Below are 56,037 nucleotides of genomic sequence, written 5' to 3'. Positions count from 1 at the left end.
GCCTTCGGGGTGATGCCAGGCGAACACGCAGCCGTACTGCTCGCGCACCGGAAAGACGCGTAGGCGCAGCGCCTTGTTAGGCCGGTCGGGCTGGTAGGGGATGTAGCGGTTGGTGCCGTCCGGGCCCCATCGCCAGCCGTGGAAGGGGCATTCGACGCAATCGTCGACGACCTTGCCGCCGTGGCCGATGTGCGCGCCGAGATGCCGGCAGTGCGCAGAGAGGACGTGCAGCTCGCCGGCCTCGTCGCGGTATGCGACCAGATCTTCGCCGAAGTACCGCAGCGGCCGCGTCTCGCCCGCGGCGAATTCCGCGGACCAGCCGATCATGAACCAGCCGGTAACCTTCCAGGTGAACGGTACTTTCATGCCGCGCCGCCTCCCTTGTCCGCGTAGTAATGGAAGAGCTTACAGTAGCGGTTTCAGGAGCAACGACGATCCGGCGGGTTCACCGAAATCGACCTGCGGTCCGGCGCAATACTGTAATAGTTACAGTATCTCCACTTCTTAACGTGAGGGCCCAGCTGTGATGACATCCGATTCCACCCGCCTCGACGCGATCATCGTCGGGGCCGGGTTCTCCGGGTTGTACGCGCTGCATCGACTGCGCGAGCAGGGGTTGCGCACCATCATCCTGGAGAAGGCCGAGAACGTCGGGGGCACATGGCTGTTCAACCGGTATCCCGGTGCGCGCTGTGACATCGAGAGCATCGAGTACTCCTACAGCTTCTCCGAAGAGATCGAGCAGGAGTGGGTGTGGACCGAGACGATGCCGCGCCAGCCCGAGATCGAGGCCTACTTGAACTTCGTCGCCGACCGACTCGATCTCCGCCGCGACATCCGGTTCCACACCGAGGTCACCGCGATGACCTTCGACGAGGCCGCCTCCGAGTGGGAGGTGCGGACTGCGGACGGGAAGGCGTTCGTCGCGCCGTTCGTCGTCGCGGCGACGGGGATCCTGTCGGTCCCGAAAGAACCGGAGATCCCCGGAATGGGTGCCTTCGAGGGAGTTTCGCTGTTCACAAGTCGGTGGCCGAAACAGCACGTCGACCTGACCGGCAAGCGGGTCGGCGTGATCGGGACGGGTTCGACCGGCGTACAGCTGATCCCGGTCGTGGCCCAACAGGCCGGCCACCTCACCGTGTTCCAGCGATCGCCGGCCTACACGCTGCCGTGGGAGGTCCGCCCGTTCGACGACGGTGAACTCGACGAGCTGAAGGCGAACTACGCCCAGATCCGCGCGGCGCAACGAGAACACGCGGTCGGTGCGGCCCGGCTGAGTGCGTTCTCGGTGATGTTCGAGATGATGACCAAACCGCCGCTGAAGTCCGCGTCGCGCGAGGAACAACTGCGCGCCGTCGAGGAGGGCGGCATCATCGGTGCGCTCAGCTGGGGCGACGTGTTCTTCGACATCGAAGCCAACCAGATGGCGGCCAAACTCTACGGCGAGGCGGTGGCGCGCATCGTCAAGAATCCCGAGACCGCCGCGGCGCTGACCCCGTCGCACCCGTTCGGATGTAAGCGCCCGATCATCGACCAGGGCTATTACGAGACGTTCAACCGCGACAACGTGACACTTGTCGACCTGCGCAAGGGTCCGATCGTGGAGGTCACCCCGACGGGCATCCACACCGAACAGGGCGACCACGAGCTTGACGTGATCATCTACGCCACCGGCTTCGACGCGATGACCGGGGCGATGACGCGGATCGCGGTGACCGGGCGCGACGAGCTGTCCCTCGGTGATTTTTGGACGACCGAGGGGCCGTACGCCTACCTGGGGATCGCGGTGGCGGGGTTCCCGAACCTGTTCATCATCCAGGCGGCCGGGAGCCCTGCCCCGGCAAGCAATTTCGTGACCGCCCTCGAACAGCACGTCGAGTGGATCGGCGACTGCATCGGGTACCTGAGAGCCAACGGGTACCGCAGCATCGAAGCATTGCCGGACGCGCAACGCGAGTGGATCGAACACGCGACATCGCTGGTGGCACCGACGGTGCTCGACCATCCGTCGTGCAACTCCTGGTACAACGGCGGCAACGTACCGGGCAAGAAGCGGATGTACATGGGCTACACCGCGGGCATTCCGGAGTACCGGCGCCGCTGCGACGAGGTCGCCGATGCCGGCTACACCGGGTTCAAGCTGGCATGAGACCGGCCGAACGCGCATACCGCATCGGGCGAGACTTTGCCGGTGTCGTGCCGCGAGCCCACGCCGCGGTGGCCGCGCCCGGCGACTGGAGGCCGCTGTCGCGCAGCGGTGCCCGGCAACTCGGTGAGGTCATGCTCGACGAACTGGCGCTGACCGGAATGACGCTGACCGCACCTCCACCGCGGCTGGAGCGCACGGTCGAGTCCTGCGCGGCCGCCGCCGCGGAACTGTCCGGCTTGGGCATGGCGGGCGTGCACATCGAGCCGGATGAGCTGCGGCCCAGGATGATCCGGCAGCGCCGGTTCGGCCGATCCCGATACGAACAATTGACCTTCGAGCACGACCCCCAGCTGCCGTCATCGCTGCACGGCTTCGGCGGCCCCGCCACGGCGGTGGTTCATCTGTGCCGAAGCGGAGACGAGGCGCGGCCGTGGCTGGTGTGGGTGCACGGCGCCGGCCAAGGATTGCCGATCGACCTGGTGTTCTCGCGGGCGCGACGCCTGCAGGAACGCTTCGGGTACAACATCGCTTTGCCGGTGCAGCCCGGATGCGGCGTCCGGCGTGACCGGTGGCCGACATATCCGAACATGGATCCGCTGAACAACCTGGCGGGCATGATCCGCGTGGTGTCGGAGGTGCGGGCGGTGCTCTGCTGGCTGCGGCCGCAGGCGAGCGCCCTTGTGGTGTCGGGGGTTTCGATGGGCAGCCCCGTGGCGGGCCTGGTCTCACACCTCGAAGACGTCGACGCCGTCGCGGTCTACACCCCGATCTTCGGGCTCAACGCGATGATCGCCGCGCACCTGGGACGGTGGGGACCGTCAGTGCGCGACACGGTCGACCTGTTGCGCTCAGAACCCGTCGAGCGCGTGATGTCGATCGTGGACTACCAGGCCGTCGAGCCCACTGCCCCGCCCGAGCGCCGGCTCATCGTCGGGGCGTGGCACGACCAGATGGCGCGTCGCGAACCGGCCGAGCGACTGCACGAGCGGTGGAGCGGCGAACTGTACTGGCACCGGGGCAGCCACGTCGGTCACCTGTTCGCGGGCGGTGTGCGGCGTGCGTCGGAACGATTCCTCGCCGCGGTCAGCGGCAGCGAGGCACGATGACGGCGAGCACGGCCGCCGCGGTGCCCGGTGGAATCGACGAGATCGACGCCGCCTGGTTGACCGAGGCGCTCCGCGCCGATGCGGGGCTGGACGGCGCGACAGTCGACGACGTCCGCGCCGAGCAGATCGCGATGGACAGCGGCTTCTCGTCGCTGCTGTATCGGCTGCACCTGACCGGCACCGGGGTGCCGGCCACACTGATCGCCAAGCTTCCCGCGGTGTCGGAGGCGCGCGGCGCGATGGAGCTGCTGGGCGGCTACCGACGCGAGGTGTCCTTCTACCGTGACGTCGCCGGGCGGACGCCGATGGACACACCGCGGGTGTACACCGCCCGGAGCGCCACTGACAGTGTCGATTTCGTGCTCTTGCTCGAGGACCTCTCGGAGTGGGACAACGCCGATCACCTGGCGGGGCTGACGATGGACCTCGCCCGCATCTGCATCCGACAACTGGCCGGCTTGCACGCGTGGTCGGGCGACCCCGCCGTGCTCGACCAGTTTCCGAGCATCGACACCCCGATCGCACGGGACCTGCTGCTGCCGGCGTTCGGTCCGGGATGGGAGGTCTACCGCGCGCACACCTCGGAGAGCGTGCCGCCGGCGCTGGCCGCGTTCGCCGAAAGTTTCGCCGAACGCGCGGTCGCGGCGCTGCCCGTGCTCGCCGAACGGGACATGGTGCTGCACGGGGACATCCGGGCCGACAACCTCTTCTTCTCGGGTGACGCGATGAAGGTTGTGGACTTCCAGTTCGCAGCCCGCGGCGCCGGCGCGGCCGATGTGGCATACCTCGTCACCCAGGGCCTGCCGACCGCGGTGCGCGAAGGCCACGACGAGGCGCTGCTGCGTGAGTACCTCGACCACATCGCCGCGCACGGAGTTGGGTACGGCTTCGACGAGGCGTGGCGGCACTACCGCTTCGCCGCGGTCTATCTGATGGTGCTGCCGGTCATCACGCTCAACGGATGGGACGCGTTGCCGGAACGGTCGCGGCGACTGTGCCTGACGCTCACTGACCGCGCGGTGGCCGCGATCGAAGCCATCGACGCCCTGGAGGTGTTCTCATGAGCCGGTCCGCCCGCGAGGTGGTGGAGTTGTACAACCTGGTGGCGTGGAACAAGGCCGACTTTGCACTGGCCGAGGAACTGTTGGGCGAGACGGTGATTCGCCACGAGGTGGGCGAGCCGGCGCGTGTCTTGACGCACGAGCAGGCGGTGCGACGGGTGGTCGATATGTGGCAGGTGTCGGAGAGGATCCGCTTCGACCTGAACCTCGTGGTGGCGGGCGACGACGGTGAGCACGTCGCGATCGTCTACCAGTCCCCGATCACGATGAAGGACGGGACGCAAACCACGGTCGGAAGTATGGAAGTCTTCCGGGTGGTCGACGGCAGGATCGTCGAGGTGTGGAACTGCGGCTACAAGCAAGGAGTGTGGGCGTGACCGAACAAGTGCTCCACGAGCTGGGCTACTACCTGTTGGCGGGCGCCGGGGGCGAGGGCCCGGCCACGTTGATGGACGAGGCCCGCCGCGGCGAGGAACTCGGGTTCGGCACCGCGTTCATCTCCGAACGATGGAACGTCAAGGAAGCGTCGTCGCTGGTGGGTGCGGCGTGCGCGGTCACGTCGCGCATGCAGATCGCCACGGCGGCAACGAATCACAACACACGTCATCCGTTGATCACCGGATCGTGGGCCACGACGATGCACCGCCTCTCGGGCGGCCGCTTCACCTTGGGCATCGGGCGCGGGGTCGCGGCGATGTACGCGGCGTTCGGCATTCCGTCGGTCACGACCGCGCAGATGGAGGATTTCGCCCAGGTCATGCGTCGGCTTTGGAACGGCGAGGTGATCTTCAATCACGATGGACCGATCGGCAAGTATCAGGTGCTGTTCCTCGATCCGGACTTCCGCGAAGACATCCGAATGGCGATCGTGGCGTTCGGCCAACAAACGCTGGCGCTGGGCGGACGGGCGTTCGACGACGTCATCCTGCACACCTACTTCACTCCCGAGACGCTGCAGCGCGCGGTGAAGACGGTCAAGGACGCCGCCGAGAAGGCGGGCCGTGATCCGTCGAGCGTGCGGGTGTGGTCGTGCTTCGCCACCGTCGGCGACCATCTGCCCGAAGAGCTGCGGTTGAAGAAGACGGTGGCCCGGCTGGCCACGTACCTGCAGGGCTACGGCGACCTGCTGGTCAACACCAACGGCTGGGATCCCGCTGTGCTGCAACGCTTCCGCGACGACAAGGTCGTACAGTCGATCCCCGGCGGTATCGACCACAAGGCATCGGCCGAGCAGATCGAACACATCGCGACCCTGATCCCCGACGAATGGTTGGAGCCGTCGGCTACCGGATCGGCCCGGCAGTGCGTCGAGCGCATCCGCAAGGAGTTCGACTACGGCGCCGACGCGCTGATCATGCACGGCGCGACGCCCGACGAACTCGAACCGATCGTCGAGGCCTACCGCGCCTCTGAGTGACCCCGCAGCGCTTGTTGTGGTGAGCGTGCGTGTCTGTTCACGCCACGCCGCGAAAAATGCGTGCGATGTGCACGCTCACCACTGCGTGAGCGTGCGCGTTCGCAGTAAAGAAGGCGGCGTGTCGTGAACAGACACGCACGCTCGCGCAGACTGAGGCTAGGGCGTGATGACCGTGCGAGCGACCGGTTCGGGGGCGGACTGGCGGCTGTAGACCGCGCGCTGCAGCCCCCACAGCAGCGCGTTGCGGGTCTCCTCCGGATGGATCAGGTCGTCGAAACCGAGGTGGCCGGCCGAGCGGAACGAGGCCTCGACCTCCATCTGCCGAAGCCGCGCCTCGACATCCTCGGCGGCGTGTGACGCCTTGCTGAGTGCGGCCGCGCTCATCGCGCCCATCGTCGCGCCCGGATAGGCGAACGTCGCACTCTGGTTGTCAAACCCCAACAGCGACATCACCATCGAGCCGAAACCGTACGCCTTGCGCAGCGTGACGTGCAGCTTGATCGTCGTCGCGGCAGTCTGCGCGGCGAACATCCGCGCACCGCTGCGCAGCACGCCCGCCTTCTCCGATCGGCTGCCGGGCAGCATGCCGGGGTTGTCGGCGAGGAACACGATCGGCAGGTGGAACGAGTCGGCGACGGTGATGAAGTGCGCCGCTTTGTCCGCGGCGTCGGCGTCGATGGAACCGGCGATCACCTGCGGTTGGTTGGCCACCACCGCGACGGGGTGGCCGCCGAGATGGGCCAGCGCGCAGATGATCGCTGGCCCGAACTTCGGCTGGACCTCGAACCAGTCGGGGCGGTCGAAGACGACGTCGAGGACGCGCCGCATGTCGTAGACACGCCGATTGCCGCGAGGCACAAGCTCGAGCAGCTCCGGGGTGCTCCGCGGGGCGGCGGCCTCGTCGGCGGGAAGCGAATCCGGATACGACCACGCGCTGGCCGGAAAGTACGACAGGTAGCGGCGGATGTCGTCGAGCACGGCTTCGTCGTCCTCGGCGAGATTGTGGATCACACCGCTGGCGAGCGCGACCGTCGGACCGCCGAGGTCATCCTTCGAGATATCCTCGCCTGTCGACTCTTTCACCACAGGAGGGCCCGCGGTGAAGATGGCGCCCTGGCGGCTCATGATCGTCCAGTCGCAGACCGGAGCGACCAGCGCGCCGTGTCCGGCGGACGGTCCGAGCAGACCGGCGACCATCGGCACCTTGCCCGAACACTGCGCCTGGGCGAGAAGATCGGTCGGCGTGCGGCCGTAGTGCTCGCCGCTGGGCCGAAATCCCGCGCCCTCCAGCAGCATCACCAGCGGCACTTTGTCGCGCACGGCCAACTCCGCCAAGCGGTACCTCTTGGAGTTTCCGCCGGGGCCGATGCTGCCCGCCAGCGTCGTGAAATCCTCGGCCCCGATCATCACCGGCTTGCCGTCGAGATAACCGGAGCCGGCGACGATACCGTCGGCGGCGATGTCACCGCCGACCAACGTGCCGAACTCGCGGAACGTGCCCTTGTCGAGCAGATACTCGATGCGCGCGCGGGCGTCGAGCTTGCCTTTGTCGCGGTGCTTGGCGACCCGCTCGGAGCCGCCCATGTCGTAGGCGGTCTGACGTCGCCGCGACAGCTCGTCGAGCGTGGCATGCCAATCCTCGGCCTTGGTCATCACAACTCCTGTCCATGGATAGGCGATCGTCGCACCGGCATGACCTCGTTGACCATACTGAATTGCTTACTGTAGCGTCTACGACCATGCTTAGCGGCGCCGGCCTGAAGGTCGACGGGGCGGTTTCCAGTCGGCTCGCCAACATCGCCGAGACGGCGGGCACTCTGCAGCGGCGCGGGTACGACGGGTGCTGGACAGCCGAGGTGGCCCATGACCCGTTCTTGCCGCTGACGCTCGCCGCCGAGCACACCGAAACCCTTGACCTCGGCACCAGCATCGCGGTGGCGTTCGCCCGAAACCCGATGACCGTGGCCAACATCGGCTGGGATCTGCAGGACTACTCGAGGGGCCGGCTCATCGTGGGGCTCGGTTCACAGATCCGGCCGCACATCGAGAAGCGGTTCAGCATGCCGTGGAGCCAACCCGTGCGCCGCATGGGCGAATTCGTGCACGCGATGCGCGAGATCTGGACGTGCTGGCGCGACGGTTCGCGGCTGCGGTTCCAGGGCGACTTCTACACGCACAAGCTGATGACGCCGATGTTCACTCCCGAACCGCACGACTACGGGTCCCCGAAGGTGTTCATCGCCGCGGTGGGCGAGGCGATGACCGAGATGGCCGGCGAGGTCGCCGACGGCGTTCTGGCCCACGCCTTCACGACCAAACGCTACTTCGAAGAGGTCACCATCCCTGCGCTCGAGCGCGGCATGGCCCGATCTGGTAGGCAGCGCAGCGACTTTGAGGTTTCGTGCCCCATTTTCGTGGTGACCGGCGCCGATGAGCGCGAGGTCACCGACGCCGCCGTCGCCACCCGCAAGCAAATCGCCTTCTACGGCTCGACCCCGGCCTACCGCAAGGTGCTGGCGTTACACGGGTGGGACGATCTGCACGACGAACTGCACCGGCTCAGTCTTGCCGGCGGGTGGGACGCGATGGGCACGCTGATCGACGACCAGATCCTGCAGGCATTTGCGGTCGTCGCACCGATCGACAAGCTGGCGGCCAAGATCGCAGACCGGTGCGACGGCGTGATTGACCGGGTGATGATCGGGTTTCCCCGCTCGATCGACGAAGCGACGGTGGTTGCCGTGCTGGAGGAAGTGCGCGGCGCATGACGGTTCGGCAGAGGAGTTCTTGTGAGCACACCGATTATGGACGAGGCGGCCAAAGCTTTCGCCACCCCGCAGGCCTACACCGATGAAGCCAAACTGCATGCGTCGCTGACACATCTGCGCGCCAACGCCCCCGTCTCGTGGGTCGACGTGCCCAACTACCGCCCGTTCTGGGCTATCACCAAGCACGCCGACATCATGGACATCGAGCGGGAAAACATGCTGTTCACCAATCATCCGCGACCGGTACTGGTCACCGAAGAGGGCGACGAGCAGCAGGCGGCCATCGGCGTACGCACCCTCATCCACATGGACGATCCGCAGCATCGCGTGGTGCGCGCTATCGGGGCCGACTGGTTTCGGCCGAAGGCGATGCGCGCGTTGAAGATCCGCGTCGACGAACTCGCCAAGGTATACGTCGACAAGATGATGGACATCGGTACCGAGTGTGACTTCGTCCAGCAGGTCGCGGTGAACTTCCCGCTCTATGTCATCATGTCGTTGCTGGGTATCCCGGAGTCGGACTTCCCGCTGATGCTCAAGCTGACCCAGGAGTTGTTCGGCAGTGACGACGACGAATTCAAGCGGAGTACGGACCAGGCCGACCAGATGTCGGCGCTGGTCGAGATGTTCGAGTACTTCACCGCGTTGACCGCCTCGCGCCGTGAGAACCCGACCGCTGACCTCGCCTCGGCGATCGCCAACGCGACCATCGACGGCGAACCGCTGTCGGACATCGACACGATCTCCTACTACGCGATCATCGCCGCAGCGGGGCACGACACCACGAGCGCGACCATCTCCGGCGGGATGCTGGCTCTCATCGAGAACCCCGAGCAACGCCACAACCTGTGCAGCGACCTCGCCAAGATGCCGTTGGCGGTCGAGGAGATGATCCGCTGGGTCACACCGGTGAAGGCGTTCATGCGTACGGCTGCCGAGGACACCACCGTGCGCGGCATCCCGATCGCGGCGGGCGAATCGGTTCTGCTGTCCTATGTCTCGGGTAACCGTGACGAGGACGTGTTCGACGATCCCTTCCGTTTCGACATCGCCCGCGACCCGAACAAGCACGTCGCATTCGGGTACGGCGTGCACTTCTGCCTGGGGGCGGCGTTGGCCCGCATGGAGGTCAACAGCTTCTTCAGCGAGCTACTGCCCCGCCTGAAGGGCGTCGAGTTGGCGGGGCGTCCCGAGCATGTGGCGACGACCTTCGTCGGCGGGCTCAAACACCTGCCCATCCGCTACTCACTGACGCCCTGAGCGGAAGCCCGGCTACTCACCGAATCGGTTGTTGCCCGGCGCTTGGATCGGCCAACGGCTTCGAGCGCGCGAGATATTGTGTACCCACGCCAGAACCGCTGCGATACGAGGTGGCCATGTCCCGAGTTGCACCGTCGTCGGCCTTTGCTTCGATTCCGACCGACGATCTGGGCCAAGGTGATCGGATCAACCTGGGCGTGGCCTCGATACTCGGCCATCGGCCCGACGTCGCTGCCGCGCTGGGCTCGCTTCGGGCCGCGCTGCAATCCAGTGGCACCCTGTCGCCGAGGCTCGTGGAGCTCGTACGACTGCGCATCGCGTTCCACAACCAGTGCCGCAGTTGCATGTCGGTGCGCTACCAGAGTGCGGTGGATGCCGGGCTCACCGAGGACACGGTCTGTTCACTGGAACGTCCCGAAGAGGCCGACGACCTGTCAGACGCCGAGCGCAGCGCGCTGCGGTTCGCCGATCTGTTCGCCACCGACCACCTCGCGATCGACGATGCCGTCTACGACGACCTTCGGCGCCACTTCACCGAGGAGGAACTCGTCGAACTCGGCGTGCATTGTGCGTACGCGGTAGGCATGGGCCGACTGGCCGCGACGTGGGCCGTCACCGACGAAGTCCCAACCGCATTCCGGAGCGCCGAAACGACTGCGGCACCCTGGATTTCCGCGGGGGTCGTCGCCTCGGGCTAGGCGATGAGGCCGACAGCCGGGTCAGCAGCAGCGCGCACTCGGATCGGCCTCGGCTGCGGCGTGCCGGATCCGCCAGTAGTCCCGTTCGGAGAGCACCGGTTCACCCGGATGGGTCCGCAACCGGTGCTCGACGTACCGGCGGTAGTGGGTGTCGCCCATCAGGTCGCCTACGAAGGTGCGCCAGAACGAACCGATTCTGCATGCGCTTTGTGTAACGCGTCCCATTGCTTGGCCACCTCCTTCTCCGGTTTGGTCATGAGCAGGTTCGAGGGCGCGAAGATCCGGGACGGCACCGGTTCGTCCTCGGTCGTCGGCGGTGCGGTGCCGCGAAGCGTCCGGATCACCATGATCACCCCGGTGATGAACACGATCAGCACCAGCAGTGCGAACACGATCGACAGCGTGCCCTGGATGAACGTGTTGCGGATGACCGCGTCGAGCTCGCCGGCGTCCTTGGCCGCGCCGAACGCCGTCTCACCGGCGTCCTTCGCGTTGCGGTACTGGAAGTGTTGAGTCCAGTAGCCGACCTTCGGATCGCCGGAGAAGATCTTCTGCCACGAAGCCGTCATCGTCACGATCAGATCCCACAGCAATGGGATCGCCGGTATCCAAGCCCATTTCAGTAGGCCCTTCTTCACCACCACCACGGTCACGACCGTCAAGGCGATCGCGGCCAGCAACTGGTTGGCGATACCGAACAGCGGGAACAGCGTGTTGATGCCGCCGAGCGGGTCGGTGACGCCCATCAGCAGGATGCTGCCCCAGCCCGCCACCACGACCAGGCTGCAGATCCACGCTCCCACACGCCAGCTCGGGTCCTTCAGCTTGCGCAGCGGACCTCCGAGGTTGCTCAGACCGTCGGAGAGCATGAACCGCGCGACCCGGGTGCCCGCGTCCACGGTGGTGAGGATGAAAAGTGCCTCGAACATGATCGCGAAGTGGTACCAGAACGCCTTGAGCGCATCACCGCCGAACACTTTGCTCAGCACCTCGGACATGCCGAACGCCAGTGTGGGCGCGCCGCCGGTCCTCGACACGATCGACTCTTCGCCGACGCTCTCGGCGGCTTGAGTGATCTGCTCGGCGGTGGCCGGCGGGCCGTCGATCGGCAGGCTGTTGACATAGGCCGCCGCCGTCTCGGCCGTGGAACCCGTCGAGGCCGCGGGCGCGTTGATCGCGAAGTACAGATGCTGATTGAGGATGGCCGCGGTGATCAACGCCATGATCGCGACGAACGACTCGGTGATCATGCCGCCGTAGCCGATCAGGCGCATCTGGCCTTCTTTTTCCAGGAGCTTGGGGGTGGTGCCCGATGAGATCAGCGCATGAAAGCCCGACAGTGCACCGCATGCGATCGTGATGAACAAGAAGGGGAACAGCGATCCCGCGAACACCGGACCGGTGCCCTCAGCGGCGAACGCCGAGATCGCCGGAGCCTCCATGATCGGGCGGGCGAGCACGATACCCACCGCCAGCAGTGCGATGGTGCCGACCTTCATGAACGTCGACAGGTAGTCGCGCGGCGCGAGCAGGAACCACACCGGCAGCACCGACGCGGCGAATCCGTAGATGATGAGGGCCCACGACAGGCTCACCTTCGACAGCGTGAACCATTCTGTGCCCCAAGCGGTTTCGGCGACCCACCCGCCGGAGGCGACCGCGAGCAGCAGCAGCGCGACGCCGATCAGCGACACCTCCGACACCCGGCCCGGCCGCAGGAACCTCAAGTACAGGCCCATGAAGATCGCGATCGGGATCGTCATGGCGATCGAGAAGACGCCCCAGGGGCTCTCGGCGAGCGCACCGACGACCACCAAGGCCAGCACCGCCAGCAGGATCACCATGATGACGAGCACGCCGACGATGGCGGCCACACCGCCGATCGTCCCGAGTTCGTCGCGGGCCATCTGTCCCAGCGAGCGCCCCCGCCGACGCGTCGAGATCGCCAACACGAGATAGTCCTGGACACAGCCGGCCACGACCGCGCCGATGATGATCCAGATGGTTCCCGGCAGGTAGCCCATCTGCATGGCGAGGACGGGTCCGACGAGCGGGCCCGCGCCGGCGATCGCGGCGAAGTGGTGTCCGAACAACACCCGCCGGTCGGTCGGCATGTAGTCCGTCCCGTTCTCGAATAGCTCAGCGGGAGTGGCATGGTCGTCGCGCGGACGCACGATCTTCATCTCGATCAGGCGGGCGTAGAACCGGAAGCCGATCACGTAGGTGCAGATCGCGGCGATGACGAACCAGACGGCGTTGACGGTCTCCCCCCGGAAGAACGCGATCACCGCCCAGGCGATGGCGCCGAGCAGGGCGATGATCCCGAAGATGATCCGGTGCCGCAGGGTGATCGGCGACCGGTCGACGATCGCCACCGGCGGCAGATCCTTGACGGTGCGGATATAGGTGACGTCGCCCTCGGTTTCCTCTGTGCGCTCTGCGGGAGCGGTCGGAGATGCCATGTGGCGATCCTTTCATCGGCGGCGCCGGCGACGTGTCAAAACCGCGGGCTTCAGCTTCCGCGCTGGTAGAACGCCCGCACCGTGTCGATGGTGTCGGCTTCTGCGGGGCTCTTGTCGTCGCGGTAGCGCAACACCCTGGCGAACCGCAGCGCCATGCCACCGGGGTACCGAGTCGACGTCTGTACGCCGTCGAACGCGATCTCGACGACCTGCTCGGGTCTGAGCCGGACCACACGGCCGGCCGAGCCGGCCATCGAGCCGGAGCCGTCGGTCGGTCCGTCGGCCAGCTCGAGGAACCGCGCGGTCTGCCACTCGAGCATGGCGTCGGTCATGCCCTTGAAAGTCTTTCCGAGCATGACGAATTCGCCCGTCTGCGGGTCCCGTGCGCCGAGGTGGATGTTGGACAACTTGCCGGCGCGCCGGCCCGAACCCCACTCGACCGCGAGCACCACCAGGTCGAGCGTGTGCACGGGTTTGACCTTGAGCCAGCCGGCCCCGCGTCGCCCGGCCTCGTACGGCGCAGTCAACGACTTGGCCATCACGCCCTCGTGGCCGGCGGCCAGCGTCACCTCCAGGAACTCGCGAGCCCGTTCGACGTCGTCGGTGACGAGGCGGTCGACGCGGTGCAGCTTGGGAACGAGCGCGTCGAGCACCTCGATGCGCTCGGAGGATGGTTTCTCGAGCAGGTCGACACCGTCGACGTGCAACAGGTCGAACACGAAGACCGACAGCGGTTGGGCGGCCGCGGCGGCGGCGATGTCGGCGGAGCGACCGAACCGCGATGCCGTCACCTGGAAGCGGTGCGGCCGCCCGTCGGGTTTGAGTGCGATCGCCTCGGCATCGGCGATCACGGTCGTAACCGGCAACGCCAGCACGGCGTCGGCGACCTCCGGGAGGCGTGCGGTCACGTCGTCGAGGCTTCGGGTGTAGATCGACACCTCATCGCCTCGCCGATGCACCTGCACCCGCGCGCCGTCCAGCTTCGCTTCGAAAACTGCTGTGCCGCCGAGACGTTCGAGTGCCTCGGCCACGCCGGCTGCGGTCTGCGCCAGCATCGGGCCCACCGGACGGCCGACCGTCAGCGTGAACCGCTCCAGTGCGGCCTCGCCCATGGTCAGGGCGGCCGCGACGGCGGGCAGGTCGCCACCGAGCATCGCGGCGCGGCGCACCGCGGCGGCCGGGAGGCCGGCGGCCTTGGCGACCGCATCGGCCATCACGCCGACGAGTGCGCCCTGGCGCAGCTCACCGCCGAGCAGCCGACGCAGAAACGTCTGCTCTTCTGCGGTCGCGGCGCCGAAGAGACCGGCGAGCAGTTCGGCGCGCCGGGCTTGCGAGCCTTTGCCCGCGACCTGCCCGATCTCGGTGAACCGCGCGTGGACGTCGGGCACCGTCAACGATGCGGACTCCGCCGGGGGCGGTAGCGAGCGCAGCGAGGCCCACCCGACACCGATCTGTCGTTGCGGCAGCTCACCGGAGAGCCACGACACCACGACCGCGACCTGATCGGCGTCGGCCTCCTCGCCGGCGCGGCCTAGCAGATCGGCGATTCGAGCCGTTTTGGCCAGCCGCGACGAGGACGCACCGACCTCGGCGGACGCCATGGCCACGTCGAGTAACTGCACGGGGTTCAGCCTGACACGCCGTTCCGACATTGTTGAGCCGCGAGGGGTCATCCGTCGGGCGCGTGGGCCCACACGCCAGTAGGGGACGACCGCAATTGCACGCCTTTAGCGGCGTGTCGAGGGACAGACACGGTCGCTTGCGGCAGAGAACTAGGTGACCTCGAAGTCGACGCTGTGCCAGCCGGTGGCGCCGTCGGGGATCGGTTGGGCAATCGCGGCGGTCTGTGTCGCGCCGGTGTTGTCGGTGGCCCGCACAGTGATGGTGTGCGGCCCCGGCTGAGCGGCCTGCCACGGGAAACTCCACAGCCGCCAGGTTTCGTTCGAGTAGGCGGCGCCGAGTTCGGCCTGTTGCCAGTCGCCCTGCCCGGCGGGTCCGTCGACGCGCACCTCGACGTTGCGCACCCCGCGGTTCTGAGCCCATGCCACACCACCGAATGTCACCGCCCCGCGGGGCACGTCTTGACCACTTCGCGGCACGTCGATCCGCGACTCGGTCTTGATCGGCCCGCGCGGCGACCACCCCAGACGCGTCCAGTAGGCCTGGGCGCGGTCGAACCGCGTCACCTCGAGGTCGACCACCCACTTCGTCGCCGAGACATATCCGTACAGCCCGGGAACCACCAGGCGGGCGGGATAACCGTGTGCGGTCGGCAGCGGTTCGCCGTTCATGCCGACCGCCAGCAGTGAGCCCCGGTCGTCGGTGAGCGCCTCGACCGGAGTGCCCGCGGTGAACCCGTCGATCGACATCGACAGGACCATGTCCGCGTCACGGTGAATTCCGGCCTCTGCCAACAGGTCTGACACGCGGTATCCCGTCCACGTGGCGTTGCCGATGAGATCACCGCCGACCGGGTTCGACACACACGTGAGCGTCACCACCTTCTCGACCACGTCGAATCGGTCGAGATCATCGAAGCGCAAAGTGATTTCGCGATCGACCATACCGTGGATCCGCAGCTGCCAGTTCTCGCGACTCAACTGCGGCACGCTCAGCGCGGTGTCGATCCGGTAGAAGTCGGCGTTGTTGGTGACGAACGACGGCAGCCCGACACCTTTCGGCTGCACCGACGCCGGGATCGGGGGAGCGGCGACGTCAACCGGCGGCAGGGCGAATGCCGTGCGGTCACCCGAAACCGAGGTCGTGAGGCGTGACAGCACTACGCCGCCCACTCCGGTCAGCGCGCCAGCCCCGAGGAAGCCCAGCGTGATCAACGACAGCCGTCGGCCGGGATCGGGCCCGTCGTCGGTGGCCGGCCCGGCGGTGTCGGTGAACCGCCTCGACGTCAACAGTCGCAGCACCGCGACGCCGCAGGCGGCGCCGACCACCGTCGGCAGGGTGTTCAACAGGGTTGCCCCCGCACGCGAGAGCACCGCCGCGCACCCCGCGACGCCGGCCGCCACGATCGCGACGCTGCCGATCGGAAAGCGCCGCGTCTCCAACGCCGCGGTGGCGGCGGCCACGACGGCGATCACCGCGAGCACGAGCATCGACAGGACGAGTTTGTCGGCCATGCCGAAGGTCTGGATCGCCCACTCCTTGACCGGACCGGGCGTCAGGTCGATGACCGCCGACCCGACCGCGGTACGGGAGTCGGCCCGCGGTCCGACGAAGACGGCGAGCAGTTGGGTCACGCCCAGCGCGACGGCGGCAGCGGCGATGCCGCCCATCGCCTGGGTGCTGCGCGACGTCATGCCGCTCAAAGTACTCACGTTGGCGACCCGACGGGCTTACCGAACGGTGACGTCAGCTAGGTTGCTTTACGAATCGAGCTCTTTTTGGAAAGGGGAGACCCAGGTGGAGATTTCTGGCAAGAAGGCCATCGTCGTCGGCGGAGCGTCCGGCTTCGGCAAGGCGACGGCCGAGTTGCTGGCTCAACGCGGCGCGGACGTGGCGGTTCTGGACCGCCCGCAGTCGAAGGGCAAGGAAGTGGCCGACGCGATCGGTGGCTCCTTCTTCGAGGTGGACGTCACCGACTTCGAGGGCACCGAAAAGGTGCTGCAGCAGGCGATCGACAAGCTCGGCGGGCTGCACATCATCGTGACGACGGCCGGTGGCGGCGCCGCCGAGCGCACGGTCAAGAAGGACGGCCCGCACAGCCTCGACACGTTCCGTAAGTGCGTGGACCTCAACCTCATCGGCACGTTCAACATCAGCAGGCTGGCCGGGTGGCAGATGAGCCAGCAGGATCTCGTCGACGACGAGCAGGAAGAGCGCGGCGTCATCATCAACACCGCCTCGATCGCGGCGTTCGAGGGCCAGATCGGGCAGGTCGCCTACACCGCATCGAAGGCCGCGATCGCCGGGATGTGCCTGACGATGGCCCGCGACATGGGCAGCCTGGGCATCCGGGCGCTGGCGATCGCGCCGAGCCTGTTCGCCACGGGTCTGACCGAGGGCATCCCCGACGAGTTCGCCAAGGCACTGACCAAGGATGCGGCGTTCCCGAAGCGGCTCGGCAAGCCGGAGGAGTACGCCAAGCTGGTGGCCGCGATCGTCGAGAACCCGATGCTCAACGGTCAGTGCCTGCGCCTGGACGCCGGCCAGCGCTTCGCCCCCAAGTAGAAGTGTGATTTCGGTGTAGTTGGTTGCGCTCACCGCCACCAACTACACCGGAATCGCCGAAGAGTGAGTGGGTGGCGACCGTCGCCGCTTCCGCGGTCGACCTGACACGATGGCTACATGCCCGACGACGCGCATCAACTTCCGACACTGAGCCACGATGATCAGGCCGCGCTGCAGCAGTGGGTGCGCGCGCAGGGTCTGGGGACGACGGTCAGCGGCGTCGAACCGCTGACCGGCGGGACGCAGAACATCGTGGTGCGCTTGCTGATCGACGACCGGCCCATGGTGCTTCGTCGACCGCCGGCCCATCCACGGCCGACGAGCGACAAGACGATGCTGCGTGAGATCGCGGCGTTGCGGACGTTGGCGGGGACACCGGTGCCGCATCCCGGATTCATCGCCGGCTGTGAGGATCTCAGCGTCCTCGGCGTGGTCTTCTACCTGATGGAAGTTGTCGACGGCTTCAACCCCGGTGACGACATGTCCGAGGCGTACGTGCGCGATCCGGCGATGCGCCATCAAGTGGGGCTGTCGTATGCGGCGAGCCTGGCCGCGCTCGGGCAGGTCGAGTGGGAGGGCAGCCCGCTCGCCGAGCTCAAACGGCCCGGGTCCTTCCTGGAGCGCCAGGTTCCGCAGTTCCTCCGGCTGCTTGAGAGCTACCGGCACGACCGATACGACCCCGAGTCGCTGGCCGTGACCGAACTCGCCGAGTGGCTGGCGTCCAACCTGCCGCCGGAGGGTCGGCCGGGTGTCCTGCACGGTGACCCGCACCTGAGCAATGTGCTGCTGCGTCGCGACAAGCCCGAGGTGGCGGCGTTCGTCGACTGGGAGATGTGCACGATCGGCGACCCGCTGCTCGATCTGGGCTGGATGCTGATCTGCTGGCCGTTGGAGACCAACACGATCACCGCAGGCGCAGAGCTCGCCGCGCTCGGCGGACTGGCCAGCCGTCGCGAACTCCTCGACGCCTACTTCGACGCCGGCGGCCGCGAAACATCAAGCCTCGATTGGTATGTCGCGATGGCGTGCTTCAAGCTCGGGATCGTCATCGAGGGCACCTGGTCGCGATTCCTGATCGGTCAGGCGAGCCGGGAGGCGGGGGAGCGGTTGCATGCCAACGCCCAGAACCTCATCGATCTCGGCAAGCGGGTGATCAAGGGCGACAGCCCCTTCGAGCTCTAAACGTAGGTGTCGATCCACAGCTGGACGGCCAGCGCCACGCCGGCCGCGCCGATCACGACGCGCAACGGCCCCGCAGGTGCGTGCCGCACGACGACCGGCCCGAGCCGGGAGCCGATCAGACAGCCCAGGCCCAGCACCAACATCGCACCCCACTGCACCGGTGCGAGCATCGCGAAGACCACGGCCGCCACGAGGTTCGCCACACCCAGGATCACGTTCTTGCCCGCGTTGGCCTCCGCGAGCGAGGCGTGGCCGGTGCGCAGGAGGAGCGCCAGCAGCAGCACACCCGCGGCCGCACCGAAATAGCCGCCGTAGACACAGATCAGGAACACGGCGGTCGCCTCGATGACCACCGCTGCACGGCGATGCCCCGTGCTCGGCTCGTCACCGGGAGCCCGGCGGGGCAGCAGGATCGCCACCGAGGCGACACCGAGCAGAATCGGCACCGATCTCTCGAAGCCCTCGGCGGGCGTGGTGAGCAGCAGCGCGGCGCCGGCCACACCGCCGACCACCGCGATCGGTGCGGTGCGCAGGATCCACCGGCCCTGCCCCCTGAGTTCTGGACGCGACCCCAACACCGAGCCGATGCCGTTGAACACCAGCGCCACGGTGTTCGTCACATTGGCGGTGACCGGGGGCAACCCGAAGAGAAGTAGTGCGGGATAGGTGGCCACCGAGGCCAACCCGGCGATGCTGCCGGTGAGCCCGCCGAGAACGCCGGCGGCGAACAGCAGGGCCCATGTCATCGAAGGTCACGCTACGGCCAACGCGTTGCGGTAGAGGATTCGAGGCGCTGTGGTCACACTTTTCAAAGCGCCCGGCGTAAAGACAGTCGGAACGCGAAGGACCCACGGGCAGTTTGCGAACGGTTTTTCCTTTGCGGCCCGGTCGGTGGTTGTCTACGATCGAACGCGTGCCGAGGCGACTCGTAGTAGCAACCCGCAGCGGGGTCTGATCCTGACCGACCCCTCGCTGTGGGTCGTCGCTACGTAGTCGGTCACTTCTCTTCGAAGAAAAGACCGGCACATGACCTCGTTCGCAACGCAATCCGCTACCAGCGCAGCACCGTCGGCGTTCGCGGCCTATCTCGATGCCCCGCCGCCCCGCGGTCTGCGCGAGGAGGCCGACGCGATGTCTTTCGAGACGTTTCTCGCCGAGTACGCACCCACTTCGGGACCCGTGAGGCTGGGCAACTGGAGCTGCGCCGACGTGAGTCGCCCCGCCAACCGGCTGGGGCCACGCAACTATCAGGCGACGCTGGCCATCGGAGACCGGATCTGCACGACGTCAGCGGCCGCACCCGGCCCCGTCGCCGCACTGACCTCGATGCTCTATGACCGCGGGATCTCGGTGGAGATGACGGCCTTTCACCAGGTGAGCGCCGGTGAGCGCACCGTCACCTTCATCCGCGGTTCCGACGGGCTGAATTCGGAGTGGGCGATGGGGCTGTCCAAGGACGCCACGCAGTCGGCGTTGAGCGCCGTCATCGCGTGTGCGAACCGCCTACTGGTGGCGTCCTGACCGCCAGCTGATCGCCGCGAAATTGCATTCCGGCAGGCCGTCACTCGAACAATCGCTGCTGGAATGCCATTTCGCGGCAACGACGAATCAGTGCAGCGGGCGCAGCACGATGTGCATGCCGTCCTTGGGCACCGGCATGCCGCCGTAATCCCATTCGGTCGTGTAGTCCGGGCGGGGCAGTTCGAGCCGGTACTTGCGCAGCAGCCGGTGCAGGATCGTCTTGACCTCCAGCTGGCCGAAGGTCATGCCGATGCACTTGTGCGCGCCGCCGCCGAAGGGGCTGAACGCGTAGCGGTGCTGCTTGTGCTCGTTGCGCGGCTCGGTGAACCGCAACGGGTCGAACTTCATCGGGTCGGGGTAGAACTCCTCGAGCCGGTGGTTCATCCCGGGATAGGCGATCACGTTGGTGCCCTTCGGCAGGTAGTAGCCGAGCAGCTCGGTGTCGCGCACGGTTTGGCGCATGGCCCACTGCACCGGCGTCACCAGACGGATCGACTCGTTCATCACCAGATCCAGCGACTCGAGCTTGTCCAGCGACTCGATGTCGGCAGGCCCGTCGCCGAGGCGATCGGACTCCTCGCGGCAGCGCTCCTGCCACTCGGGATGCTTGGCGAGGTGGTAGATCATCGTCGTTGCCGTCGAGGTCGACGTGTCATGCGCGGCCATCATCAAGAAGATCATGTGGTTGACGATGTCCTCGTCGGAGAACTTGTTGCCGTCCTCGTCCTCGGTGTGGCACAACACCGTCAGCAGATCCGAGCCGTCCTTGCCGCGGCGTTCCTTGACCCGCTCCTCGAAGTACTCCTCGAGCAGGTTGCGGGCCTGCATGCCGCGCCACCAGGTGAACGGGCGCACGGGTTTGCGGATGATCGCGTTGCCTGCGCGGGTCGTGGTGGTGAACGCCTGGTTGACCTTGGTCACCAGTTCCTTGTCGGAGCCGGGTTCGTGGCCCATGAACACCATCGAGGCGATGTCGAGGGTCAGTTCCTTCATCGCCGGGTACATCAGGAAGCGCCCGTCGTTGACGACCCAGTCGTTGGCGATCACCTGCGAGACCACGTGGTCGACCTGCTCCTGGTATCCGACCAGCCGGGAGCGGACGAACGCCTCCTGCATGATGCGCCGGTGGAACATGTGCTCCTCGAAGTCCAGGAGCATCAGGCCGCGATGGAAGAACGGCCCGATCACCGGCACCCAGCCCTGCTGGGAGAAGTCCTTGTTGCGGTTGGAGTAGACGGCCTGCGCGGCGTCGGGGCCCAGCGCCGCGACGGCGGGCAGCGCAGGCGAGTCGGCGTAGTACAGCGGGCCGTACTTGCGGTAGACGTGCAGCAGATAGTCCGGTCCGCCACGGAACATCTCGATCATGTGCCCGAGGATCGGCAGACCGGCGTCGCCGATCACCGGCTTGAGATCGCTGCCCGGGGGCGGCTCGGCCATCGGCTTCTGTGGGAAATCCGTGTTGAGCAGCTTGCGCTCAACGATTCCCATGCCGGGGAAGTTGTTGAACGACGGGGTCAACCGGCGCTTGGCCTGGTCGAGCAGATAGTCCGTCGTGCTGATCGTCGCGGTCATTCACGAGCTCCTGATGCAAAGGAATGTGGCCGTTGTCACTCTCATCACCATCCTGGATGGCAGACTTGACGCATGTCAAGTTTTGTTCTGGCGCGGCGCGGTGCGAAGGTCTAGGGCGATGAGCGCCCAACCAGCATCGCAAACGCGTCGCAGCCGCGGTGACCGGCAGCGTGACGCAATCCTCAGCGCCGTGCGCGACCTGGTTCAGGAACAGCCGTTCGCGGACCTGTCGGTCAGCGCCATCAGCGAACACGCCGGCGTCGCCCGCTCCGGGTTCTACTTCTACTTCGACTCCAAGTACGCGGTGCTCGCCGAGATCCTGGCCGGCGCCGGCGAGATGCTCGACAGCCTCACCCACCACTTCGCACCCCGCGAGCCGGGGGAGACGCCGGAGGCGTTCGCGAAACGGATGGTGGGCAGCGCGGCAGCGGTATACGCCAACGACGACCCGGTGCTGACCGCGTGTGCGGTGGCGCGCAACACCGACGCCAAGATCCGCGAGATGATGGACGACTTCTACGACGGCATCATCGACAAGCTGATCGCGCTGCTGGAGAACGACGCCGACGCGCGCCCGATCTCCGGTGACCTGCCCGCGCTCGTCCGGACACTGGCCGCGACCACGACGATGACGCTGACGCACGACAGTACGTTCGTCGGCCGCGGGATCGACCCCCGCCGGGCCGTGGACACCCTCGAGCGGCTGTGGGTGGCGGCGTTCTGGGGGCACACGCAGCCGTCCGGCCAGCGGTAAGGCCGAGGGTCAGTATCCTCACCGCCATGGCGCACACCGGGTATGCGAACAAGCGTTGTTTTCTGACCGGGGCCGCCAGCGGCATCGGCCGCGCGACCGCGTTGAAGCTGGCCGCCGAGGGCGCCGAGCTCTATCTGACCGACCGCGACGCCGAAGGTCTGGAAAAGACCGTCGCCGACGCGCGCGCCCTGGGTGCCGAAGTGGCCGAGTACCGCGCTCTTGATATCTCCGACTACGACGCGGTGGTCGCGTTCGCCGACGACATTCATTCGCGTCACCCCGCGATGGACATCGTGATGAACATCGCGGGGGTATCGGCGTGGGGCACCGTCTCGACGCTGACGCACCAACACTGGAAGTCCATGGTCGACATCAACCTGATGGGACCGATCCACGTCATCGAGGCGTTCGTGCCGCGGATGGTCGCGGCAGGCACGGGCGGCCACATCGTCAACGTGTCCTCGGCGGCCGGGCTGGTCGCGCTGCCCTGGCATGCGGCCTACAGCGCGAGCAAGTTCGGGCTGCGCGGCATGTCCGAGGTACTGCGCTTCGATCTGGCCCGCCACCGCATCGGCGTGTCGGTGGTGGTTCCGGGGGCGGTGAAAACGCCTCTGGTGCAGACGGTTCAGATCGCCGGCATCGACCGCGAAGACCCACGGGTCAAGAAGTGGACCGATCGCTTCAGCGGGCACGCGGTCTCGCCCGAGCGTGCCGCCGAGTGCATCCTCAAAGGCGTGCGGCGCAACCGGTTTCTGATCTACACCTCGGCAGACATCAGGGCGCTCTATCTGTTCAAGCGCACGTTGTGGTGGCCGTACAGCGTCGCGATGCGCGGGGCGAACGTGTTATTCACCAAGGCGCTGCGACCGTCGGCGCAACGGGGTTAGCGCTTACCCCAGTCCCACGCGGGCATGGTGAGCATGCCGAGGCCCTCGACCCGTGTTTCGCCGAGGTCCTTGTACAACGGGATCTCCACTGCGGCCGCCTCCCTCTCGGGGTCCTCGCGGACGGGAACGGTGTCGAGGTGTCCGAGTAGGGCCTTGGAATGGGTGACGACGACGACCTGCGTGGTGTCGGCCGCGGCGCGGATCAGCGACGCCAGCGGGCCCACCAGGTCGGGGTGCAAGGACGTCTCCGGTTCGTTGAGCACCATCAGCGACGGTGGCCGCGGGCTCAGCAGCGCAGCGGCCCATAGAAGGAATCGCAGTGTGCCGTCGGATAATTCGGCGGCCCGCAGCGGCCGCAGCATACCCGGCTGATGCAGCTGCAGATCGAACAGCCCGTCGTGCACGGAAATCGTCACCGTCGCGCCGTCGAAGGCCCCGGCGATGGCCCGTTGCAGGTCGTCGTGACCTGCCTCGATGATGGTCTGGATCGCGGCGGCCAGGTCGCTGCCGTCGTCGGAGAGCACGGCCGTGCGGGTCCCGACGGTGCGTTGTCGGGAGGGCGCCGCGGGATCGACGCGAAAGCCGTCGTAGAAGCGCCAGTTGCGCAACCGGTCCCGCACAGCGGCAAGCTCCGGATGCGCACCGGGATGGGCGTATTCGGCGAGCACACTGCGGTAGGCCGGAAGTGCTTGCGTCACTTTGTCGAATCCGCGTCCGCTTTCGGGGCGCGCCTCGACGTAGTCACGGGTCCGGCGCACCAGGGTCGAACTGTTGCGCATGACGGGGCCCGCGAACACCGCCTCGCGCTTGATTTCCGGATCGAGTGAGAACAGCGATTCATGGCCCGCCATCTGAGGAAGACCGAGGTCGACGAGGTATCCGAAGTCATCTGTGGCGAAACCCAGTTCGAGTGACACCGGACCCGTGCGCGTCGTGCCTTGCACCTGTCCGGTGCGGCGCGCTCCGCCGAGTTCTTCGGGACCCGCCCACAGCACCGACTGCAGGCCACCCTCGCGGGCCAGCGATCCGATCACCTCACCGCGGCCGCAGTCGGCGAGCAAGCGCAACGCCCGATACAGCGACGACTTCCCCGTCCCGTTGGCGCCGGTGACGACGTTCAGCTGCGCGAGCGGCAGCACGATCTCGCGCAGCGAGCGGTATCCGCGGATGGCGACCGTAGTGAGCACCTCAGTACCCGCCTTCCGGCGGCGCCAGTTCGAGTCGCACGCCCAACAATCGGACAGGCCGGTCGAGTTCGAACTGGGCGAGTATGTCGAGCGCCGTTCGCGTGATCTGCGTTTCGTTCACTGTGGGTTCGGGGAGCTTGCGGATCTTGGTCCTGGTGTAGAAGGTCTTGGTTCGCACCGTCACCGCCACTCGGGTGACGACCCGATTCTGCTCGACGATCTCGTTCAGCGTCTGCCGCGCCAAATCGACGACCGCGGTGTTCATCTCGTCGCGCTCGGTCAAGTCGCGAGGGAAGGTGATGACGTGGCTGCGCGACCGCGGCACCCATGGTGCGGCGCTGACGACGGTGTCGCCGCCGCCCTTGGCCAGCAGCAGGATCCACAGCCCGGTGGTCGGGCCGAAAGCCTCAGTGAGCACCGTAGCGTCGGTGCCAGCGAGGTCGGCGACGGTGCTGATGCCCATCGTCGCAAGCTTTTTCGCCGTCTTCGGGCCGACTCCCCAGAGCGCGTCGACTTCACGGTCGCCCATCACGGCCATCCAGTTCTCGTCGGTGAGTTGGTACACCCCCGCCGACTCACCGGGCTCCCGTCTCGGCTTGCCGAAGCCGGTCGCGACCTTGGCGCGCTGCTTGTTGTCGCTGATCCCCACCGAGCACGACAGACCCGTTTCGGCGGCGATCACCTCGCGGATCCGCTCGGCGAACTCGAACGGGCTCTGCGAGTCATCCAGCTCGATGCCGACGTAGGCCTCGTCCCAACCCCACACCTCCACGGGATGGCCGAAGTCGCGCAGCAAGCCCATGACCTCCTCGGAGGCCTCGTCGTAGGCATCGGTGTCCAACGGAAGAAACGTCGCATCCGGGCACTTGCGGGCGGCGCTGCGCAACGGCATGCCCGCCCGCACGCCGTATGTCCTGGCCGGATACGACGCGCACGTGACGACCTTGCGGGGCTCGTCCGGGTCGCCGTTGCCGCCGACGATGATCGGCAGCCCGGCCAGTTGCGGCTTGCGGCGGATCTCGACGGCGGCCTGGAACTGGTCGAGATCGACATGCAGGACCCAGCGTCTCATCGGGGCCTTCTGCTCGTCGCGCACGCACTCATCGGCCGCACAGCTTGCGCGCCACCGACTCCCACGCGTCACCGAGCGACTCGATCGTCGCGCCGCGCTCCTGGAGCTGATGCTGCACATAGTCCGCGTCGAGCAATGCCACCAGCGCGGCGGCCTGTGCATCGAGGTCGCCGGTCGTGCCCGCGGACTCCAGCAAGACCCGAACGTGGCGATGGTGCAGCGTCGCGGGGGTGGTGAACCGCATTTGGGGGTCCCGGTTGGCGTCGGAGAGCAGCGCGTGATGCTTGTGTACGAACGTCAACCGATCCCGCCCGTAGGCCAGCAGCCGCTCCAGCGGCGGCGCGCCGGGACCCAGAGGCGGCGGACCGAACAGGAACGCTTCCTGGTGCGCCTTCTCGTCCTCATCGAGCAGCACGATCATCAACCCGGCGCGGCTGCCGAATCGGCGGAACAAGGTGCCCTTGCCGACGCCTGCCGCGGTGGCGATGTCGTCGGTGGTGACCGAGTCGGCACCCCGATCGGCGATGAGACGGCGCGCGGCGTCCAGAAGTAAGGTGCGGTTGCGCGCAGCGTCACCGCGTTCCTGGGGACTCTGGTCGGTGACCGGCAGCTCGTTGGGCGGACGAGGGGCGGCCATGTCAGCAGTTTAGTTCAGACGGAATTATTCGGACCGCAGTCCGGTTCTCTTGTGCGAATGTTTTCATCGGCGATTGAAGGGACTGGGAAGATGTCGGACACTGCGAAGGCGAACGTGCTGGTGTTGCTGGGCAGCCTGCGAGCGGCGTCGATCAACCGGCAGTTGGTCGAACTCGCACTGGAAGCCGCTCCCGACGGTGTTCGTCTGGACTTTTTCGACAGGCTGGGCGAGTTGCCGTTCTATAACGAGGACATCGACAACGACACCCAACGCGGGGGAGCGGCCGACCCCGTGGCGGCGCTGCGCCAAGCTGCCGCCGATGCCGACGCCGCGTTGGTCGTGACCCCCGAGTACAACGGCAGCATCCCGGGCGTGCTCAAGAACGCGATCGACTGGTTGTCGCGGCCGTACGGCAACAGCGCGCTCAAGGACAAGCCGCTCGCGGTCGTCGGCGCGGCCCTCGGGCAGTACGGCGGCCAGTGGGCGCATGACGAGACCCGTAAGAGCTTCGCCATCGCCGGACCGCGGGTCATCGAGGATCTCAAGCTGTCGGTGCCGAGCAAGTCCTTCGACGGGAGGCATCCGCGGGAGAACGCCGAGGTGGCGGCGAACCTGCGCGACGTCATCGGGAAACTGGTCGCCGAAATCGGCTGACCGTTTGGCGCGGACAGGGCCGTCGGCTCGGGGTCTGAGAAGCCCACGGCGGCTTTGCTGGCGGGATTCCATGCTCGGCAGCTGTGTCGGTACCGGCTGCTATATCTGGCGCATCGCTGGCCACATCTAGCGCGGAGGGTGCGACACGCCCTCGGTGTGACGTGCGACACGCCGAGGCGTGCCGCCTCAAAGAGCTTACGACCTGGGAATTCCAGAATTGTTATTCAGAACATCTGGTATTCCTTCGCAATGTCGGACACTAGGTGTAGTGTTTTGAAGCACCGACAGGCCCCACGATTCCCAAGCTTTCCGAGGGTCGGCCGGAGCCCCCGACCCCGGTTGTATGGGTTTCCCAGACACGGCGGCGGCGGCCTCGGACGGCAGGAATTTTCCGGGTCTGCGGGTTGCTGAAATTCCATGAATCTCGGCAACAAGAAGTGTCCGACCAGTTGCCAGCCAGCGTGCAGGGCCAGTTTGTAGAGGAGCCGAACCGCAGATGACTCAGCACTCGATCACCGTGTACACGAAGCCCGCATGCGTGCAGTGCAACGCCACCTACAAGGCGTTGGACAAGCAGGGCATCGCCTACGAGACCGTCGACATCAGCCTCGACAGCGAAGCCCGCGACTACGTGATGGCCCTGGGTTACCTGCAGGCCCCGGTCGTCGTGGCCGGCAACGAGCACTGGTCGGGCTTCCGGCCCGACCGCATCAAGGCACTCGGAGCGGTCGCGGCAACGGCTTAAGCGGCTCAGCCGGCCTACGGGTACTCGACGGGCAGAAAGGGGGGTGCGTGATGAGCAACCTCGTGTACTTCTCCAGTGTCTCGGAGAACACCCATCGCTTCGTCCAGAAGCTGGGCCTGCCCGCGATCCGGATCCCGCTGCATGGGCGCATCGAGGTCGACGAACCCTACGTGTTGGTTCTGCCCACCTACGGCGGTGGGCGGGCCACGCCGGACATCAACGACGGTGGCTATGTGCCCAAACAGGTCATCGCGTTCCTCAACAATGAACACAACCGGTCGTTGATCCGCGGCGTCATCGCCGCGGGCAACAACAACTTCGGCGCCGAGTTCGCCTACGCGGGCAATGTCGTGTCCCGCAAGTGCGGCGTTCCGTACCTGTACCGCTTCGAACTGATGGGAACCCCGGACGACGTCGCCGCCGTCCGTTCGGGTTTGGAAGACTTTTGGAAGGACCAGACGTGTCACCAACCGTCACAGCTGCAGAGCCTGTAACGTCCGCGCCGGCAACGCTGCCGGGCGAGACGGACTACCACGCGCTCAATGCGATGCTGAATCTGTACGACGCCGACGGCAGGATTCAGTTTGACAAGGATGTGCTGGCCGCGCGCGAGTACTTCCTGCAGCACGTCAACCAGAACACGGTCTTCTTCCACAACCAGGACGAGAAACTCGACTACCTGATCCAGAAGGAGTACTACGAGCGTGAGGTACTCGACCAGTACTCGCGTAACTTCGTCAAGACGCTGCTGGATCGGGCGTACGCCAAGAAGTTTCGGTTCCCGACGTTCCTCGGTGCGTTCAAGTACTACACCTCCTACACGCTGAAGACCTTTGACGGAAAGCGGTACCTCGAGCGCTTCGAGGACCGCGTAGTCATGGTGGCGCTCACCCTGGCCGCCGGTGACACCACGCTGGCCGAGAAGCTCGTCGACGAGATCATCGACGGCCGCTTCCAGCCGGCCACGCCGACGTTCCTCAACTCGGGCAAGAAGCAGCGCGGCGAGCCGGTGTCGTGCTTCCTGCTGCGCATCGAGGACAACATGGAGTCGATCGGACGCTCCATCAACTCGGCGCTGCAGCTGTCCAAGCGCGGCGGCGGAGTCGCGTTGCTGCTGACCAACATTCGGGAACACGGCGCACCGATCAAGAACATCGAGAACCAGAGCTCGGGCGTCATCCCGATCATGAAGCTGCTCGAGGACTCGTTCTCCTACGCCAATCAGCTCGGCGCACGCCAGGGCGCCGGTGCGGTCTATCTGCACGCCCACCATCCCGATATCTACCGGTTCCTCGACACCAAGCGCGAGAACGCCGACGAGAAGATCCGGATCAAGACGCTGAGTCTGGGCGTGGTGATCCCCGACATCACGTTCGAGCTGGCCAAGAAGAACGAGGACATGTACCTGTTCTCGCCGTATGACGTCGAACGGGTCTACGGTTTGCCGTTCGCCGACATCTCGGTCACCGAGAAGTACTACGAGATGGTCGACGACAGCCGGATCCGCAAGACGAAGATCAAGGCGCGAGAGTTCTTCCAGACCCTGGCCGAGCTGCAGTTCGAGTCGGGCTACCCGTACATCATGTTCGAGGACACGGTGAACCGGTCGAACCCGATCGACGGCAAGATCACCCACTCGAACCTGTGCTCAGAGATCCTGCAGGTGTCGACTCCCTCGGAGTTCAACGAGGACTTGTCCTACAAGAAGATCGGCAAGGACATCTCGTGCAACCTGGGTTCGTTGAACATCGCCAAGGCGATGGACTCGCCGGACTTCGCACAGACCATCGAGGTGGCCATCCGTGCGCTGACCGCGGTGAGCGATCAGACGCACATCACGTCCGTGCCGTCGATCGAACAGGGCAACAACGACTCTCACGCGATCGGCCTCGGCCAGATGAACCTTCACGGGTACCTGGCCCGCGAGCGGATCTTCTACGGATCCGAAGAGGGTGTGGATTTCACGAACATCTACTTCTACACCGTGCTGTATCACGCGCTGCGGGCGTCGAATCGCATTGCGATCGAACGGGGTAGCGCGTTCAAGGGGTTCGAGAAGTCGAAGTACAAGTCGGGGGAGTTCTTCGACAAGTACACCGAGCAGGTGTGGGAGCCCAAGACCGACAAGGTTCGTCAGCTCTTCGCCGATGCCGGCATCCGGATCCCCGACCAGGAGGACTGGAATCGGCTGAAGGAGTCGGTGCAGCAGCACGGCATCTACAACCAGAACCTGCAGGCCGTGCCGCCGACGGGGTCGATCTCCTACATCAACCACTCGACCAGCTCGATCCACCCGATCGCCAGCAAGGTCGAGATCCGCAAGGAAGGCAAGATCGGCCGCGTCTACTACCCGGCGCCGTACATGACCAACGAGAACCTGGAGTACTTCCAGGACGCGTACGAGATCGGGTACGAGAAGGTCATCGACACCTACGCCGCGGCCACCCAGCATGTGGACCAGGGTTTGAGCCTGACGTTGTTCTTCAAGGACACCGCCACCACACGCGATGTGAACAAGGCGCAGATCTACGCCTGGCGTAAGGGCATCAAGACGCTGTACTACATCCGGCTACGCCAAATGGCCTTGGAAGGCACCGAGGTCGAGGGCTGCGTCAGCTGCATGCTCTAGGGGCGCCTCGCCGCGTGTGTTGAGCGTGCATTACGCCAACACCCGGCGCTGATGCGTTGCATACTGCGACATGCGCTATGACGCCTTCATCTCCTACTCGCATGCGGCCGACGGCCGGCTTGCGCCGGAGTTGCAGCATGCGCTTCAGCGCCTGGCCAAACCCTGGTACCGGCGCCGGTCGCTGGAGGTTTTCCGAGACGAGACCGGGCTGGCCGTGGACCCGCACCTGTGGAATGCGATCGTGCGGGCGCTGGATGGGGCCGAATGGTTCCTGCTGCTCACCTCGCCGCAGGCCGCCGCATCCGTGTGGGTGAACCGAGAGATCGAGCACTGGAAAGCGCATCGGCCCGTCGACCGGATCCTGCCCGTCCTGACCGACGGGCATTGGGAGTGGGACCCGGAGAGGGGCGACTTCACCGACGACTCCGACGCGGTGCCGCCCGCGTTGCGCGGGGTGTTCACCGATGAGCCGCGCCACCTGGATTTGCGCTGGGCACACGAAGAAGACCAACTCGACCTGCGAAACAGCCGATTTCGCAACGCGGTCGCGGAGGTGGCCGCGCCGCTGCATGGCCGCACCAAAGACGAGATCGAGGGTGAGGACGTCCGCCAGCACCGTCGCACTAAACGCATCGCTTGGTCGGCAGTTTCGGCATTGGTCGTATTGACCGTCGCCGCGATCGCAGGCGCCGGCATCGCGGTCTACAACGCGAACCAAGCCGAACAGCGCCGGGTGCAGGCCGAAGCTCAGCGGCTGGCCGCGCAGAGCAGAACCGAACTCGAACGGCCTGACCTCGCGTTTCTGCTCGCCGCGCACGGATTCCGGATGCACCCCAGCCTGCAGACCGAGGGCGCGCTGCTCACCGCCGTCGCCAACCTGCCCGAGTTCAAACAACGCATTTCCGTCGACGCGCCGGTGACCGCAGTCGCCGTATCTGATGCCGCCGACCGGGTGTGGATCGGCACGGCAGACGGCAAGGTCGCAGCCCACAGTTTCACTACCGGTGCCGAAATCGGCCGTGTCGAGGACCAATTCGGCCGCGAGGTGGTCGCGATGGCCCCCGCCGCCGCCGGCGCCGACGCGGTTGTGGTCACCGACGGTACCGTCGTCGCCACACTCGACAGCGCGCTACGGGCCGCCGTGGTGCGCACACCGGACACGGCGGTCACCGCGCTGGCCGTGCACCCGGCGACCGGCCGCATCGCGGCCGGCACGACCGCAGGCGACGTGCTGGTGTGGGACGCCGACAGTTCCGCGCCGACGACCACTTTTCCCGTGGTGCAGAAAGCTCCCGAGCAGTTGTCATCGGTCACCGCGCTCGCATGGACGCCCGACGGCAGACTGGTGGTCGCCGAGCAGGACGGTGCGGTTCGGCTCTTCGACGTCACCCGGCCTGACCGGCCGGTATGGGAGCAGGTCGAGGCCGGGAGTTCGGCCGACGAAGGGCCGGTGAGTTGGGTGTCGGCACTGACCGTCGTCGACGAGGGCACCGTCGTCACCGGCGGCAGCGACGGAACGGTGGGGTTCTGGAACGGCGCGGACGGAACACCGACTGCCGCCGGCCGCAACGAAATCCACGCAGATGCGGTGACCGGGCTCGTCGCCACCGGTGACGGTCCCGAGGCCGGGTCGGTGGCATCGGTGTCCGAGGACGGTTTCGTCATCTACTGGAACCACCTGACCGGTTCGCCGCCGCTGCCGCCGGTCAAGGTCGACGAGCAGGCCGCCACCGCCGTGGCATGGGACCCGGCAGATCCCGCCCAGGGCGTCACCGGCGGAACCGCGGGCGGCGCTTTACTTCTCGACTACGGCGAAGACCGCCGCCGCCCTCTGGCCCGACCCGTCGAAGGCTGGACCGATGCGGTGGCGGTCGCCATCTCACCCGCAGCCGACCGGCTGGCCGTGGTGCGCGCGACCGTCGAACCCTCGGGCTCCGGCGAAAGCGCACAGGGGCAACTGATCACCGAGTTGACGCTCACCGACGTGCCCGAACCCGATCCCGCAGGGCCGACGGTGAGGATCGACGGCATGGTGGACGAGGTCGTCTTCTCGGCCGACGGCTCCCGCGTGTTGGCCAGCACCACCGAAGGCGAGGTGGTGGTGTGGGACGGCGTCGCGGAGGCGCCAACCGCCACCCTGGTCGCGCCCGGCGAGCCGGCGAGCCAGCTGGCCGTCTCAACCGACGGCGTAACAGTGGCTACCAGGTGGATGAACACAGCGTCCCAGTCGTTCGAGGCCGCGCCCGTGCGGCTGTGGCGGTTGGAGGGCAACAAACTCGTCGAGCAGGGGCAGATCGCAGGTCCGCCACTGGCTTTCGGTCTCGCGTTCACCCCGGACGGATCGGGTCTGGTGATCGGCGGCTCCGGCGAACTGATCATCCATCACCTGGCAGACGGAACAATCACCACCGTAGACCTGGACGACGATGAAACGCGTTCGTTGGCGGTCGCACCCGACGGCAACACCATCGCGGTCAGCCTGTGGAGCGGCCCGGTCCGGTTGTTCGACACCCAGACGGGCAAGCCGACCGGCGACGATCTTCGGGTCGCCAAACGGGTGACCGACGTCGCGTTCCGGGGCAACAGCGAACTGGCCACCGTCTCGGAGGACGGCAGCATCATCTTCTGGGATCTGACCAGTCAGACCAGGCTCTCCGACCGACCGCTGACGGCGGTGGACCGCAACGCGGGCGCGGGTTTCGCGCTGGCACCCAGCCTGGCGCTCGCACAAGATATGGCCTTGACGGCCTCGGTGGCGGATCGCCGCCTGATCCGCTGGTCGCTGAACCCGACGGACTGGATCACCGAGGGGTGCGCTGTCCATCAGCGCGACCTGACCGACGCCGAGAAGGACCGCTACGACCTCGAGGGCGCCGACCCGATTTGCGGAGAAACTCAGAAGAACCGGTAGCCCTGCCGGCTGATCGAAAAGCCGCGGCCGGTCTCGACGTCGCGGCACGTCATGCCCGATCTCGCGCTCTCGCACCGCAAGACGCCCGCGCTGGTGGATTGTCCGTATCCAAGCGGCCCGCCGCCGGCCAGGGCGGTGTCACCGGCGCAGACGAACTGCGGTGACGCACCGGCGTCGAGAACCAGTCCCTGGCCGTAGTCGTACCGGCAGTCCCGCCGCGGCGGCGACGATGCCCATGGTGAACCGCGTGCGGCGCGGCGGTGTCCGATGTGATGTCACGTGCGGCCCTTCGATGGTGTCAGTGTGAGAATCCCACGCCGACCGTTGTTTCGGCGAGTGGTCCGTCATATCGCCGGGTGAACTGCTCGCCGGGCACCACCCACTGTTCGCCCTGCTCGCCCCGCACCACCCAGTCACCGTGGGCGGCGCGGGCGGAACCTTCGAGCGTGGTGACGGTTTCGCCGCCTTCGGCTGGCCTGGCCTTGACGACGCCGCGCCGCCGCCACCGGTCGCCGTCGATGTGCTGGTAGCTGGCGCGGAAGATGTCGTCGCGCACCGACCACGAATCGCCGCCGTCGGCGTCGCGCACGGCCCAGTCGCCCGCCTCGGCGCGCATGGTTTCACCCGAGCCCGTCGTCCAGGTCCACGCGCTGTTGCGCTGTTCGGCGACCACCTGGCCGGTGCGGCGAAAGTGCTTCCATCCGCTGTCGTTTCGCGGCGGACGGGACCGGTAGCCGAGCTCCCGCAGCTTCGACAGGGTGGCGGCCAGGCTGGCCAGCGCCGCCTTCAGCAGATCCGGATCCGCTTCGATGCGTGACCAATCCACCAGTTTGTCGTGGATTTTGCGGGCATCGTCACGCTGCGGGCCGTAGCGCCAGCCCGCGGCACGGTAATAGCGGCACCAGTCCTCGTGTTCGGCGCGTGCCATGGCGATCGCCTTGTCGCGCTCAAAATCCAACAGCCGCAACTGCTCGAGTGGCTGCAAACCGCGAAGGTTGGGTGCTTCGACCTCATCGGTCGTGTCGTTCCAGGCGTTCCAGGTGTGCCCGCCGATCTGCTCAACCATCCACAAGGCGTTGCGGACCTGACGGCGATTGGACCCGCGGTAGAACTCGTCAAGCTCGGCCCACGGCCGGCTCGCGGCGCTGCGATGGCCAGCCTCGGCGGCGTAACGATCGTGAATCAGCCGGGCAGCGCGCTCCCACGCGTCTTGTGCTTGACCATCGGGCAGGTCCATGCTCAGCCGGTAGGTCCGCAACCTGCCGACCAGCGACAGCCGATCTTCGGTGACCCGGGCAGTCGCATCCCACGCGTAGATCGGTGTGGTGGGAGACCGGGCGGCCAGCCGGGTGCCGGTCGTCGTGTCGACAGAGGAGGCGGTGGAGCTGTCGCGGTCGACGAAAACCACTGCGGTGCCGTCGGCGTCGTCGGCGAGCAACGACGCCAGCAGCGGCACCGATGCCGTCTCGGTCACCGCCTTGACCCGCATGCTGCGTGCCGACAAACCCAGCCGTCGCCGCGACAGCGCGAAATCCTGCTGGTACTCCTCGGCGTTCTCGGCGACGAGGACCAGGCGAGGCAGCGGCCTGGCGTCCGGAGCGGCGTAATAGTCACGCTCCAAATGGCGCTGCGCCATGTTCGAGCACAACGCCAGCGTCAGCGGGGACATACCACAGATCAGTATCCGCCCGGCGCCGTCGGTCGAGATGATCCTGTCCAGCAGCCGCCGGGCGGTCACGTCGTACTTGCCGACGGCGTCGGCGGCCCACCGGGTGTCTGAACCGCCGAAATGCATCGCCCGCCATGCCTCGGCCTGCCACGGGTCATCGATGCGAACGATCAACGGCAGACGCTGTTTTCGGCTGGTCTCGGCCAACTGATCCGCAATAACCTTCAGCCGCAACAGATTACTCGACGGATCGGACGAAAGTAGATACAGCCGGTCGAGCTTGCGCCACAGAGACAACGCCCGCAGGGTCTCCGGCCGGTCGAAGTTCACCGCGATGACCCGTGCGCCGTGATTGCGGACCTCGGGCACGCAGTGATGGTCAAGGCTGGTGGTGATCAACACCAGCGTGCTACGTCCCTCCATCGTCCGGGCGATGGCGCTGACCATCGACAGCGTGTCATCGTCGACGTCCACCACCGCGGTGACCGACCGGGCGAAGTGCACGCGAAGCCGGTCGGCTCGCGACCGAAACAGCGCCGCCGCCACGCCGACGACGCTGAGGAAGATCGCCGCCAGGGCCGACAACCGCGCGATCTCCAGCGCCACCGGGGTGGGCGAGGGGCAGGTCTGGCCGCTCAGCGATTGATCGGCCGTGCCGCCCTTGACTACGTAAGCGGTGAACATCAGGGGCCGGAAAAAGCGCGGATGCGCGTCGTCGTGGCAGTCCCAATACGACGCCAGCCCCAGTGCGGTGCTGATCAGCGCCAGGCCGGCCACGATCGCCACCGGAGCGCCGGGGCGTCGCACCCCCTGCGAACGGACGAGCAGAACTGCGAGCACCACCAGGACCGTCACCGCGATGGCGATTGTCGGCACCGACCCCGGTTCCCCGAACCACTGCAGCGACGCCGGCGCCCGGTTTCTGAGCTGCGGGTCCAGCGCCAGCGCGACGAGATAGCCGAGCAGCAGCGACGCGACCACCGACACGGCACGTGCGGCGGCGACAGCGACGGTGCTGCGCAATGCGACCTCCCCCATCCGACCCTTGAGTAAGTGTCGCCCGCGCCCGCCGCGGACGCTGGACATTGCGACGAGCGGGCGCGCACCTTAATCGAACAGGTAAGGCTTGCCTCGGCTCACATTGGCGTTTACATTAACCGGAAAGATTTCCTCTAAATAGGAGTCCGGTCGATGCTCCAGCGCTTGTGCGTTCTCGCGGCCACGACGATCGCCGCCGCTACGTTTGCTCCAGCGGCGCATGCCCAGCCCGCGCCCGCGCATGAGTTCGCGATCACCTCCGAGGTCCCAACTCTGGCCGAACTCGATGCGCAGATCCGGCTGCTGGTCGGCACTCCCGCCCCGGACGCGGTGAAGGCCGCTCAGCTCGAGGGCGGCGAGCGGGCGGTGGTGGTGCCGAAGATGGTTTACCGGATCGGTTTCTTCCGCCCGCCGCGCGGTTCGAGCGCGGTGACCGGTCCCGAGACCCACGACGGCGATCGCCACACCGCGATCATCAACGCCAGCAGGCAGGGTGCGCCGACCGTGCGCGTCCAAGCCGAATGGCGCCGGATCGACGGTCAGTGGAAGCTGGCGAGCAAGTCGCTGTGCAACGGCATCAAGACCCTCGGCCTGCCCATCCCGTGCAATTTCGAATGATGTCCGCGTGATCGAAGTCGTTGGGTTGACGAAGTCGTTCGGACCGCACCGCGCCGTCGACGACGTCACCGTCACCTTTCCCGCCGGCGCCGTCACCGCGCTGCTCGGCCTCAACGGTGCGGGCAAGACCACGCTGCTGCGGTTGCTGGCCGGGCTGATCCGTCCCGACAGCGGAACGATCTCCGTCTGCGGACGTCGCCCCGGCCACGACCAACGCCTGCTGGGATTCCACCTGGGTCCGACCTCCATGAACCCCCGCCATACCGTGCAACGCCATTTATCCTGGCTCGCAGCGCTTTCGGGTATCGACGGCGCCCGCCTCGACGAGGTCGTCCGCGAGACCGAACTACACGACCACCGCTCGATACGCATCGACCGGCTGTCACTGGGCATGCGCCAGCGCGTGGCCATCGCCGCCACACTGCTGGCCGACCCGCAGACGCTGCTGTTCGACGAACCCCTCAACGGTCTCGACGTTCCCGGCATCGTCTGGTTCCGGTCACTGCTACGTCGGCTCGCCGACCAGGGCCGCACGGTCGTCGTCGCCACCCACCTGCTCGGCGAAGTGGCGCTGACCGCCGACCACGTCGCGGTGCTCAGCCGCGGCCGGATGCAGGCCGCCGGCGAGCTGGCGCAGCTGACGCCTACCGGTGCCGACGCCCGGGAATGGCTCGAGGAAACCCTGCTGGAGTGCGCGTGAGCGCCGTCGCGGTGGCGCGTAGCGCGCGTGCCGAGATCATTCGCACCGGCGGTCGCAGCCGGCTGTGGACGGTGGTGGCGCCCGCCGCGGTGATCGTCCCTGTGGTGATCACGTTCGGCATCGCGCTCGTCGCGGAGTCGTTCGCGCGGATCCCGGGCCAGATCTCGGTGCTGCAGGTGACGACCTCGAACGCGGCCTACTGGGTCATCACGATCACCGTCGCGCTGGTGGCCGTTGCGGGAGCCGACGGTCAGGCGGCCGAGAGTCGCTACGACGCAGGCGAACACGTACGCCTGGCCATGCCGCGGGTCTTGCCGGTCTTGCTCGGCCGGTGGGTGTTCTACGGTGCTCTGGGCGCGCTGGTGTCCGCCGCGACGCTCGTCGTAGTGCTTGCGGGCCTGCCGGCCGTCGCGCCTATCGTTTACGGACCGGTGTCGCTGACCGACGATGTCGGGCTGCGACTGTTGTGGACGGTGCCGGTGCTGGCGCTGTTCGCGGCGGGGGCGGGTGTGGGAGCCGGGGCTCTCACCCGCTCGCCGCTCGCCGCGGTCGGCGGCATCCTGCTGTGGGCGTTCGTGGCCGAAACCGCCGCTGGTTATCTGCCCAGCGGAGCGACGCTTCAGCGTTTCATGCCGCTGTTGAACGCGGTGTACGCGACCGGACAGGACACCGTTCTCACGCCGCCGTGGGGCCAGGACGGCGCTCTGCTCTATGCATGCTCAGTCTTCACGGCGATCTTCGTGATCGCCGCCGTTGGAAGGACAATCCGAAGATGACAGGCAAAGAATCACTTCCGCTCGCGCAGCGGTCCGACGCCGACCTGCCGGGCCACTGGCTGCTGGCCCGGCTGGGCAAGCGGGTGCTGCGGCCCGGCGGACTCGAGCTGACCAGCCGGTTGCTCGCGGCCGCCAAGATCGGCGGCGCCGACGTCGTCGAACTCGGTCCGGGTCTGGGACGTACCGCCACCGACATCGTCGCCCAACAGCCGCGCTCCTACGTCGGTGTCGACGACACCGCCGCCACCAGTGAGACGGTGCGCGCCGTTGTCGCTCCCGTCGACGGCAAGGTCGTGGTGGCCAACGCCGCTGAAACCGGATTGCCTTCGGGCAGCGCCGATGTGGTGATCGGCGAGGCGATGCTGACGATGCAGGGCGACCGTGACAAGCGCGCGATCGTCGCCGAGGCCTTCCGAGTGCTGCGGCCGGGCGGCCGCTACGCGATCCACGAACTGGGTCTGCAGCCCGATGACCTCCCGCAGGACACCAAGGACGTGATCCGCCGCGACATGGCGCGCGCGATCAAGGTCAACGCGCGGCCGCTGACGACGTCGGAATGGGTGGCGCTGTTGACCGAGGCCGGCTTTGAGGTCGTGACCGTCGACCACGCGAAGATGGCGCTGCTCAATCCAGCGCGGGTCCTGGCCGACGAGGGGTTCACCGGTGCGCTGCGCATCGTCGGCAACTTGGTCGGCAGGCCTGCGGCGCGCAAGCGGGTCATCGGTATGCGCAAGACGTTCCACCGCTATCGGCGCGCACTGACCGCGGTTGCGGTGGTCGGTGTCGTGCCGACGACGTGACAGACTCGAACCATGCCAGTGTCGCGCCACGACCTCGATGCGCAGCCGGAACGGGCGGCAGGCCAGCAGCGCCAGAAAGTGTTGAGCCTGCTGAAGAACGCCGCGGACCCGGTCGACGCCCAACAAGTCGCCGACGCGCTGCAGATCCACATCACCACGGCCCGCTTCCATCTGACGACGCTGGAGGAGCAGGGCTTCATCCGACGGGGCAACACGGCCAAGGCCGGTCGAGCGGGGCGGCCGCGGCTCACGTACGAGCCGGCGCCCCGGTTCGACTACGCCGACATCGTCTCGCTGTTCGCCGCCCACCTGGGCGGAACGGTGCAGGAGCGCGAACGACGTGCTCTGCAGATCGGTGCGGACCTGGCCCATCGGGTCCGGTTGGCCCGCAGGCGACCCGAGGCCACAATCGCCGACATGGTGGTCGCCACCCTCAACGAACTCGGCTTCCAGGTTCGTTCGTTGCTGACCTCGTTCGGCGAAGTGACGGTGCAGATCTGCACGTGCCCGCTGGCCGAGGTGGCCGCGTCGGCGCCGGAGGTCGTGCGCGGCATCCAGCAGGGCCTCATTCAAGAAGTGATCAACCTGAACGCCGACGCCGTCGGTGCCCGCTATCAGGCGTCGGTGACGCCCGACCCGCACGGTGGCTCGTGCGAAGTCAGTTTGGTATTGCGCCCCGAACGATGAATGTCGGGGCGAGAAGGGAAGACTCATGACCGCGACAACTGCGCTGTCCTTACAACAGCTCGCCGACGAGCAACTTGCCGCCGCGAAGGCCGCTTCGTCGGGCCGTTCCGCGCAGACCGTGTACGGCGGCAGCGGGCGCACGCTACGTCAGACCGTGCTGGCGCTGACCGCCGACCATGGCCTTGACGATCACGAAAGCCCCGGCGAGGCAACGCTGTTGGTATTGCGAGGCCGGGTGCAGCTGCGTTCGGTGAGCTCCTCGGTGGAGGGCAGCACAGGAGACTACCTACCGATACCGCACGAACGTCACAGCCTTGCCGCCCTTGAGGATTCGGCGGTGTTGTTGACGGTCGTCGCCAAGAAGTGAGCTAGGCCTACGGTCTCACTTGATGGTGTGCTGCGGGCCTTGGGCCTTCTTGTACAGGGCCTTGAGCATCCGGTCACGGAACATCGCGTTGTCGATGAGCTTCACCCCGGCGTTGGCCAGCTTGGGTTGTCCGATCAACTTGTGCATGTAGCGGCCGCGACGATATTCGCGGCCCCACGCGGCCTCCATGCGTTGCGCATAGTTCGTGAAGTCGTCGGGCCCGCCGTTCTGCAGGGCCGCGATCGCGCATTCGCCCGCGGCCAAGCCGGATTCGAGCGCCTTGGAGATGCCCGCGCCTGAGGCTGGTTTGCCCGCACCCAGCGAGTCGCCGGTGAACAGCACGCCCGGGCGCCACGGCGGCCACGCGGTGAACCCCATCGGCAGTCGCCAGGCCCGCACACTCTTGTTCTTCTTCAGTTCCTCGATCGGCGGCAGATCCCACTCCGTAGGCAGGGTGCGGAGGAAATCGCCGAGGAACTGCGTGGCGTTGATCGACTGCCAGTTCTTGTAGCTGTTGACGTAACCCAGCCCGATGTTGAAGATGCCGTTGCCCATCGGGAACACCCAGCCGTACCCGGGCAGCTGGTCGCCCTCGAAGACAAGCTTCAGATAGATGTCGAGGCTGTCGGAGTCCGGCCGGTTGGCGTGCATCTCGGAGCGGATCGCAATCGCCGAGTAGCCGTTGTACTCGGAGTCGATCTTGAGGGCCCGCTTGATCGGGGAGTAGGCGCCGTCGGCGGCGATCACCGCGTCGCCATAAACCTTTTCGCCGCTCTTGAGCGTCACCCCCACGACGCGACCCTTCTCCAGGATCGGCCCGGACACCTCCGCGCCCTGGCGCACCTCGGCGCCCGCGGACTCGGCGTGCTTGAGCAGCGTGGTGTCGAGGCGCTCGCGGCTCACGGTGTGGCCGTGGTCGGGCATACCGGGCCGCTTCGGGAACGACAGTTCCCACTCGCTCGGGCTGAAGACCGTCACGCGATTTACCCGGTGATACGTGGCCACCTCATCGGCCAGTCCCATTTTCTGCAGATAACTCACCGCGCGGGCGGTGAGCCCGTCCCCGCAGGGCTTGGCCCGCGGGAACTCGGCCTTGTCCAGAACCACGACCTTCGCGCCGGTCTGAGCGGCCTGCCACGCGGCTGCCGAACCGGAGGGCCCGCCACCTGCGATGACCAGGTCGTATTGCTGCGTCATGAAACTCGTCTCGTCGATCGGCTGTCGCAGCGATATTACCCGTGCTGCGTCGGCCTCTCTTGTCGGACGGAGTTGCCCAGAGGTGGCGCCAGGAAACGCATGTGACCTGGTCTGAGCTGGTCAGCAGTGCTTGAGCGGTAGAGTGACCGGGTGCGACGAGCGGGCAGGCCACGATCGAGTGGCGAGCCGGGTGTCAAGGTCGACGCCCGCAGCGAACGCTGGCGCGAGCACCGCAAAAAGGTGCGCGCCGAGATCGTCGACGCCGCCTTCCGCGCCATTGACCGGCTGGGTCCCAATGTCAGCGTGCGCGAGATCGCCGAAGAGGCCGGCACCGCCAAACCCAAGATCTACCGCCACTTCACCGACAAGTCCGACATGTTCGGCGAGATCGGCCAACGCATGCGAGACATGTTGTGGGCGGCGATCATCCCGTCAATCGATGTGGAGCACGACTCCGCGCGCCAGATCGTCGGGCGTGGGGTCGGGCACTACGTCGAGCTGGTCGAGCAGCATCCCAACGTGGTGCGGTTCCTGTTGCAGGGCCGGTTCGCCGACAAGTCGGCAGCCGCGATGACGACCGTCAACCGAGGCAGCGAGATCACGCTGGCCGTCGCCGACATGATCAGCGAGGAACTCAAGGATCTGGCGCCGGAGCCGGCGGCCTTCGAGCTCGCGGCGTACGCGATCTTCGGTACCGCGGCATCGGCGACCGACTGGTGGCTGGGCGACGATGACGACGGCACCCGCCGCATGCCCGCCGATCAGTTCGTCGCGCACATGACCACGATCATGGTCGGCGCGATCAACGGCACCGCCGAGCTGCTCGGCATCCAGATTGACCCTGACCAGCCGATTAATACCGCCGTTCGCAAGCAACAGCCCGTCGCCTGACTTCGGCGTTGACACCACTTCGCGGGGACCGGAGACTGGAAAGTACCCAGTACCGGCGTTCCCAGGATGTGCCCACCACGTAGGGTGCACGCGTCAACTGGGGTAATAGGGGAGACCATGACGGTTGCCGAGCAGACGGCCGAGGACACCACTGCCCAACAACCGGTGCACACCCGCGCGCTGATCATCGGCACCGGCTTCTCCGGTCTCGGAATGGCCATTGCGCTGCAACGTCAGAACGTCGACTTCCTCATGCTGGAGAAGGCCGACGAGATCGGTGGCACCTGGCGCGACAACACCTATCCGGGGTGCGCCTGCGACATCCCGTCGCACATGTACTCGTTCTCGTTCGAGCCCAAGGCCGACTGGCGTCACATGTGGTCGTTTCAGCCCGAGATCTTCGACTACCTCAAGGGCGTGACGGACAAATACGGGCTGCGTCGCTATATCCGATTCGGCGCCCACGTCGACCGTGTGCATTGGGACGACAATGAATTGCGCTGGCATGTCTTCACCGGGGACGGCCGCGAGTTCGTCGCACAGTTCGTCGTCTCCGGGGCGGGCGGCCTGCACATCCCGTTCGTTCCAGAATTCCCCGGACTCGACGAATTCACCGGTGCCACCTTCCATTCCGCCGAGTGGGACCATGATGTCGATCTGACCGGCAAACGGGTGGCGGTGATCGGCACCGGTGCGAGTGCGATTCAGATCGTGCCGGAGATCGTCAAGGACGTCGGCGCGCTGCACCTGTATCAGCGCACACCGGCGTGGGTGATGCCGCGGCCCAACAATCCGATTCCGCGATGGGCGCGCGACCTGTTCACCAATGTGCCCGGCACCCGGCAACTGATGCGCGCGGCCATCTACTGGATTCACGAGGGCGTCGGTTTCGCGATGACCCGCGAACCGCGGCTGCTGAAAATCGGTGAGTTGCTGGGTAAGTGGAACATCAACAAGTCGATCAAGGACCGCGAGCTGCGCCGCAAGCTGACGCCGAACTATCGGGCCGGTTGTAAGCGAATCCTGAACTCCGACACCTACTATCGCGGCATCGCCGACCCGAAGACCGACGTCGTCACCGACGCCATCGAGCGGTTCACCCCGACGGGCATCGTCACCGCCGACGGCGTCGAAAGGGAAACGGACGTCGTCGTGTTCGCCACCGGATTCCACGTCACCGACTCCTATACGTATGTCCACATCAAGGGCCCGCGTGGCGAGGACCTGGTGGACCGCTGGAACCGCGAGGGCATCGCGGCGCTGCGCGGCATCACGGTCGCCGACATGCCGAACCTGTTCTTCCTGCTCGGGCCCAACACCGCACTGGGGCACAACTCGGTGGTGTTCATGATCGAGTCGCAGATCCGCTACGCCGCCCAAGCCATCGCGGCCGTCGACCGGGCGGGCGCCCAGGCGCTGGCGCCGACCCGTGAGGCTCAGGATCGCTACAACGAGGAACTGCAAGGCGATCTCGCCGGAACCGTGTGGAGCACCGGCGGTTGCCAGAGTTGGTATCTCGACGAGCACGGCGTGAACCGGACGCTGTGGAGCGGCATGACATGGCAGTACTGGTTGGCGACCCGCAAGTTCGACAAGTCGGAGTATCGGTTCTTCGGAGGGCAGCGCGCGTCGCTGGCTGCCTAGTGTGCGCTGAGATCGCGATTTAGGCCGAAACGGCGCCGAGAGCCGATCAGAATGCACACTGGCCGCAGCGGTAACTCGTCGGCGGGAGCGACACGCCAACACACGATGTTGTGTTAGCCGTGGATGTCGTCCCCCAGGGGTAGTGTCGATGTCGGGCGACAGAACCGCGTCAAGCGGACCAAAGACCAGGTGAAATGGGGTTCTCGTGAGTGATGGCATGAAGCTGATTGACCGTGTCTCGGCGATCAACTGGAACCGTCTCCAGGACGAGAAGGACGCCGAGGTCTGGGACCGGCTGACGGGCAACTTCTGGTTGCCGGAGAAGGTGCCGGTATCCAATGACATTCCGTCGTGGAACACGCTCAATGACCATGAGAAGCAGCTGACGATGCGGGTGTTCACCGGCCTGACGCTGCTCGACACCATCCAGGGCACGGTCGGGGCGGTCAGCCTGATCCCCGATGCGTTGACCCCGCACGAGGAAGCCGTCTACACAAACATCGCGTTCATGGAATCGGTGCACGCGCGCAGCTACAGCAACATCTTCTCCACGTTGTGCTCGACCGCCGAGATTGACGACGCGTTCCGCTGGTCGGAGGAGAACCCGAACCTGCAGCGCAAGGCCGAGATCGTCATGCAGTACTACAAGGGTGACGAGCCGCTCAAGCGCAAGGTGGCCTCGACGCTGCTCGAGAGCTTCCTGTTCTACTCCGGGTTCTACCTGCCGATGTACTGGAGCAGCCGGGCCAAGCTGACCAACACCGCCGACATGATCCGGTTGATCATCCGCGACGAGGCCGTGCACGGCTATTACATCGGCTACAAGTTCCAGCGCGGTCTGGCGCTCGAGGACGCCGCCAAGCAGGCCGAACTGAAGGACTACACGTACGAGCTGCTGTTCGAGCTCTACGACAACGAGGTCGAGTACACCCAGGACCTCTACGACGGCGTCGGGCTGACCGAGGACGTCAAGAAGTTCTTGCGCTACAACGCCAACAAGGCGCTGATGAACCTCGGCTACGAGGCGCTGTTCCCGCGCGACGAGACCGACGTCAACCCCGCGATCTTGTCGGCGCTGAGCCCGAACGCCGACGAGAACCACGACTTCTTCTCCGGGTCAGGGTCGAGCTACGTGATCGGCAAGGCCGTCGTCACCGAAGACGAGGACTGGGACTTCTAGCCGGTGCGCTACGAGGTCAGTCCGGGTTGACGCCGAACAGGCGCGCGCGGAGCACCATAACGAAGTCCTCCATCACCTGGACATGGCCGGGCGTCCACCGGCGGGGCCTGGTGTCCCAGGCGATGAGCGTGCCGATGGTGTGTCCCTGGCCGTCCGTCAGCGGGAAGCCCGCGTAGGCCACGACGACACCCTCCTTCACTGCCCAATGGTCGCGCAGAAGCGGTTCTTGTCGGGCGTCGGCGACGACCAACGGCTTGCCCGTAACGAGAACTTCGCGGCCGAGGGAACCCTTCAAAGGCCCCTGACGTCTGACTGCCATTTCGCCGGTCAGACCGATTGCACTGCACATGTACTGGGTGTCGCGATCGATCAGTGTCACCGCAGCTGACGGCACCCCAACCGCGGCCACCACCATGCCGACGATGCGGTCGAGGCTGCGGGCCCGTTCGGCGTTGAGCAAACCACTGTCGTAGAGCGCGCGGAGTCGATCAGGGTCGGAGATGACAGCACCCTCGGCGAGGGCTGTGACCGGGTCGTGCGTGTCCAGGTTCAACGATTTGACGTGCGCCATGAGTTCGCGCACATCGCCGTCACCTCGGCGAGCCCGCTCGATGATCATCCGGGAAGCTACGGCGCGGCCGATGTATGTCTCGGTGGATTCGCCGACCTTGTGTGCCTCCTCGATCAGAGCGGCATACAGCCACTCATCGAAGCCCGGCAACGTCGGCGTCATGGCTTCAACGCTACGCGCAGCGGGTGCGATTACCGCGCGTCGGAAAACGCCCTCCATCTCGTCGGAATCAGCACGGTAGCGCGTCAGGCAGCAGCGTTATACCGGTCGCCGGGTGCCATCAGTAAGGCCGCTGTGACCGGTTGCACCGCCGACTTCGTAGGAAATCGGCCTGTCACGATCAGCCCCGTGAGACGATTCGCGGCGCAAGGTAATGGCGTAGCACGACGGTGGAGACGGGCATGATTCGGCAGGCAGTGGCGGCATTGGGCGCCTCCATTCTCGGTGCGGTATTCCTGGCGCCGCCGGCGGCTGCCGACACGGGGCAGCAGGTGCTTCTGCAGTCCGGGGCCGTGAGGTGTCTGCTCAGCGCGGACGACACGACGTTCGGCGGCGGGCCGACGACCGTGTGCGCGTTGACGAACGGACAGCCGTGGGGAGAGGCGCCGTACGAGACGTCCAAATGGAACCAGCGGCTGAACCTCGCAGTCGTCCGCGGCACGGGTGAGTTCTACTGGGACCGAGGTCTTATCGCCGAACCGGCCACCCCACCCGTGGCTGTAGACAGCGGGACGTTCCGGACCAACGGATGGACCGTTGAGGCGGAAGGGTTCCGCACGCGCATCACGAACGACGCCAGCCGCCACGGCGTCTTCGTCAACGAAGCGATCGTGCGTCAATTCTGACGGCGCTACTCCGAGAGGTTCCGCCGACATCGGCTACCGCGCATCGGCGGAATCGATGACTACGTGCGCAGCGTCTGCGTATCGATCACGAAGCGGTAGCGCACATCGCTGGCCACCACCCGCTCGTAGGCCTCGTTGATGTAATCGGGTGTGATGACCTCGATCTCGGGTCGCACCGCATGCTCGGCGCAGAAGTCGAGCATCTCCTGCGTTTCGGCGATGCCGCCGATCAGTGAGCCCGCGAGGCGGCGCCGACCGGAGATCAGCGCTCCGGCGGGTACCGACATGGGCTGCTCCGGCATACCCAGTTCGACCATCGTGCCGTCGAGTGCGAGCAGTCCGAGGTAGCGGCCCAAATTGAGGTTGGCCGACACCGTATTGAGAATCAGGTCGAACGATCCGCGCAGCGTGGAAAACGTCTCCGGGTCGGAGGTGGCGTAGTACTCGTCGGCACCGAGGCGCAGGCCGTCCTCCATCTTCTTCAGCGACTGGCTCAGCACCGTCACGTGGGCGCCCATCGCGTGCGCGAGCTTGACGCCCATGTGGCCCAGCCCGCCCAGCCCGATGACCGCCACCCGGGTTCCCGGACCCGCATTCCAGTGGCGCAGAGGCGAATACAACGTGATGCCTGCGCATAGCAACGGCGCCGCCGCGTCCAGCGGGAGGCTGTCGGGGATGCACAGCACATAGTTCTCGTCCACCACGATGGCGCCGCTGTAGCCGCCCTGTGTCGGCGCACCGTCGCGACCGATCGCGTTGTAGGTGCCGACCATGCCCTTGGCGCAGTACTGTTCCTCGCCTGCGCGACACTGCGCGCACTCGCGGCAGGAATCGACGAAGCAGCCGACGCCGACGCGGTCGCCGGCCTTGAATCCCGTGACCTCCGTACCGACCTCGGTGACGATGCCGGCGATCTCGTGCCCGGGAACCACGGGATAGTTCGCGCGGCCCCACTCGTCGCGGACGGTGTGAATGTCGGAGTGACAGATACCCGCGAAGTGGATGTCGAACGCCACGTCGTGCGGCCCGACCTCGCGACGGCTGATGGTGGTTTTGACCAGTGGTTCGGACGCCGACAATGCGGCATATGCGGCAACGGTGCTCATTACGACCTTCTTCTTTTCGTTCCGATTGACTATCGACAAGCCGTCGCTGACACTGCGACCCGCCTGGAACGACCAACGGGGTGGCCTGCCCCGATGATTCCTGCCGAAGCTGTGAGTTTTCTCCTAGGACCGCTACAGACCGGTGGCCCGGAACGCCCCGTTGAACGACAGCCGTTCGTATCGCGCGACGCCGGCCGCCGTGTAGGGATCACGGTCGACGACGTCCTGCGCCTGCTCGGTATCCATGTCGCCGGTGATCAGAACGGCGCCCGACTCGTCCTCCAGGCGCCCCGCCAACACGATCCGGCCGGCGCTGACCTCGCCCTTGAGCCATTCGAGGTGGGCGGGCCGGGTCTCGTTGACGACCTCGGGCGGTTGCAAATAGGTCGATTTCAGGACGTGGAACACGTCGACCACGCTAATTGATCGGGGCGTTGAGCCATTGCAGGTCGGCGAGCATGCCGCGCGCGGCCACGATGTTCTCTCCGGTCTGCCACACCTCGTTGTTGACCGCGAAGACCCGACCGTCCCGCGTCGCGCCCAGCTTCTTCCACGCATCGCTCTCGAGCACCGCGGGCGCGCGGTCGCGCGCAGACGGTGAGTCGAAGGACACGTAGACGATGTCGCCGTCGGCGATCGACAGGTCGGGATTGTCGGCGAGGTCGGTGTCGGTGACTCCCACCTCGATGTACGGCTTGTCGGTGAAGCGTTGTGTCACAGGGCGATCGACGCCGACGTCGGCCAGCACGCTGCCCGGGAAGGTCTCGACGCCGTAGACGCGCATCGTGGTGTCGGTGAACTGTACGACCGACGCCTGGAAGTGGGTGGCGTCGTTGTCGACGGCGGTCTTGTCGGCCGCGCGGTCGAATCCCTCGACCAATCCGTTTGCGGCGTCCTGTCGTCCGGTCGCGGCGCCCACGGTGCGCAGGTTGTCCTGCCACGCCGCGCCGGGCGGGCCGGAGAATACCGTCGGCGCGATGTCGGACAGCGGCCCGAACGCTTCGGCCGTGAACGCCTCCGAGCCGAGGATCAGGTCGGGTGCCGCCGCGCGGATGCCGTCGAGGTCCGGTTCGCTACGGGTGCCGACGCCGGGCACGTCGTGGATGACCTGGCCCAGATACGACGGTTGGCTATCGGAGCCGTCGGGCAGCGCCGCGGCCACGATCCGCGACTGCAGTCCCAACGCGCATAGAGCGTCGAGCTGATCGCCGGACAGCACCACGATGCGCTGGGGGTCGGCGCGCACCAGGGTCTCGCCGGCGGCGTGGCGCACCATGCGCTCGGGGGGACCCGGGTCCACCGGTGCCGGTTCAGCCGGACACGATTCGTCGGGGCGTCGCTGATTGCCCAGCACCCCGGCGCCGGCGATGCTCGTCGTGCTGGTGACGATCGTCTGCGGGGCGGCGGTGTCGGACGACTCCCCATCGGGGGAGCCGCAACCGCTCATCATGGTCATGCCGACGGCGGTCGCGAGCGCGGCCAGGCCCAGCGTCCTGGCGGCCACGACGCCCCTGCGCGCTCGGCCGATCAACACGTCGCCGACGGTAACATCCGGCCAGCTCCCGGGCCGAAAGCCGTGTGCTGGCCAATACGACGCTTTGTAGGACCCCCGAGCATTCATGATCGCAGGGCCGCTAGGATTCATCGAGACAACCCCGGGGATGTCCCGACCTGGATGTATGGAGGACCTGTTGGTAGCCGAAGCGCCCCCTATCGGAGAACTCGAGGCACGGCGTCCGTTCCCGGAGCGACTCGGCCCCAAGGGCAATCTGATCTACAAGCTCATCACCACCACCGATCACAAGATGATCGGCATCATGTACTGCGTCGCCTGCTTCATCTTCTTCTTCATCGGCGGGCTGATGGCGCTGTTCATGCGGACCGAGCTGGCGATGCCGGGACTGCAGTTCCTCTCGAACGAGCAGTTCAACCAGCTGTTCACCATGCACGGCACGGTGATGTTGCTGTTTTACGCGACCCCGATCGTGTTCGGCTTCGCCAACCTGGTGCTGCCGCTGCAGATCGGCGCCCCCGACGTCGCGTTCCCCCGGCTGAACGCCCTGTCGTTCTGGCTGTTCGTGTTCGGCGCCCTGATCGCTATCTCCGGTTTCATCACCCCCGGTGGTGCTGCCGACTTCGGCTGGACGGCGTACGCGCCGCTGAGCAACGCGATCCACTCACCGGGCGCCGGCGGTGACCTGTGGATCCTGGGTCTGGCCATCTCGGGTCTGGGCACGATTCTCGGCGGCGTGAACATGATCACGACTGTGGTGTGCATGCGCGCACCCGGTATGACGATGTTCCGGATGCCGATCTTCACCTGGAACATCCTGGTGACGTCGATCCTGGTGCTGCTGGCCTTCCCGCTGCTGACCGCCGCGCTGTTCGGGCTGGCCGCCGACCGGCACCTCGGCGCGCACATCTACGACCCCGCCAACGGCGGTGTGCTGTTGTATCAGCACTTGTTCTGGTACTTCGGTCACCCCGAGGTGTACATCATCGCGCTGCCGTTCTTCGGCATCGTCAGCGAGATCTTCCCGGTGTTCAGCCGTAAGCCGATCTTCGGTTACACCACGCTGATCTACGCGACCATCGCGATCGCCGCGCTGTCGATCGCGGTGTGGGCACACCACATGTACGCGACGGGTGCGGTGTTGCTGCCCTTCTTCTCGTTCATGACGTTCCTGATCGCCGTTCCTACGGGTATCAAGTTCTTCAACTGGATAGGCACGATGTGGAAGGGCCAGTTGACATTCGAATCACCGATGCTCTTCTCGATCGGGTTCCTGCTGACGTTCCTGCTGGGCGGTCTGTCGGGCGTGCTGCTGGCCAGCCCGCCGCTGGACTTCCACGTCACCGACAGCTACTTCGTCATCGCGCACTTCCACTACGTGCTCTTCGGCACGATCGTGTTCGCAACCTACGCCGGAATCTACTTCTGGTTCCCCAAGATGACGGGCCGCTTGCTCGACGAACGACTCGCCAAACTGCACTTCTGGCTGACGTTCATCGGTTTCCACGTCACGTTCCTGGTGCAGCACTGGGTGGGCGACGAGGGTATGCCGCGCCGGTATGCGGACTACCTGCCGACCGACGGGTTCACCACGCTCAACGTCGTGTCGACCATCGGCGCCTTCATCCTGGGCATCTCGACGCTGCCGTTCGTGTGGAACATCTTCAAGAGCTGGCGCTACGGCGAGCCGGTGACCGTCGACGACCCGTGGGGTTACGGCAACTCGCTGGAGTGGGCGACCTCATGCCCGCCGCCGCGGCACAACTTCACCGAGTTGCCCCGAATCCGTTCGGAGCGACCCGCGTTTGAGCTGCACTACCCGCACATGGTGGAGCGGATGCGCGCGGAGGCACACGTCGGACGCAGCCACGGGCCCGCGGACGGCGACGTGACCCGGCTGGACGACGCGAACGTCCGTACCTGACACGATTGCGGCATGACCGGTAAATCAAGCGAGCGTGTGTCGCTGCTGATCACGGTCACCGGCCGCGACCAGCCCGGCGTCACGTCGGCGTTGTTCGAGGTGCTGTCGCGTCACCAGGTCGAGCTGCTCAACGTCGAACAGGTCGTAATCCGCGGCCGGCTGACGTTGGGTGTGCTCGTCGCGGGGTCGGCGGAGGCGGCGGGCAGCGCCGAGCTTCGTGGCGCCGTGACCGCGGCGATCCGTGAAGTGGGCTTGGACGTCACGATCGAACGCAGCGACGGCGAGCCCGTCATGCGGGAACCGTCGACGCACACGATCGTCGTCCTCGGCCGTCCGATCACCGCCGAGGAGTTCGGGGTGGTGGCCCGCGAACTCGCGCGGCTGGAGGTCAACATCGACACGATCGGTGGCATATCGGATTACCCCGTCACGGGATTGGAGCTGCGGGTCTCGGTGCCGTCCCGCGCGGTCTACGAGGAACTGCAGCAAGCGCTGGCACGCGTGGCGGTCGCCCAGGAGATCGACGTCGCGCTCGAGGACTTCAGCCTGACGCGACGAGCCAAGCGGCTCATCGTGTTCGACGTCGACTCGACCCTGATCCAGGGCGAGGTGATCGAAATGCTGGCGGCCAAGGTGGGCGCCGAGGCCGCAGTCGCCGAGGTCACCGAGGCCGCCATGCGTGGCGAACTCGACTTCGCCGAATCCCTGCACCGGCGCGTGGCGACACTCGCCGGCCTTCCCGCGTCCGTGCTCGACGACGTCGCCGACCAGATCGAGTTGACGCCAGGTGCCCGTACCACGCTGCGCACACTTCGGCGGCTGGGATATCACTGCGGCATCGTGTCGGGCGGCTTCCGCCAGGTCATCGAACCGCTGGCGCATGAGCTGATGATGGATTTCGTCGCCGCGAACGAACTCGAGATCGTCGACGGCAAACTGACCGGCCGGGTGATCGGCCCTGTCATCGACCGGCCGGGAAAAGCCAAGGCGCTAAGGGATTTCGCGCAGCAGGCCGGTGTGCCGATGGAACAGACGGTGGCTGTCGGCGACGGTGCCAACGACATCGACATGCTCGCCGCCGCGGGTCTGGGTGTGGCGTTCAACGCCAAGCCCGCGCTGCGGGAGGTCGCCGACGCGTCGCTGAGCCAGCCGTACCTGGACACCGTGCTGTTCATTCTCGGTGTCACGCGCGGTGAGATCGAGGCCGCCGATGCCGTCGACGGTGTGGTGCGCCGCGTCGAGATCCCCGACTGAGGGGCCTTTCGTGGGCGCGAACGACCGCATTTGTACGCGAGAAAGCGGCGTGCCGCGGGACAGACACGGTCGCTCACGACTGCGTGTGGGCCCACGCGGACCTTCGCTAGACGACGACGGTCGTCGGCTCCGGCGCCGACAGCCCGGTGACGCTGCGCCACGCCCGCGCCAGCAGTTCCACCGCCTCGCCCAACCGCTCCTCGGGTAGCGCGTACGGCACGCGGACGAACCGCTCGAGGGTGCCGTCCACCCCGAACCGCGGGCCCGCGGGCAGGTCGAGGCCCAACCGGGAGGCCGCCGCCGACAGCGCGGTACTCATCGGGGCAGGCAGCCGCACCCACAACGACATACCGCCGGCGCCCGGGCCGGGCTCCCAATCGGGCAGGTGCTGACTCAGCAGCGACTGCAGATATGCGCGACGGCTGCGCAAGATCTCGCGTCGCTCGGGCAGCAACTCGTCGCGCCGGGCGAGAAGCCTTGCCGCAGCATACTGTTCGAGCACGGCCGTGCCCATGTCGATCGACGGCCGCAGCGCGGCGATGGTGGCGATGATGGCGCGCTCCGCACGGATCCAGCCGACCCGCAGCCCGCCCCAGAACGACTTCGACATCGAGCCGACGGTCAGCACCAGATCGCGTCGCGACGTCATCTCACCCGCCACCGGGCCGGGCGCGGGTTCGTCCAGCCACATGTCGAGGATCGTCTCGTCGATGACGGTGCGGGTGCGGGTCTCCGCGATGATGCTCGCCAACCGTTTCCGGTCCGCGGCAGGCATCGTCATACCAGTCGGGTTCTGGTTGTCGGGAATCAGATACGCCAGCGTCGGCGACATCTGGTGCAGCGCATTCTGAAGTGCGTCGAAATCCCAGCCGGTTTCGGTCATCGCGACCGGGACGGGGCGGGCGTCGGCGGTCGTGATCGAGGACAGAGCACCGTGGTACGTCGGTTGTTCGACGAGTACGCGGTCACCGGGCTGAACATATGTCGTCAGGATCAAGCCGATGGCGTGCAACGCCCCGGTCGTCACCATGATCTCGTCCGGCTCGGTGGGAAGCCCACGCTCGCAGTACCTTTCGGCGATCGCCTGTCGCAGTGCGGGAACACCGACGAGTTCGTGTCCCGGCGCGTGCAGATAGGGCGTGACGTCGCGGGTCGCCTCTGTGAAGGCCTCCATCACCGCCGCGGCCGGAGCCGACAACGCGGCCGCGGCCAGGCTCACCGACGGCGCGGCGGGCTCGACGCGCGCTGCAGGTGCGACGGGTAACGCAGTCGTGCTGCGGGCACCGCGGCGCGCGACGAGATATCCGTCCTCCTGCAACTGGGTGTAAGCGGCGGTGACCGTGGTGCGTGACACCCGCAGCGTGTCAGCGAGTGCGCGCTCGCTGGGCACTCGCGCCCCGACGGGGACGCGTCCGTCGATGATCAGCAGACGGAGGGCGTCGGCCAGACCCTGGTAAGCGGGTCCACTTCGACTGGACGTCCGCCAGTTGCCCAGCTCGCGAGCCAGAAAGTCCACATTGAGCGTTCGGGCGGGCGTTTCAAGTGTCATTACAGGCCAGTATTGCCTAACTGGCTATTGAAGGGCAAGCCAGTTCGAGCCGACGATGGAGGTCATGAGCTTAAACTGGATACCTCGCTTGAGTCGCCGCCTCGCCTCGACCCTGGCGTGGCAGCAGCCCATCGCACGCGCCGACTACGACGACCGCGACGCCGAACGCATGGCCCGCGAACTCGAACTCATCAAGGTGCGCTTCCCCCACCATGCGTAGAGGGGTCGTCCGCGGCCTTGTCCTTCTCGTCGGGTTGACCGGTTACGGCTTCTCGATGGCGGTCATGGTGCGCGCCGGGCTGGGACTAGATCCCTGGGACGTCTTCCATCAGGGTCTGGCCCGGCACACCGGGATGACGATCGGCGTGGCTTCGGCGGTCGTGGGCGTGGTCGTGCTGCTGGCCTGGGTTCCACTGCGCAACCGGCCCGGTGTGGGCACCGTGGCCAACGTCGTCGTCATCGCGATCACGGTCGATGTCACGCTGTGGTTGCTGCCGACGCCCACATCGCTGCCGGTGCGCATCGCGATGATGGTGGGCGCGGTGGTGCTCAACGCAGTCAGCACCGTGCTCTACGTCGGCGCCGGCCTCGGACCGGGCCCGCGCGACGGGCTGATGACCGGCCTGGTCGAACGGACCGGGCTGTCGGTGCGCTTTGTCCGTACCTCGATCGAGGCGACGGTGTTGGCGGTCGGCTGGCTACTCGGCGGCACGGTCGGCGTCGGGACGGTCGTCTACGCATTCGGGATCGGCCCGCTGGTGCAGTTCTTCTTGAGGATCACGCCGGAGAGGGTGGTGGCGGTAAGCGGGTGGGCCTCCGTCGCCGAGGCTCGCCGCAGGCGCGCGACAACTTGCGTCGCCGAGGCTCGCCGCAGGCGCGCGACAACTTGCGTCGCCGAGGCTCGCCGCAGGCGCGCGACAACTTGCGTCGCCGAGGCTCGCCGCAGGCGCGCGGGCGATTTAGGCGTGAAATCGATCGCTGGGCGAACGGAATCACGCACAAGTCGCCTGTCTACGATGGGCGAGTGCCCACCACCGAAGGAGATGCAGCCGACCCCGATGTGCTGATCGACTTCGCCAAGGTGTCGTTGCGGCGTGGGGGACAGACCCTGATCGGCCCCATCACGTGGGCGGTCGAACTCGACGAGCGCTGGGTGGTCATCGGTCCCAACGGTGCGGGTAAGACCTCGCTACTGCGCATCGCGGCCGCACTGGAGTACCCGTCGTCGGGGACGGCATACGTGCTCGGTGAGCGACTCGGCCGAACCGACATGTCCGAACTGCGCTCGAGGGTCGGTCTGAGCAGTTCGGCGTTGTCGCAGCGGGTGCCCGACGGCGAGGTGGTGCGCGACCTGGTGGTCTCGGCCGGCTACGCGGTGCTGGGACGCTGGCGTGAGGCTTACGACGACGTCGACTACGAACAGGCGGTCGACATGCTCGAAAGTGTCGGCGCCGAACACCTGGCAATGCGCACGTACGGCACTCTGTCCGAAGGCGAACGCAAGCGCGTTCTGATCGCACGGTCGATGATGACCGATCCGGAACTGCTACTGCTCGACGAGCCCGCCGCGGGACTGGACCTCGGTGGACGCGAGGAACTTCTGGCCCGGCTCGAGGATCTGGCCGCCGACCCGGACGCCCCGGCAATGGTCTTGGTGACCCACCACGTCGAGGAGATTCCGCGCGGTTTCTCACACGGACTGATCCTGTCCGAGGGCAAGGTGGTCGACTCCGGGCTGCTGCCCGATGTGCTGACCGCCGAGAACCTCTCCAAAGCTTTCGGCCAGGCGATCACGCTCGAGGTCGTCGACGGGCGGTACTTCGCGCGTCGCGCCAGGAGCCGGGCCGCGCACAGGAGACGAGCATGACCGAAGAACCACTGACGCCGCGGCCCGCCTCGACCGTGATGCTGATCCGCGACAAGCGCGAGGGGCTCGCGCGAGAAGTTGAAGTCTTCCTGATGCGGCGCCACTCGGCGATGGATTTCGTCGCCGGCGTGATGGTTTTCCCCGGCGGCGGTGTCGACGACCGCGACCGCAACGCCGACATCGACTGGTTTGGTCCCGAACCCGACTGGTGGGCAAAGCGGTTGAACGTCGAGCCGAGCCTGGCGCAGGCGCTGGTGTGCGCGGCGGCGCGCGAGACGTTCGAGGAGTCCGGGGTGTTGTTCGCCGGGGCCGCCGACGATCCCGACGTCCTGGTCGACGACGCCTCGGTCTACCACGAGGCACGCGCCGCGCTGGTCAACCGGTCGCTGTCGTTCGCCGACTTCCTGCACCGCGAGAAGTTGGTGCTGCGCGCCGATCTGCTTCGGCCGTGGGCCAATTGGGTGACGCCGAAGGAAGAACGCACCCGCCGCTACGACACCTACTTCTTCGTCGGCGCCTTGCCGAAGGGTCAACGCGCCGACGGCGAGAACACCGAGACCGACACGGCCGACTGGATGACCCCGCAGCAAGCGCTCGACGATTTCGCCGCTGGCCGGACGTTCCTGCTGCCGCCGACTTGGACCCAACTGGACTCGCTCGCCGGCCACACCGTCGATGAAGTGCTTGCCGTGGAACGTCAGATCGTCTCGGTCACACCGCATCTCGCAGCGAACAAGGACACCGGCAACTGGGAGATCGAGTTCTTCGACAGCGACCGATACAACGCCGCCCGCAACCGCCGCAGCCCCGAGGGCTACGGATCCGACACGCGCCAGGCATGAGTGAGTTCGTCTCGGTCCACACCAGCGATGAGCGGCCCGGCATCGCCACGCTGCTGCTGTCGCGGCCGCCGACCAACGCCCTGACCCGTCAGGTCTACCGCGAACTGGTCTCCGCCGCGCGAGGCATCGGCGACCGCGACGA

The 56,037-nt window shown here is 66.6% G+C and carries 53 protein-coding genes and 1 pseudogene (2 of these 54 cut by a window edge); 35 read left to right on the top strand and 19 right to left on the bottom strand.

Annotated elements, in window-relative coordinates:
• Positions 1–366, bottom strand: the beginning of a protein-coding gene (locus AAHH99_RS08335; RefSeq protein WP_418768231.1) for an aromatic ring-hydroxylating oxygenase subunit alpha. Its footprint begins 633 nt before the window's first position; 366 of the gene's 999 nt are visible here — the first part of the coding sequence; the start codon lies at positions 364–366; its stop codon lies beyond the left edge, outside the window.
• 160 nt (positions 367–526) lie between these two features.
• Here AAHH99_RS08335 and AAHH99_RS08330 point away from each other — a divergent pair, with 160 nt between their 5' ends.
• The 5 genes from AAHH99_RS08330 to AAHH99_RS08310 are packed head-to-tail and all read left to right on the top strand — an operon-like array spanning position 527 to position 5,733.
• The gene (locus AAHH99_RS08330; protein ID WP_418768230.1) at positions 527–2,149 is read left to right on the top strand and encodes a flavin-containing monooxygenase; all 1,623 of its coding nucleotides are present in this window, start codon (positions 527–529) and stop codon (positions 2,147–2,149) included.
• The gene (locus AAHH99_RS08325) at positions 2,146–3,255 is read left to right on the top strand and encodes an alpha/beta hydrolase (protein ID WP_418768229.1); all 1,110 of its coding nucleotides are present in this window, start codon (positions 2,146–2,148) and stop codon (positions 3,253–3,255) included. The genes AAHH99_RS08330 and AAHH99_RS08325 overlap by 4 nt, the downstream gene beginning before the upstream one ends.
• Complete coding sequence (locus AAHH99_RS08320; RefSeq protein ID WP_418768228.1) at positions 3,252–4,319, top strand: phosphotransferase; 1,068 nt, start codon at positions 3,252–3,254, stop codon at positions 4,317–4,319. Before AAHH99_RS08325 ends, AAHH99_RS08320 begins: the two co-directional genes overlap by 4 nt.
• The gene (locus AAHH99_RS08315) at positions 4,316–4,693 is read left to right on the top strand and encodes a nuclear transport factor 2 family protein (protein ID WP_418768227.1); all 378 of its coding nucleotides are present in this window, start codon (positions 4,316–4,318) and stop codon (positions 4,691–4,693) included. The genes AAHH99_RS08320 and AAHH99_RS08315 overlap by 4 nt, the downstream gene beginning before the upstream one ends.
• The gene (locus tag AAHH99_RS08310) at positions 4,657–5,733 is read left to right on the top strand and encodes a TIGR03857 family LLM class F420-dependent oxidoreductase (RefSeq protein WP_418768226.1); all 1,077 of its coding nucleotides are present in this window, start codon (positions 4,657–4,659) and stop codon (positions 5,731–5,733) included. Before AAHH99_RS08315 ends, AAHH99_RS08310 begins: the two co-directional genes overlap by 37 nt.
• A 156-nt stretch (positions 5,734–5,889) precedes the next feature.
• On the opposite strand, the gene AAHH99_RS08305 is transcribed toward AAHH99_RS08310, so the two are convergent.
• A complete protein-coding gene (locus AAHH99_RS08305) occupies positions 5,890–7,386 on the bottom strand; it encodes an acyl-CoA carboxylase subunit beta (RefSeq protein WP_418768225.1) in 1,497 nt (498 codons plus the stop codon).
• 86 nt (positions 7,387–7,472) lie between these two features.
• Here AAHH99_RS08305 and AAHH99_RS08300 point away from each other — a divergent pair, with 86 nt between their 5' ends.
• The 3 genes from AAHH99_RS08300 (at position 7,473) to AAHH99_RS08290 (ending at position 10,459) form a co-directional block, all read left to right on the top strand.
• The gene (locus tag AAHH99_RS08300) at positions 7,473–8,501 is read left to right on the top strand and encodes an LLM class F420-dependent oxidoreductase (protein WP_418768224.1); all 1,029 of its coding nucleotides are present in this window, start codon (positions 7,473–7,475) and stop codon (positions 8,499–8,501) included.
• A 36-nt stretch (positions 8,502–8,537) separates the two neighbouring features.
• Positions 8,538–9,761, top strand: coding sequence for a cytochrome P450 (locus tag AAHH99_RS08295; RefSeq protein ID WP_418769561.1), 1,224 nt, complete (start codon positions 8,538–8,540; stop codon positions 9,759–9,761).
• Positions 9,762–9,877: 116 nt separating this feature from the next.
• Positions 9,878–10,459, top strand: coding sequence for a carboxymuconolactone decarboxylase family protein (locus AAHH99_RS08290; RefSeq protein ID WP_418768223.1), 582 nt, complete (start codon positions 9,878–9,880; stop codon positions 10,457–10,459).
• 21 nt (positions 10,460–10,480) lie between these two features.
• Here AAHH99_RS08290 and AAHH99_RS08285 read toward each other — a convergent pair whose 3' ends face one another.
• The 4 genes from AAHH99_RS08285 to AAHH99_RS08270 all read right to left on the bottom strand — a co-directional run bounded on the left by AAHH99_RS08285 (position 10,481) and on the right by AAHH99_RS08270 (position 16,235).
• Entirely contained in the window at positions 10,481–10,618 is a 138-nt protein-coding gene (locus tag AAHH99_RS08285; RefSeq protein WP_418768222.1) for a YbdD/YjiX family protein, read from the bottom strand.
• 8 nt (positions 10,619–10,626) lie between these two features.
• Positions 10,627–12,921, bottom strand: a complete 2,295-nt coding sequence (locus tag AAHH99_RS08280; protein ID WP_418768221.1) for a carbon starvation CstA family protein — start codon at positions 12,919–12,921, stop codon at positions 10,627–10,629.
• 50 nt (positions 12,922–12,971) lie between these two features.
• Entirely contained in the window at positions 12,972–14,543 is a 1,572-nt protein-coding gene (locus AAHH99_RS08275; protein ID WP_418768220.1) for an ATP-dependent DNA ligase, read from the bottom strand.
• Positions 14,544–14,693: 150 nt separating this feature from the next.
• Positions 14,694–16,235 (bottom strand): molybdopterin-dependent oxidoreductase, encoded by a 1,542-nt coding sequence (locus tag AAHH99_RS08270; protein ID WP_418768219.1) that lies wholly within the window; start codon positions 16,233–16,235, stop codon positions 14,694–14,696.
• Between the two features lie 103 nt (positions 16,236–16,338).
• Here AAHH99_RS08270 and AAHH99_RS08265 point away from each other — a divergent pair, with 103 nt between their 5' ends.
• Together AAHH99_RS08265 and AAHH99_RS08260 are read left to right on the top strand one after the other, a co-directional pair.
• The gene (locus tag AAHH99_RS08265; protein ID WP_064401607.1) at positions 16,339–17,106 is read left to right on the top strand and encodes an SDR family NAD(P)-dependent oxidoreductase; all 768 of its coding nucleotides are present in this window, start codon (positions 16,339–16,341) and stop codon (positions 17,104–17,106) included.
• Positions 17,107–17,223: 117 nt separating this feature from the next.
• On the top strand, positions 17,224–18,288 hold the full coding sequence (locus tag AAHH99_RS08260; protein WP_418768218.1) for a phosphotransferase family protein: 1,065 nt from the start codon (positions 17,224–17,226) through the stop codon (positions 18,286–18,288).
• Here the strand turns inward: AAHH99_RS08260 and AAHH99_RS08255 are convergent.
• A complete protein-coding gene (locus AAHH99_RS08255; protein WP_418768217.1) occupies positions 18,285–19,034 on the bottom strand; it encodes a sulfite exporter TauE/SafE family protein in 750 nt (249 codons plus the stop codon). The two genes, AAHH99_RS08260 and AAHH99_RS08255, sit on opposite strands and share 4 nt — an antisense overlap.
• 280 nt (positions 19,035–19,314) lie before the next feature.
• Between AAHH99_RS08255 and AAHH99_RS08250 the strand changes: the two genes are divergently transcribed.
• Positions 19,315–19,809 (top strand): homocitrate synthase, encoded by a 495-nt coding sequence (locus AAHH99_RS08250; RefSeq protein ID WP_418768216.1) that lies wholly within the window; start codon positions 19,315–19,317, stop codon positions 19,807–19,809.
• Positions 19,810–19,896: 87 nt separating this feature from the next.
• Here AAHH99_RS08250 and AAHH99_RS08245 read toward each other — a convergent pair whose 3' ends face one another.
• Entirely contained in the window at positions 19,897–21,381 is a 1,485-nt protein-coding gene (locus AAHH99_RS08245; protein WP_064427326.1) for a cytochrome P450, read from the bottom strand.
• Between the two features lie 118 nt (positions 21,382–21,499).
• Between AAHH99_RS08245 and AAHH99_RS08240 the strand changes: the two genes are divergently transcribed.
• A complete protein-coding gene (locus AAHH99_RS08240) occupies positions 21,500–22,135 on the top strand; it encodes a TetR/AcrR family transcriptional regulator (protein WP_418768215.1) in 636 nt (211 codons plus the stop codon).
• A gap of 26 nt (positions 22,136–22,161) precedes the next feature.
• On the top strand, positions 22,162–23,022 hold the full coding sequence (locus tag AAHH99_RS08235) for an SDR family oxidoreductase (RefSeq protein WP_418768214.1): 861 nt from the start codon (positions 22,162–22,164) through the stop codon (positions 23,020–23,022).
• Here AAHH99_RS08235 and AAHH99_RS08230 read toward each other — a convergent pair.
• The 3 genes from AAHH99_RS08230 to AAHH99_RS08220 are packed head-to-tail and all read right to left on the bottom strand — an operon-like array spanning position 23,019 to position 25,918.
• Positions 23,019–24,209 (bottom strand): AAA family ATPase, encoded by a 1,191-nt coding sequence (locus AAHH99_RS08230; protein ID WP_418768213.1) that lies wholly within the window; start codon positions 24,207–24,209, stop codon positions 23,019–23,021. The two genes, AAHH99_RS08235 and AAHH99_RS08230, sit on opposite strands and share 4 nt — an antisense overlap.
• A gap of 1 nt (position 24,210) precedes the next feature.
• The gene (locus AAHH99_RS08225; protein WP_418768212.1) at positions 24,211–25,281 is read right to left on the bottom strand and encodes a DNA polymerase IV; all 1,071 of its coding nucleotides are present in this window, start codon (positions 25,279–25,281) and stop codon (positions 24,211–24,213) included.
• Between the two features lie 28 nt (positions 25,282–25,309).
• The gene (locus AAHH99_RS08220; RefSeq protein WP_418768211.1) at positions 25,310–25,918 is read right to left on the bottom strand and encodes a helix-turn-helix domain-containing protein; all 609 of its coding nucleotides are present in this window, start codon (positions 25,916–25,918) and stop codon (positions 25,310–25,312) included.
• Between the two features lie 90 nt (positions 25,919–26,008).
• On the opposite strand from AAHH99_RS08220, the gene AAHH99_RS08215 reads away from it, so the two are divergent.
• The 5 genes from AAHH99_RS08215 to AAHH99_RS08195 all read left to right on the top strand — a co-directional run bounded on the left by AAHH99_RS08215 (position 26,009) and on the right by AAHH99_RS08195 (position 32,857).
• On the top strand, positions 26,009–26,572 hold the full coding sequence (locus AAHH99_RS08215; RefSeq protein WP_064417656.1) for an NAD(P)H-dependent oxidoreductase: 564 nt from the start codon (positions 26,009–26,011) through the stop codon (positions 26,570–26,572).
• A gap of 496 nt (positions 26,573–27,068) precedes the next feature.
• Positions 27,069–27,317, top strand: a complete 249-nt coding sequence (locus tag AAHH99_RS08210) for a redoxin NrdH (protein ID WP_064348903.1) — start codon at positions 27,069–27,071, stop codon at positions 27,315–27,317.
• A 50-nt stretch (positions 27,318–27,367) separates the two neighbouring features.
• Positions 27,368–27,811 carry a class Ib ribonucleoside-diphosphate reductase assembly flavoprotein NrdI gene (nrdI, locus tag AAHH99_RS08205; RefSeq protein ID WP_064398397.1) on the top strand — a complete coding sequence of 148 codons (444 nt, stop codon included), beginning with the start codon at positions 27,368–27,370 and terminating at the stop codon, positions 27,809–27,811.
• 17 nt (positions 27,812–27,828) lie between these two features.
• Positions 27,829–29,946, top strand: a complete 2,118-nt coding sequence (gene nrdE, locus AAHH99_RS08200; protein WP_418769560.1) for a class 1b ribonucleoside-diphosphate reductase subunit alpha — start codon at positions 27,829–27,831, stop codon at positions 29,944–29,946.
• 70 nt (positions 29,947–30,016) lie between these two features.
• Positions 30,017–32,857: a toll/interleukin-1 receptor domain-containing protein gene (locus tag AAHH99_RS08195; RefSeq protein WP_418768210.1), complete on the top strand. Its 2,841-nt coding sequence runs from the start codon at positions 30,017–30,019 to the stop codon at positions 32,855–32,857.
• Here the strand turns inward: AAHH99_RS08195 and AAHH99_RS08190 are convergent.
• Together AAHH99_RS08190 and AAHH99_RS08185 are read right to left on the bottom strand one after the other, a co-directional pair.
• The gene (locus tag AAHH99_RS08190; RefSeq protein WP_418769559.1) at positions 32,842–33,126 is read right to left on the bottom strand and encodes a DUF6636 domain-containing protein; all 285 of its coding nucleotides are present in this window, start codon (positions 33,124–33,126) and stop codon (positions 32,842–32,844) included. The two genes, AAHH99_RS08195 and AAHH99_RS08190, sit on opposite strands and share 16 nt — an antisense overlap.
• Positions 33,127–33,155: 29 nt before the next feature.
• Entirely contained in the window at positions 33,156–35,564 is a 2,409-nt protein-coding gene (locus tag AAHH99_RS08185) for a RyR domain-containing protein (RefSeq protein WP_418768209.1), read from the bottom strand.
• Between the two features lie 153 nt (positions 35,565–35,717).
• Here AAHH99_RS08185 and AAHH99_RS08180 point away from each other — a divergent pair, with 153 nt between their 5' ends.
• From AAHH99_RS08180 to AAHH99_RS08155, 6 genes are read left to right on the top strand one after another with little or no spacing between them, the layout of a single operon-like run.
• Positions 35,718–36,182, top strand: coding sequence for a hypothetical protein (locus AAHH99_RS08180; RefSeq protein WP_418768208.1), 465 nt, complete (start codon positions 35,718–35,720; stop codon positions 36,180–36,182).
• Between the two features lie 7 nt (positions 36,183–36,189).
• Positions 36,190–36,882, top strand: a complete 693-nt coding sequence (locus AAHH99_RS08175; RefSeq protein WP_418768207.1) for an ABC transporter ATP-binding protein — start codon at positions 36,190–36,192, stop codon at positions 36,880–36,882.
• Complete coding sequence (locus AAHH99_RS08170; RefSeq protein ID WP_418768206.1) at positions 36,849–37,658, top strand: ABC transporter permease; 810 nt, start codon at positions 36,849–36,851, stop codon at positions 37,656–37,658. The genes AAHH99_RS08175 and AAHH99_RS08170 overlap by 34 nt, the downstream gene beginning before the upstream one ends.
• Positions 37,655–38,458: a methyltransferase domain-containing protein gene (locus tag AAHH99_RS08165; protein ID WP_418768205.1), complete on the top strand. Its 804-nt coding sequence runs from the start codon at positions 37,655–37,657 to the stop codon at positions 38,456–38,458. The genes AAHH99_RS08170 and AAHH99_RS08165 overlap by 4 nt, the downstream gene beginning before the upstream one ends.
• A gap of 12 nt (positions 38,459–38,470) precedes the next feature.
• Positions 38,471–39,145: a helix-turn-helix transcriptional regulator gene (locus tag AAHH99_RS08160; protein WP_418768204.1), complete on the top strand. Its 675-nt coding sequence runs from the start codon at positions 38,471–38,473 to the stop codon at positions 39,143–39,145.
• Positions 39,146–39,170: 25 nt separating this feature from the next.
• Positions 39,171–39,512 carry a cupin gene (locus AAHH99_RS08155; RefSeq protein ID WP_066842393.1) on the top strand — a complete coding sequence of 114 codons (342 nt, stop codon included), beginning with the start codon at positions 39,171–39,173 and terminating at the stop codon, positions 39,510–39,512.
• Between the two features lie 15 nt (positions 39,513–39,527).
• On the opposite strand, the gene AAHH99_RS08150 is transcribed toward AAHH99_RS08155, so the two are convergent.
• On the bottom strand, positions 39,528–40,709 hold the full coding sequence (locus tag AAHH99_RS08150; protein WP_418768203.1) for an NAD(P)/FAD-dependent oxidoreductase: 1,182 nt from the start codon (positions 40,707–40,709) through the stop codon (positions 39,528–39,530).
• A gap of 150 nt (positions 40,710–40,859) precedes the next feature.
• On the opposite strand from AAHH99_RS08150, the gene AAHH99_RS08145 reads away from it, so the two are divergent.
• The 3 genes from AAHH99_RS08145 to nrdF all read left to right on the top strand — a co-directional run bounded on the left by AAHH99_RS08145 (position 40,860) and on the right by nrdF (position 44,424).
• Positions 40,860–41,600: a TetR/AcrR family transcriptional regulator gene (locus AAHH99_RS08145; RefSeq protein ID WP_418768202.1), complete on the top strand. Its 741-nt coding sequence runs from the start codon at positions 40,860–40,862 to the stop codon at positions 41,598–41,600.
• 117 nt (positions 41,601–41,717) lie between these two features.
• Positions 41,718–43,244 carry a flavin-containing monooxygenase gene (locus tag AAHH99_RS08140; RefSeq protein ID WP_418768201.1) on the top strand — a complete coding sequence of 509 codons (1,527 nt, stop codon included), beginning with the start codon at positions 41,718–41,720 and terminating at the stop codon, positions 43,242–43,244.
• A gap of 217 nt (positions 43,245–43,461) precedes the next feature.
• Complete coding sequence (gene nrdF / locus AAHH99_RS08135; RefSeq protein ID WP_064415334.1) at positions 43,462–44,424, top strand: class 1b ribonucleoside-diphosphate reductase subunit beta; 963 nt, start codon at positions 43,462–43,464, stop codon at positions 44,422–44,424.
• Positions 44,425–44,440: 16 nt separating this feature from the next.
• On the opposite strand, the gene AAHH99_RS08130 is transcribed toward nrdF, so the two are convergent.
• Entirely contained in the window at positions 44,441–45,157 is a 717-nt protein-coding gene (locus AAHH99_RS08130) for a GAF domain-containing protein (RefSeq protein ID WP_064398423.1), read from the bottom strand.
• Between the two features lie 239 nt (positions 45,158–45,396).
• On the opposite strand from AAHH99_RS08130, the gene AAHH99_RS08125 reads away from it, so the two are divergent.
• Complete coding sequence (locus AAHH99_RS08125; RefSeq protein ID WP_064398840.1) at positions 45,397–45,840, top strand: hypothetical protein; 444 nt, start codon at positions 45,397–45,399, stop codon at positions 45,838–45,840.
• Between the two features lie 59 nt (positions 45,841–45,899).
• Here AAHH99_RS08125 and AAHH99_RS08120 read toward each other — a convergent pair whose 3' ends face one another.
• The 3 genes from AAHH99_RS08120 to AAHH99_RS08110 all read right to left on the bottom strand — a co-directional run bounded on the left by AAHH99_RS08120 (position 45,900) and on the right by AAHH99_RS08110 (position 48,480).
• The gene (locus AAHH99_RS08120; RefSeq protein ID WP_418768200.1) at positions 45,900–46,946 is read right to left on the bottom strand and encodes an NAD(P)-dependent alcohol dehydrogenase; all 1,047 of its coding nucleotides are present in this window, start codon (positions 46,944–46,946) and stop codon (positions 45,900–45,902) included.
• Positions 46,947–47,078: 132 nt separating this feature from the next.
• Positions 47,079–47,354 carry a YciI family protein gene (locus AAHH99_RS08115; protein ID WP_418768199.1) on the bottom strand — a complete coding sequence of 92 codons (276 nt, stop codon included), beginning with the start codon at positions 47,352–47,354 and terminating at the stop codon, positions 47,079–47,081.
• Between the two features lie 10 nt (positions 47,355–47,364).
• The gene (locus AAHH99_RS08110) at positions 47,365–48,480 is read right to left on the bottom strand and encodes an iron-siderophore ABC transporter substrate-binding protein (protein WP_418768198.1); all 1,116 of its coding nucleotides are present in this window, start codon (positions 48,478–48,480) and stop codon (positions 47,365–47,367) included.
• Between the two features lie 157 nt (positions 48,481–48,637).
• Here AAHH99_RS08110 and ctaD point away from each other — a divergent pair, with 157 nt between their 5' ends.
• Positions 48,638–50,383: a cytochrome c oxidase subunit I gene (gene ctaD / locus AAHH99_RS08105; protein ID WP_418769558.1), complete on the top strand. Its 1,746-nt coding sequence runs from the start codon at positions 48,638–48,640 to the stop codon at positions 50,381–50,383.
• 12 nt (positions 50,384–50,395) lie between these two features.
• Positions 50,396–51,637, top strand: a complete 1,242-nt coding sequence (gene serB, locus AAHH99_RS08100; RefSeq protein ID WP_418768197.1) for a phosphoserine phosphatase SerB — start codon at positions 50,396–50,398, stop codon at positions 51,635–51,637.
• A gap of 106 nt (positions 51,638–51,743) precedes the next feature.
• Here serB and AAHH99_RS08095 read toward each other — a convergent pair whose 3' ends face one another.
• Positions 51,744–53,186, bottom strand: a complete 1,443-nt coding sequence (locus AAHH99_RS08095; protein ID WP_418768196.1) for a PLP-dependent aminotransferase family protein — start codon at positions 53,184–53,186, stop codon at positions 51,744–51,746.
• A 64-nt stretch (positions 53,187–53,250) separates the two neighbouring features.
• Between AAHH99_RS08095 and AAHH99_RS08090 the strand changes: the two genes are divergently transcribed.
• The 5 genes and pseudogenes from AAHH99_RS08090 to AAHH99_RS08070 all read left to right on the top strand — a co-directional run.
• Positions 53,251–53,406 (top strand): hypothetical protein, encoded by a 156-nt coding sequence (locus AAHH99_RS08090; protein ID WP_418768195.1) that lies wholly within the window; start codon positions 53,251–53,253, stop codon positions 53,404–53,406.
• Positions 53,399–54,013: pseudogene (locus tag AAHH99_RS08085) on the top strand (YczE/YyaS/YitT family protein); the annotation flags it as partial. The gene AAHH99_RS08090 and the pseudogene AAHH99_RS08085, both read left to right, overlap by 8 nt.
• 164 nt (positions 54,014–54,177) lie before the next feature.
• The gene (locus tag AAHH99_RS08080) at positions 54,178–55,053 is read left to right on the top strand and encodes an ABC transporter ATP-binding protein (protein ID WP_418769557.1); all 876 of its coding nucleotides are present in this window, start codon (positions 54,178–54,180) and stop codon (positions 55,051–55,053) included.
• The gene (locus tag AAHH99_RS08075) at positions 55,050–55,895 is read left to right on the top strand and encodes an NUDIX hydrolase (protein WP_418768194.1); all 846 of its coding nucleotides are present in this window, start codon (positions 55,050–55,052) and stop codon (positions 55,893–55,895) included. Before AAHH99_RS08080 ends, AAHH99_RS08075 begins: the two co-directional genes overlap by 4 nt.
• Positions 55,892–56,037 carry the start of an enoyl-CoA hydratase gene (locus tag AAHH99_RS08070; protein WP_418768193.1) on the top strand. 502 nt of this gene lie beyond the right edge of the window, so only the first 146 of its 648 coding nucleotides appear in the window; it begins with the start codon at positions 55,892–55,894; its stop codon lies beyond the right edge, outside the window. Before AAHH99_RS08075 ends, AAHH99_RS08070 begins: the two co-directional genes overlap by 4 nt.

It is taken from the genome of Mycobacterium neumannii (assembly GCF_048452905.1).
Taxonomy (GTDB): Bacteria; Actinomycetota; Actinomycetes; order Mycobacteriales; family Mycobacteriaceae; genus Mycobacterium; species Mycobacterium neumannii_B.
This window is presented reverse-complemented; position numbering and strand designations above follow the sequence as displayed.

What these genes read in the sequence shown, in the direction of transcription:
- AAHH99_RS08330 (WP_418768230.1), top strand. Translation starts at nt 527, where the DNA reads ATGACATCCGATTCCACCCGCCTCGACGCGATCATCGTCGGGGCCGGG.
- AAHH99_RS08325 (WP_418768229.1), top strand. Translation starts at nt 2,146, where the DNA reads ATGAGACCGGCCGAACGCGCATACCGCATCGGGCGAGACTTTGCCGGT.
- AAHH99_RS08320 (WP_418768228.1), top strand. Translation starts at nt 3,252, where the DNA reads ATGACGGCGAGCACGGCCGCCGCGGTGCCCGGTGGAATCGACGAGATC.
- AAHH99_RS08315 (WP_418768227.1), top strand. Translation starts at nt 4,316, where the DNA reads ATGAGCCGGTCCGCCCGCGAGGTGGTGGAGTTGTACAACCTGGTGGCG.
- AAHH99_RS08305 (WP_418768225.1), bottom strand. Translation starts at nt 7,386, where the DNA reads ATGACCAAGGCCGAGGATTGGCATGCCACGCTCGACGAGCTGTCGCGG.
- AAHH99_RS08300 (WP_418768224.1), top strand. Translation starts at nt 7,473, where the DNA reads ATGCTTAGCGGCGCCGGCCTGAAGGTCGACGGGGCGGTTTCCAGTCGG.
- AAHH99_RS08295 (WP_418769561.1), top strand. Translation starts at nt 8,538, where the DNA reads ATGGACGAGGCGGCCAAAGCTTTCGCCACCCCGCAGGCCTACACCGAT.
- AAHH99_RS08290 (WP_418768223.1), top strand. Translation starts at nt 9,878, where the DNA reads ATGTCCCGAGTTGCACCGTCGTCGGCCTTTGCTTCGATTCCGACCGAC.
- AAHH99_RS08285 (WP_418768222.1), bottom strand. Translation starts at nt 10,618, where the DNA reads ATGGGCGACACCCACTACCGCCGGTACGTCGAGCACCGGTTGCGGACC.
- AAHH99_RS08280 (WP_418768221.1), bottom strand. Translation starts at nt 12,921, where the DNA reads ATGGCATCTCCGACCGCTCCCGCAGAGCGCACAGAGGAAACCGAGGGC.
- AAHH99_RS08270 (WP_418768219.1), bottom strand. Translation starts at nt 16,235, where the DNA reads ATGACGTCGCGCAGCACCCAGGCGATGGGCGGCATCGCCGCTGCCGCC.
- AAHH99_RS08260 (WP_418768218.1), top strand. Translation starts at nt 17,224, where the DNA reads ATGCCCGACGACGCGCATCAACTTCCGACACTGAGCCACGATGATCAG.
- AAHH99_RS08255 (WP_418768217.1), bottom strand. Translation starts at nt 19,034, where the DNA reads ATGACATGGGCCCTGCTGTTCGCCGCCGGCGTTCTCGGCGGGCTCACC.
- AAHH99_RS08250 (WP_418768216.1), top strand. Translation starts at nt 19,315, where the DNA reads ATGACCTCGTTCGCAACGCAATCCGCTACCAGCGCAGCACCGTCGGCG.
- AAHH99_RS08245 (WP_064427326.1), bottom strand. Translation starts at nt 21,381, where the DNA reads ATGACCGCGACGATCAGCACGACGGACTATCTGCTCGACCAGGCCAAG.
- AAHH99_RS08240 (WP_418768215.1), top strand. Translation starts at nt 21,500, where the DNA reads ATGAGCGCCCAACCAGCATCGCAAACGCGTCGCAGCCGCGGTGACCGG.
- AAHH99_RS08235 (WP_418768214.1), top strand. Translation starts at nt 22,162, where the DNA reads ATGGCGCACACCGGGTATGCGAACAAGCGTTGTTTTCTGACCGGGGCC.
- AAHH99_RS08225 (WP_418768212.1), bottom strand. Translation starts at nt 25,281, where the DNA reads ATGAGACGCTGGGTCCTGCATGTCGATCTCGACCAGTTCCAGGCCGCC.
- AAHH99_RS08220 (WP_418768211.1), bottom strand. Translation starts at nt 25,918, where the DNA reads ATGGCCGCCCCTCGTCCGCCCAACGAGCTGCCGGTCACCGACCAGAGT.
- AAHH99_RS08215 (WP_064417656.1), top strand. Translation starts at nt 26,009, where the DNA reads ATGTCGGACACTGCGAAGGCGAACGTGCTGGTGTTGCTGGGCAGCCTG.
- AAHH99_RS08210 (WP_064348903.1), top strand. Translation starts at nt 27,069, where the DNA reads ATGACTCAGCACTCGATCACCGTGTACACGAAGCCCGCATGCGTGCAG.
- nrdI (WP_064398397.1), top strand. Translation starts at nt 27,368, where the DNA reads ATGAGCAACCTCGTGTACTTCTCCAGTGTCTCGGAGAACACCCATCGC.
- AAHH99_RS08195 (WP_418768210.1), top strand. Translation starts at nt 30,017, where the DNA reads ATGCGCTATGACGCCTTCATCTCCTACTCGCATGCGGCCGACGGCCGG.
- AAHH99_RS08185 (WP_418768209.1), bottom strand. Translation starts at nt 35,564, where the DNA reads ATGGGGGAGGTCGCATTGCGCAGCACCGTCGCTGTCGCCGCCGCACGT.
- AAHH99_RS08180 (WP_418768208.1), top strand. Translation starts at nt 35,718, where the DNA reads ATGCTCCAGCGCTTGTGCGTTCTCGCGGCCACGACGATCGCCGCCGCT.
- AAHH99_RS08170 (WP_418768206.1), top strand. Translation starts at nt 36,849, where the DNA reads ATGGCTCGAGGAAACCCTGCTGGAGTGCGCGTGAGCGCCGTCGCGGTG.
- AAHH99_RS08165 (WP_418768205.1), top strand. Translation starts at nt 37,655, where the DNA reads ATGACAGGCAAAGAATCACTTCCGCTCGCGCAGCGGTCCGACGCCGAC.
- AAHH99_RS08160 (WP_418768204.1), top strand. Translation starts at nt 38,471, where the DNA reads ATGCCAGTGTCGCGCCACGACCTCGATGCGCAGCCGGAACGGGCGGCA.
- AAHH99_RS08155 (WP_066842393.1), top strand. Translation starts at nt 39,171, where the DNA reads ATGACCGCGACAACTGCGCTGTCCTTACAACAGCTCGCCGACGAGCAA.
- AAHH99_RS08150 (WP_418768203.1), bottom strand. Translation starts at nt 40,709, where the DNA reads ATGACGCAGCAATACGACCTGGTCATCGCAGGTGGCGGGCCCTCCGGT.
- AAHH99_RS08140 (WP_418768201.1), top strand. Translation starts at nt 41,718, where the DNA reads ATGACGGTTGCCGAGCAGACGGCCGAGGACACCACTGCCCAACAACCG.
- nrdF (WP_064415334.1), top strand. Translation starts at nt 43,462, where the DNA reads ATGAAGCTGATTGACCGTGTCTCGGCGATCAACTGGAACCGTCTCCAG.
- AAHH99_RS08130 (WP_064398423.1), bottom strand. Translation starts at nt 45,157, where the DNA reads ATGACGCCGACGTTGCCGGGCTTCGATGAGTGGCTGTATGCCGCTCTG.
- AAHH99_RS08125 (WP_064398840.1), top strand. Translation starts at nt 45,397, where the DNA reads ATGATTCGGCAGGCAGTGGCGGCATTGGGCGCCTCCATTCTCGGTGCG.
- AAHH99_RS08120 (WP_418768200.1), bottom strand. Translation starts at nt 46,946, where the DNA reads ATGAGCACCGTTGCCGCATATGCCGCATTGTCGGCGTCCGAACCACTG.
- serB (WP_418768197.1), top strand. Translation starts at nt 50,396, where the DNA reads ATGACCGGTAAATCAAGCGAGCGTGTGTCGCTGCTGATCACGGTCACC.
- AAHH99_RS08095 (WP_418768196.1), bottom strand. Translation starts at nt 53,186, where the DNA reads ATGACACTTGAAACGCCCGCCCGAACGCTCAATGTGGACTTTCTGGCT.
- AAHH99_RS08090 (WP_418768195.1), top strand. Translation starts at nt 53,251, where the DNA reads ATGAGCTTAAACTGGATACCTCGCTTGAGTCGCCGCCTCGCCTCGACC.
- AAHH99_RS08075 (WP_418768194.1), top strand. Translation starts at nt 55,050, where the DNA reads ATGACCGAAGAACCACTGACGCCGCGGCCCGCCTCGACCGTGATGCTG.